This window comes from Nonomuraea sp. NPDC050643 (genome assembly GCF_040654715.1).
In the GTDB taxonomy this organism is placed as follows: Bacteria; Actinomycetota; Actinomycetes; order Streptosporangiales; family Streptosporangiaceae; genus Nonomuraea.
This window is the reverse complement of the sequence record NZ_JBFAIM010000018.1, coordinates 1-55,469: the sequence shown is the minus strand read 5'-3', so window position 1 is coordinate 55,469 and position 55,469 is coordinate 1. Positions and strand designations below refer to the sequence as shown.

58 protein-coding genes, 1 tRNA gene and 1 pseudogene (1 of these 60 running past the window's edge) are annotated in these 55,469 nt (G+C 69.1%); 47 read left to right on the top strand and 13 right to left on the bottom strand.

The annotated features are described in order from the left end of the window. From AB0I15_RS24910 to AB0I15_RS24890, 5 genes are all read left to right on the top strand, one after another. A protein-coding gene (locus tag AB0I15_RS24910) for an ABC transporter ATP-binding protein (RefSeq protein WP_358099901.1) crosses the window boundary here: on the top strand, positions 1 to 627 show its 3' portion. It extends 108 nt beyond the left edge of the window; 627 of the gene's 735 nt are visible here — the last part of the coding sequence; its start codon lies beyond the left edge, outside the window; its stop codon occupies positions 625 to 627. A gap of 186 nt (positions 628 to 813) precedes the next feature. Then, the gene (locus tag AB0I15_RS24905; protein ID WP_043624827.1) at positions 814 to 1,152 is read left to right on the top strand and encodes an STAS domain-containing protein; all 339 of its coding nucleotides are present in this window, start codon (positions 814 to 816) and stop codon (positions 1,150 to 1,152) included. Positions 1,153 to 1,200: 48 nt separating this feature from the next. Further along, entirely contained in the window at positions 1,201 to 1,974 is a 774-nt protein-coding gene (locus tag AB0I15_RS24900; RefSeq protein WP_358099898.1) for an SDR family NAD(P)-dependent oxidoreductase, read from the top strand. Positions 1,975 to 1,980: 6 nt separating this feature from the next. After that, positions 1,981 to 2,745, top strand: a complete 765-nt coding sequence (locus tag AB0I15_RS24895; RefSeq protein WP_358099895.1) for a crotonase/enoyl-CoA hydratase family protein — start codon at positions 1,981 to 1,983, stop codon at positions 2,743 to 2,745. A 104-nt stretch (positions 2,746 to 2,849) separates the two neighbouring features. Beyond that, entirely contained in the window at positions 2,850 to 3,485 is a 636-nt protein-coding gene (locus tag AB0I15_RS24890; protein ID WP_358099893.1) for a rhomboid family intramembrane serine protease, read from the top strand. Here the strand turns inward: AB0I15_RS24890 and AB0I15_RS24885 are convergent. Continuing rightward, positions 3,482 to 4,063, bottom strand: coding sequence for a TIGR00645 family protein (locus AB0I15_RS24885; protein ID WP_358099890.1), 582 nt, complete (start codon positions 4,061 to 4,063; stop codon positions 3,482 to 3,484). The genes AB0I15_RS24890 and AB0I15_RS24885 overlap by 4 nt on opposite strands. A gap of 90 nt (positions 4,064 to 4,153) precedes the next feature. Then, positions 4,154 to 5,263: a phosphoserine transaminase gene (gene serC, locus AB0I15_RS24880; RefSeq protein ID WP_358099887.1), complete on the bottom strand. Its 1,110-nt coding sequence runs from the start codon at positions 5,261 to 5,263 to the stop codon at positions 4,154 to 4,156. A gap of 163 nt (positions 5,264 to 5,426) precedes the next feature. Here serC and AB0I15_RS24875 point away from each other — a divergent pair, with 163 nt between their 5' ends. Next, complete coding sequence (locus AB0I15_RS24875; RefSeq protein WP_358099884.1) at positions 5,427 to 6,326, top strand: LuxR C-terminal-related transcriptional regulator; 900 nt, start codon at positions 5,427 to 5,429, stop codon at positions 6,324 to 6,326. Here AB0I15_RS24875 and AB0I15_RS24870 read toward each other — a convergent pair. Together AB0I15_RS24870 and AB0I15_RS24865 are read right to left on the bottom strand one after the other, a co-directional pair. Further along, positions 6,286 to 7,854: a heme peroxidase family protein gene (locus tag AB0I15_RS24870; protein ID WP_358099881.1), complete on the bottom strand. Its 1,569-nt coding sequence runs from the start codon at positions 7,852 to 7,854 to the stop codon at positions 6,286 to 6,288. The two genes, AB0I15_RS24875 and AB0I15_RS24870, sit on opposite strands and share 41 nt — an antisense overlap. A 249-nt stretch (positions 7,855 to 8,103) precedes the next feature. Continuing rightward, complete coding sequence (locus AB0I15_RS24865; protein WP_358099878.1) at positions 8,104 to 9,210, bottom strand: citrate synthase 2; 1,107 nt, start codon at positions 9,208 to 9,210, stop codon at positions 8,104 to 8,106. 179 nt (positions 9,211 to 9,389) lie between these two features. Between AB0I15_RS24865 and pdxH the strand changes: the two genes are divergently transcribed. From pdxH to AB0I15_RS24830, 7 genes are all read left to right on the top strand, one after another. Further along, positions 9,390 to 10,043 (top strand): pyridoxamine 5'-phosphate oxidase, encoded by a 654-nt coding sequence (gene pdxH, locus AB0I15_RS24860; RefSeq protein ID WP_358099875.1) that lies wholly within the window; start codon positions 9,390 to 9,392, stop codon positions 10,041 to 10,043. Between the two features lie 10 nt (positions 10,044 to 10,053). Further along, entirely contained in the window at positions 10,054 to 11,298 is a 1,245-nt protein-coding gene (locus tag AB0I15_RS24855) for an MFS transporter (protein ID WP_358099872.1), read from the top strand. A 314-nt stretch (positions 11,299 to 11,612) separates the two neighbouring features. Beyond that, positions 11,613 to 12,320: a metal-dependent transcriptional regulator gene (locus tag AB0I15_RS24850; protein ID WP_358099869.1), complete on the top strand. Its 708-nt coding sequence runs from the start codon at positions 11,613 to 11,615 to the stop codon at positions 12,318 to 12,320. A 123-nt stretch (positions 12,321 to 12,443) separates the two neighbouring features. Beyond that, complete coding sequence (locus AB0I15_RS24845) at positions 12,444 to 14,666, top strand: SpoIIE family protein phosphatase (protein ID WP_358099866.1); 2,223 nt, start codon at positions 12,444 to 12,446, stop codon at positions 14,664 to 14,666. 15 nt (positions 14,667 to 14,681) lie between these two features. Then, positions 14,682 to 15,461 carry an alpha/beta fold hydrolase gene (locus tag AB0I15_RS24840; protein ID WP_358099863.1) on the top strand — a complete coding sequence of 260 codons (780 nt, stop codon included), beginning with the start codon at positions 14,682 to 14,684 and terminating at the stop codon, positions 15,459 to 15,461. A gap of 83 nt (positions 15,462 to 15,544) precedes the next feature. Then, positions 15,545 to 17,437, top strand: coding sequence for a hypothetical protein (locus tag AB0I15_RS24835; RefSeq protein ID WP_358099860.1), 1,893 nt, complete (start codon positions 15,545 to 15,547; stop codon positions 17,435 to 17,437). Further along, positions 17,415 to 18,863: a hypothetical protein gene (locus AB0I15_RS24830; RefSeq protein WP_358099857.1), complete on the top strand. Its 1,449-nt coding sequence runs from the start codon at positions 17,415 to 17,417 to the stop codon at positions 18,861 to 18,863. The genes AB0I15_RS24835 and AB0I15_RS24830 overlap by 23 nt, the downstream gene beginning before the upstream one ends. Positions 18,864 to 18,869: 6 nt before the next feature. Here AB0I15_RS24830 and AB0I15_RS24825 read toward each other — a convergent pair whose 3' ends face one another. Continuing rightward, positions 18,870 to 19,046 (bottom strand): hypothetical protein, encoded by a 177-nt coding sequence (locus AB0I15_RS24825; protein ID WP_358099854.1) that lies wholly within the window; start codon positions 19,044 to 19,046, stop codon positions 18,870 to 18,872. Here AB0I15_RS24825 and AB0I15_RS24820 point away from each other — a divergent pair. Continuing rightward, positions 19,039 to 19,188 (top strand): hypothetical protein, encoded by a 150-nt coding sequence (locus tag AB0I15_RS24820; protein WP_358099851.1) that lies wholly within the window; start codon positions 19,039 to 19,041, stop codon positions 19,186 to 19,188. The genes AB0I15_RS24825 and AB0I15_RS24820 overlap by 8 nt on opposite strands. Here the strand turns inward: AB0I15_RS24820 and AB0I15_RS24815 are convergent. Then, positions 19,185 to 19,346 carry a hypothetical protein gene (locus tag AB0I15_RS24815; RefSeq protein WP_358099848.1) on the bottom strand — a complete coding sequence of 54 codons (162 nt, stop codon included), beginning with the start codon at positions 19,344 to 19,346 and terminating at the stop codon, positions 19,185 to 19,187. The two genes, AB0I15_RS24820 and AB0I15_RS24815, sit on opposite strands and share 4 nt — an antisense overlap. A 45-nt stretch (positions 19,347 to 19,391) precedes the next feature. After that, positions 19,392 to 20,537: an acyl-CoA dehydrogenase family protein gene (locus AB0I15_RS24810; RefSeq protein ID WP_358099845.1), complete on the bottom strand. Its 1,146-nt coding sequence runs from the start codon at positions 20,535 to 20,537 to the stop codon at positions 19,392 to 19,394. Between the two features lie 232 nt (positions 20,538 to 20,769). On the opposite strand from AB0I15_RS24810, the gene AB0I15_RS24805 reads away from it, so the two are divergent. The 6 genes from AB0I15_RS24805 (at position 20,770) to AB0I15_RS24780 (ending at position 27,012) form a co-directional block, all read left to right on the top strand. Continuing rightward, on the top strand, positions 20,770 to 22,140 hold the full coding sequence (locus AB0I15_RS24805; protein WP_358099842.1) for a hypothetical protein: 1,371 nt from the start codon (positions 20,770 to 20,772) through the stop codon (positions 22,138 to 22,140). Then, positions 22,140 to 22,922, top strand: coding sequence for a class F sortase (locus AB0I15_RS24800; RefSeq protein ID WP_358099839.1), 783 nt, complete (start codon positions 22,140 to 22,142; stop codon positions 22,920 to 22,922). Before AB0I15_RS24805 ends, AB0I15_RS24800 begins: the two co-directional genes overlap by 1 nt. A 135-nt stretch (positions 22,923 to 23,057) precedes the next feature. Further along, the gene (locus AB0I15_RS24795) at positions 23,058 to 24,356 is read left to right on the top strand and encodes a hypothetical protein (protein ID WP_358099836.1); all 1,299 of its coding nucleotides are present in this window, start codon (positions 23,058 to 23,060) and stop codon (positions 24,354 to 24,356) included. Positions 24,357 to 24,361: 5 nt separating this feature from the next. Continuing rightward, positions 24,362 to 25,117: a class F sortase gene (locus AB0I15_RS24790; RefSeq protein WP_358099833.1), complete on the top strand. Its 756-nt coding sequence runs from the start codon at positions 24,362 to 24,364 to the stop codon at positions 25,115 to 25,117. 14 nt (positions 25,118 to 25,131) lie between these two features. Beyond that, entirely contained in the window at positions 25,132 to 25,794 is a 663-nt protein-coding gene (locus tag AB0I15_RS24785; protein ID WP_358099831.1) for a hypothetical protein, read from the top strand. A gap of 72 nt (positions 25,795 to 25,866) precedes the next feature. Continuing rightward, a complete protein-coding gene (locus AB0I15_RS24780) occupies positions 25,867 to 27,012 on the top strand; it encodes an acetyl-CoA C-acetyltransferase (protein WP_358099828.1) in 1,146 nt (381 codons plus the stop codon). A 319-nt stretch (positions 27,013 to 27,331) separates the two neighbouring features. Here AB0I15_RS24780 and AB0I15_RS24775 read toward each other — a convergent pair whose 3' ends face one another. Both AB0I15_RS24775 and AB0I15_RS24770 read right to left on the bottom strand, forming a co-directional pair. Then, positions 27,332 to 27,913, bottom strand: coding sequence for a TetR family transcriptional regulator (locus AB0I15_RS24775; RefSeq protein WP_358099825.1), 582 nt, complete (start codon positions 27,911 to 27,913; stop codon positions 27,332 to 27,334). Between the two features lie 192 nt (positions 27,914 to 28,105). Continuing rightward, complete coding sequence (locus tag AB0I15_RS24770) at positions 28,106 to 28,567, bottom strand: Lrp/AsnC family transcriptional regulator (RefSeq protein ID WP_358099822.1); 462 nt, start codon at positions 28,565 to 28,567, stop codon at positions 28,106 to 28,108. Between the two features lie 93 nt (positions 28,568 to 28,660). On the opposite strand from AB0I15_RS24770, the gene AB0I15_RS24765 reads away from it, so the two are divergent. The 5 genes from AB0I15_RS24765 (at position 28,661) to AB0I15_RS24745 (ending at position 35,143) form a co-directional block, all read left to right on the top strand. Then, the gene (locus AB0I15_RS24765; protein ID WP_358099820.1) at positions 28,661 to 29,875 is read left to right on the top strand and encodes an amino acid permease; all 1,215 of its coding nucleotides are present in this window, start codon (positions 28,661 to 28,663) and stop codon (positions 29,873 to 29,875) included. 67 nt (positions 29,876 to 29,942) lie between these two features. Further along, positions 29,943 to 31,814, top strand: coding sequence for an acyl-CoA dehydrogenase family protein (locus tag AB0I15_RS24760; RefSeq protein WP_358099817.1), 1,872 nt, complete (start codon positions 29,943 to 29,945; stop codon positions 31,812 to 31,814). A gap of 210 nt (positions 31,815 to 32,024) precedes the next feature. After that, on the top strand, positions 32,025 to 33,302 hold the full coding sequence (locus AB0I15_RS24755; protein WP_358100340.1) for an extracellular solute-binding protein: 1,278 nt from the start codon (positions 32,025 to 32,027) through the stop codon (positions 33,300 to 33,302). Between the two features lie 69 nt (positions 33,303 to 33,371). After that, entirely contained in the window at positions 33,372 to 34,256 is an 885-nt protein-coding gene (locus tag AB0I15_RS24750) for a sugar ABC transporter permease (RefSeq protein WP_358099814.1), read from the top strand. Further along, complete coding sequence (locus AB0I15_RS24745) at positions 34,256 to 35,143, top strand: carbohydrate ABC transporter permease (protein WP_358099811.1); 888 nt, start codon at positions 34,256 to 34,258, stop codon at positions 35,141 to 35,143. The genes AB0I15_RS24750 and AB0I15_RS24745 overlap by 1 nt, the downstream gene beginning before the upstream one ends. 42 nt (positions 35,144 to 35,185) lie before the next feature. On the opposite strand, the gene AB0I15_RS24740 is transcribed toward AB0I15_RS24745, so the two are convergent. Further along, the gene (locus tag AB0I15_RS24740) at positions 35,186 to 35,920 is read right to left on the bottom strand and encodes a methyltransferase domain-containing protein (RefSeq protein WP_358099808.1); all 735 of its coding nucleotides are present in this window, start codon (positions 35,918 to 35,920) and stop codon (positions 35,186 to 35,188) included. 123 nt (positions 35,921 to 36,043) lie between these two features. On the opposite strand from AB0I15_RS24740, the gene AB0I15_RS24735 reads away from it, so the two are divergent. Together AB0I15_RS24735 and AB0I15_RS24730 are read left to right on the top strand one after the other, a co-directional pair. Further along, positions 36,044 to 36,583: an RNA polymerase sigma factor gene (locus AB0I15_RS24735; protein WP_358099805.1), complete on the top strand. Its 540-nt coding sequence runs from the start codon at positions 36,044 to 36,046 to the stop codon at positions 36,581 to 36,583. Next, complete coding sequence (locus AB0I15_RS24730; RefSeq protein WP_358099802.1) at positions 36,570 to 37,481, top strand: hypothetical protein; 912 nt, start codon at positions 36,570 to 36,572, stop codon at positions 37,479 to 37,481. The genes AB0I15_RS24735 and AB0I15_RS24730 overlap by 14 nt, the downstream gene beginning before the upstream one ends. On the opposite strand, the gene AB0I15_RS24725 is transcribed toward AB0I15_RS24730, so the two are convergent. Beyond that, entirely contained in the window at positions 37,470 to 38,492 is a 1,023-nt protein-coding gene (locus tag AB0I15_RS24725; RefSeq protein WP_358099799.1) for an adenosine deaminase, read from the bottom strand. The genes AB0I15_RS24730 and AB0I15_RS24725 overlap by 12 nt on opposite strands. Positions 38,493 to 38,561: 69 nt before the next feature. Between AB0I15_RS24725 and AB0I15_RS24720 the strand changes: the two genes are divergently transcribed. The 4 genes from AB0I15_RS24720 to AB0I15_RS24705 are packed head-to-tail and all read left to right on the top strand — an operon-like array spanning position 38,562 to position 41,101. Continuing rightward, positions 38,562 to 39,062 (top strand): SigE family RNA polymerase sigma factor, encoded by a 501-nt coding sequence (locus AB0I15_RS24720; RefSeq protein WP_358099797.1) that lies wholly within the window; start codon positions 38,562 to 38,564, stop codon positions 39,060 to 39,062. Continuing rightward, positions 39,059 to 39,952 (top strand): PASTA domain-containing protein, encoded by an 894-nt coding sequence (locus AB0I15_RS24715; protein ID WP_358099794.1) that lies wholly within the window; start codon positions 39,059 to 39,061, stop codon positions 39,950 to 39,952. Before AB0I15_RS24720 ends, AB0I15_RS24715 begins: the two co-directional genes overlap by 4 nt. A gap of 41 nt (positions 39,953 to 39,993) precedes the next feature. Continuing rightward, a complete protein-coding gene (locus AB0I15_RS24710; RefSeq protein ID WP_358099791.1) occupies positions 39,994 to 40,560 on the top strand; it encodes a hypothetical protein in 567 nt (188 codons plus the stop codon). Positions 40,561 to 40,591: 31 nt separating this feature from the next. Continuing rightward, on the top strand, positions 40,592 to 41,101 hold the full coding sequence (locus AB0I15_RS24705) for a hypothetical protein (RefSeq protein WP_358099789.1): 510 nt from the start codon (positions 40,592 to 40,594) through the stop codon (positions 41,099 to 41,101). A 2-nt stretch (positions 41,102 to 41,103) separates the two neighbouring features. Here the strand turns inward: AB0I15_RS24705 and AB0I15_RS24700 are convergent, their stop codons facing one another. Beyond that, positions 41,104 to 42,312, bottom strand: coding sequence for a pyridoxal phosphate-dependent aminotransferase (locus AB0I15_RS24700; RefSeq protein WP_358099786.1), 1,209 nt, complete (start codon positions 42,310 to 42,312; stop codon positions 41,104 to 41,106). 168 nt (positions 42,313 to 42,480) lie between these two features. On the opposite strand from AB0I15_RS24700, the gene AB0I15_RS24695 reads away from it, so the two are divergent. The 10 genes from AB0I15_RS24695 (at position 42,481) to AB0I15_RS24650 (ending at position 50,204) form a co-directional block, all read left to right on the top strand. Beyond that, positions 42,481 to 42,553 (top strand) — tRNA-Trp (locus AB0I15_RS24695). A gap of 78 nt (positions 42,554 to 42,631) precedes the next feature. Next, positions 42,632 to 42,877 carry a preprotein translocase subunit SecE gene (gene secE / locus AB0I15_RS24690; RefSeq protein ID WP_358099783.1) on the top strand — a complete coding sequence of 82 codons (246 nt, stop codon included), beginning with the start codon at positions 42,632 to 42,634 and terminating at the stop codon, positions 42,875 to 42,877. Positions 42,878 to 42,957: 80 nt separating this feature from the next. Further along, positions 42,958 to 43,737: a transcription termination/antitermination protein NusG gene (gene nusG / locus AB0I15_RS24685; protein ID WP_358099777.1), complete on the top strand. Its 780-nt coding sequence runs from the start codon at positions 42,958 to 42,960 to the stop codon at positions 43,735 to 43,737. 212 nt (positions 43,738 to 43,949) lie between these two features. Then, entirely contained in the window at positions 43,950 to 44,381 is a 432-nt protein-coding gene (rplK, locus tag AB0I15_RS24680) for a 50S ribosomal protein L11 (RefSeq protein ID WP_358099774.1), read from the top strand. A 63-nt stretch (positions 44,382 to 44,444) separates the two neighbouring features. Then, entirely contained in the window at positions 44,445 to 45,164 is a 720-nt protein-coding gene (gene rplA, locus AB0I15_RS24675; protein WP_358099771.1) for a 50S ribosomal protein L1, read from the top strand. A gap of 450 nt (positions 45,165 to 45,614) precedes the next feature. After that, on the top strand, positions 45,615 to 46,418 hold the full coding sequence (locus AB0I15_RS24670) for a DUF1396 domain-containing protein (RefSeq protein ID WP_358099769.1): 804 nt from the start codon (positions 45,615 to 45,617) through the stop codon (positions 46,416 to 46,418). 256 nt (positions 46,419 to 46,674) lie between these two features. Next, entirely contained in the window at positions 46,675 to 47,199 is a 525-nt protein-coding gene (gene rplJ / locus AB0I15_RS24665; protein ID WP_358099766.1) for a 50S ribosomal protein L10, read from the top strand. A 71-nt stretch (positions 47,200 to 47,270) separates the two neighbouring features. Beyond that, the gene (gene rplL / locus AB0I15_RS24660) at positions 47,271 to 47,663 is read left to right on the top strand and encodes a 50S ribosomal protein L7/L12 (protein WP_358099763.1); all 393 of its coding nucleotides are present in this window, start codon (positions 47,271 to 47,273) and stop codon (positions 47,661 to 47,663) included. A gap of 142 nt (positions 47,664 to 47,805) precedes the next feature. Further along, entirely contained in the window at positions 47,806 to 49,719 is a 1,914-nt protein-coding gene (locus AB0I15_RS24655) for a glycosyltransferase family 39 protein (RefSeq protein ID WP_358099760.1), read from the top strand. Between the two features lie 32 nt (positions 49,720 to 49,751). After that, positions 49,752 to 50,204, top strand: coding sequence for an RDD family protein (locus tag AB0I15_RS24650; RefSeq protein ID WP_358099757.1), 453 nt, complete (start codon positions 49,752 to 49,754; stop codon positions 50,202 to 50,204). On the opposite strand, the gene AB0I15_RS24645 is transcribed toward AB0I15_RS24650, so the two are convergent. Next, positions 50,201 to 50,593: a nuclear transport factor 2 family protein gene (locus AB0I15_RS24645; protein ID WP_358099755.1), complete on the bottom strand. Its 393-nt coding sequence runs from the start codon at positions 50,591 to 50,593 to the stop codon at positions 50,201 to 50,203. The two genes, AB0I15_RS24650 and AB0I15_RS24645, sit on opposite strands and share 4 nt — an antisense overlap. 75 nt (positions 50,594 to 50,668) lie before the next feature. Here AB0I15_RS24645 and AB0I15_RS24640 point away from each other — a divergent pair, with 75 nt between their 5' ends. From AB0I15_RS24640 to AB0I15_RS24615, 6 genes and pseudogenes are all read left to right on the top strand, one after another. Continuing rightward, a complete protein-coding gene (locus AB0I15_RS24640; protein ID WP_358099752.1) occupies positions 50,669 to 51,229 on the top strand; it encodes a TetR family transcriptional regulator in 561 nt (186 codons plus the stop codon). A gap of 127 nt (positions 51,230 to 51,356) precedes the next feature. Beyond that, on the top strand, positions 51,357 to 52,358 hold the full coding sequence (locus AB0I15_RS24635; RefSeq protein WP_358099749.1) for an ABC transporter ATP-binding protein: 1,002 nt from the start codon (positions 51,357 to 51,359) through the stop codon (positions 52,356 to 52,358). A 466-nt stretch (positions 52,359 to 52,824) separates the two neighbouring features. Further along, positions 52,825 to 53,124 carry a hypothetical protein gene (locus AB0I15_RS24630; RefSeq protein WP_358099746.1) on the top strand — a complete coding sequence of 100 codons (300 nt, stop codon included), beginning with the start codon at positions 52,825 to 52,827 and terminating at the stop codon, positions 53,122 to 53,124. 96 nt (positions 53,125 to 53,220) lie between these two features. After that, complete coding sequence (locus tag AB0I15_RS24625) at positions 53,221 to 53,721, top strand: hypothetical protein (protein WP_358099743.1); 501 nt, start codon at positions 53,221 to 53,223, stop codon at positions 53,719 to 53,721. Further along, positions 53,718 to 54,215, top strand: coding sequence for a hypothetical protein (locus tag AB0I15_RS24620; RefSeq protein ID WP_358099740.1), 498 nt, complete (start codon positions 53,718 to 53,720; stop codon positions 54,213 to 54,215). The genes AB0I15_RS24625 and AB0I15_RS24620 overlap by 4 nt, the downstream gene beginning before the upstream one ends. Positions 54,216 to 54,661: 446 nt before the next feature. After that, a pseudogene (locus tag AB0I15_RS24615) lies at positions 54,662 to 55,469 on the top strand (DNA-directed RNA polymerase subunit beta); the annotation flags it as partial.

The following is a 55,469-nucleotide window of genomic DNA, read 5'->3' as shown; positions in this document are numbered from 1 at the left end:
GGCCCGAACGGCGCCGGCAAGACGACCCTCGTCATGCACCTCAACGGCATTCTCACCGCCGGGCACGGGAGCGTCGCCGTGGCCGGCACGCCGGTGCGCAAGGACACCCTCCAGGAGATCAGGCAGCGCGTCGGCCTGGTCTTCCAGGACCCCGACGACCAGCTCTTCATGCCCACGGTCAGGGACGACGTCGCCTTCGGCCCGGCCAACGCCGGCCTGCGCGGCGAGGACCTCGACCGGGTCGTCAAGGACGCGCTGGAGCGGGTGGGCATGCTGGAGGCCGCCGACCGGCCCCCGCACCACCTGTCGTTCGGGCAGCGGCGCCGGGTGGCGGTGGCGACGGTGCTGGCCATGGCGCCGGAGATCCTGGTGCTCGACGAGCCCTCGTCCAACCTGGACCCGGCCGCCCGCAGGGAGCTGGCCGAGATCCTGCGCTCCCTGGACGTGACGGTGCTGATGGTCACGCACGATCTGCCGTACGCGATGGAGTTGTGCGAGCGCTCGCTGATTCTGTCCGACGGCGTGATCGCCGCGGACGGCCCCACCCGGGAGCTGCTCGCCGACGCCGATCTGCTGGCCAGGCACCGCCTGGAGCTCCCGTACGGGTTCGCGATCCCCGCCGTCTGAGCCAACCTGGCCTCCCAATCGGCCGCGGGGGCGGTCGGATGGGTAGGAAACCCTGCGGATGGCTCTTGGCGGGCGTTTGATGCGCGTTTGAGCCTGCCTTGTCCCCCTGTATCCGACTCTTCGTAGTTTGTGCATGCCCGCTATCCGGGGATGTCGAAGTACAGTGGCTCATCGAGGAGGGGCCAAATGAAGCTGCGGCTTGCGCGACACGCCCTTGGTGACGCCGTGGTGGTGGCCGTTGAGGGTGAGCTTGACCTGTTCACCGCACCGTTTCTGCGTGATGAGGTGCGTGATGCCATCAAGCAGGACGGCGCCAGGCTCGTGCTCGACCTGCAGCAGCTGTCATTCATGGATTCCAGCGGCCTGTCGGTGCTGATCGAGGCCTGGCGGCTGGCGACCGGAGAGGGTGGCGGCGTGTCCCTGGCGGCGCCACAGGCGCCGGTGGCGCGCATCCTCCGCACGACCGGGCTCGACCGGCGGATCAAGGTCTACTCCGACGTGGACACCGCGGTGGGGGAGATTTAACCGCCCCCAAGTAGAACTTGATTCGGTAGGCGGGTTAGGGTCCCGGATATGGACGTGAACGGATCTGCAGCAATCATCTCCGGCGGCGCCAGCGGCCTCGGTGAGGCCACCGCCCGCGAGCTGGCCCGCGCCGGCGCCACCGTGGTCATCGCCGACCTCAACGAGGAGCGCGGCAAGGCCGTCGCCGACGAGCTCGGTGGCGTCTTCGCCAAGACCGACGTGTCGGACGAGGAGCAGGTGCAGGCGGCCGTGGACGCCGCGGTGGCCACCGGCAAGCCGTTGCGCGTGGTCGTCAACAGCGCCGGCATCGGCTGGGCCGAGCGCACCGTCAACCGCGACGGCAGCCCGCACAACCCCGCCACGTACCGCAAGGTCATCGAGGTCAACCTCATCGGCACGTTCCACCTCATGCGCATCGGCGCGGCCGCGATCGCCAAGACCGAGCCGGCCGACGACGACGGGCAGCGCGGCGTGGTGATCAACACGGCCTCCGTGGCCGCGCTGGAGGGGCAGACGGGGCAGTTGGCGTACTCGGCCTCCAAGGGCGGCATCGTGGGCATGACGGTGCCCGCGGCGCGTGACCTGGCCGCCATCGGCGTACGGGTGAACACGATCTGCCCCGGCATCATCGACACCCCGATCTACGGCTTCTCCGCCAACGCCGACGAGTTCAAGGCCAAGCTGGTGGCCCCCGTGGTCTTCCCCAAGCGCATGGGCCGGGCCGGCGAGTTCGCGCACCTGGTGCGGTCGCTGATCGAGAACGACTACATGAACGCCGAGGTCGTCCGCTTCGACGGCGGCATCCGCTTCCAGCCCAAGTGAGGTCTCGTGTCTGACGAAGTTCTCGTCGAAGAGTCGGGGAATGTGGCGATCATCACGATCAACCGCCCCAAGGCTCGCAACGCCATCAACGGGGCGGTGGCCAGGGGCATGGCCGAGACGCTCGACGCCCTCGACGCCCGTCCTGATATTTCCGCTTACGTTCTGACGGGCGCCGGGGGCACGTTCTCGGCCGGCATGGACCTCAAGGGCTTCCTGTCCGGGGACTTCCCGGTCGTCGAGGGGCGCGGGTTCGGCGGCCTGACCGAGGCGCCGCCCAAGAAGCCGCTGGTGGCCGCCGTCGAGGGCTACGCGCTCGCGGGCGGGTTCGAGCTGGCCCTGGCGTGCGACGTCATCGTGGCGTCGTCGGAGTCGAAGTTCGGGCTGCCCGAGCCCAAGCGCGGCCTCGTGGCGGGCGCGGGCGGGATCATGCGGCTGCCGCGGCGGATCCCGTACCACGTGGCCATGGAGATCGCCCTGACCGGCGACCACTACCCGGCCGCCCGCCTCTACGAGCTCGGCCTGGTCAACCGCATCACCGAGCCCGGCGCCGCCCTCGAAGGCGCGCTCGAGCTGGCCCGCAAGATCGCCGCCAACGCCCCGCTGGCGCTCGCCGCCACCAAGAAGGTGGTCATCGAATCGCAGGACTGGCCGCTGGAGGAGATGTTCAGGAGGCAGGGCCCGATCATCAACCCGGTCTTCGGCTCGAAGGACGCCATGGAGGGCGCCGCCGCCTTCGCGGAGAAGCGCGCCCCTCAGTGGAAGGGCGAGTGACCGGCCCCTCCCGTTTCCCAAGGGAGCGGGAGGGGACTCTTTAGCGCACGCATAGGCGTTCCTGGTTACGGTAAAGAACAGGAGACGACCTACCGGGAGAGCGCATGAGCGACTATTCGGGTTCAAGATTCGAGTCGGCCAGGCGCGGCGCCGGAGCCCTTCTTTCCGGTGCGCTCAGCGCGCTCATCATCGTGGTCGGCATGCTGGCCGTGATGTGGGTGGTCGAGGGTGTCGACTTCTTCCTCGACGGCGCGCTCGACCGGCAGTTCGGCATCGTCGGCTGGGAGCCCGACGGCCTGGTGGGCATCATCTTCGCGCCGTTCCTGCACGGCGGTTTCGGCCACCTGATGGCCAACTCGCTGCCGCTGCTGATCCTGGGCTTCCTGGCCGGGCTGCGCGACGTCCGCAAGTTCCTGTGGGCCACCGTGCTGATCATCCTGATCGGCGGCCTGGGCACCTGGGCGACGAGCCCGATGGTCTACACGGTCGGGGCGAGCGGCCTGGTGTTCGGCTACTTCGGCTACATCCTGGCCCGCGGCCTGTTCGACCACCGGCTCCTCGACATCGCCATCGGGATCGGCGTGGGCATCGCCTACTGGGGGATCCTGGCGGGGCTGCTGCCCAACCAGGAGGGCATCTCCTGGCAGGGGCACCTGTTCGGCCTCATCGGCGGCGTGGTGGCCGCCTGGGTGCTGCGCCGCAAGCGCGAGCTGCCGGCGGCCCGGCCGTACGGACTCTAGAGATGCGGGCGCGTGTGCTCGGCGGGTGAGGTGGACAGCAGCCGGTCGATGTAGGCCAGGCCGACGGCCGAGACCACGAACGCCAGATGGATGATCGTCTGCCACATCATCTTGTCGTTGGGCGTCGACTGCGCGCGGATGAACGTCTGCAGCAGGTGCACCGACGAGATGCCGATGATGGCGGTGGCCAGCTTGACCTTCAGCACGTTCGCGTTGACGTGGGAGAGCCACTCGGGCTCGTCGGGGTGGTCGTTGAGGTCGATGCGGGAGACGAACGTCTCGTAGCCGCCGATGATCACCATGATCAGCAGGTTGGAGATCATCACCACGTCGATGAGCGCCAGGACCGTGAGCATGACCACGACCTCGGGCGAGGGCGCCAGCGCCGCCTGCGCCGCCTCCTTGTGCAGGAACACCGTCTCGATCAGGTGCCAGAGCTCGAGCGCGAACTGGTAGACGTAGACGGCCTGGGCCACGATGAGGCCCAGATAGAGGGGGACCTGGAGCCAGCGGCTGGCGAACATGAGATAGCCGAGGCTCTTCGGCCGCGCGCTCCGCTGGCGGGGCTTGTCGAGCAAAGAGGTTCCTAAGCCGGAGGGACGGGCTGGACGCGCGAACGGCCGGCACCGATGGCTGCCGGTGCCGGCCAGAGTCGCGTGAGGGTAAGGCTAGAGGCGCTCGACCACGTAGTCGACGCAGGTCGTCAGCTTCTCGATGTCGGCCGGGTCGATGGCCGGGAACATCGCGACGCGGAGCTGGTTGCGGCCCAGCTTGCGGTAGGGCTCGGTGTCGACGATGCCGTTGGCGCGCAGCACCTTGGCCACGGCCGCGGCGTCGACCTCGTCGGCGAAGTCGATCGTGCCGACCACCTGCGAGCGGAACTCCGGCGCGGCGAACGGCGTGGCGTAGGAGGACTTCTCCGCCCACGTGTAGAGGCGCTGGCTGGAGTCGGCCGTGCGGGCGGTGGTCCAGGCCAGGCCGCCGTTGCCGTTCATCCAGTCGAGCTGGTCGGCCAGCAGGAACAGCGTCGCCACCGCGGGGGTGTTGTAGGTCTGGTCCTTGGCGGAGTTGTCGATCGCGACGGGCAGGCTGAAGAACTCGGGCACGTAGCGGCCGGACGCGGCGATCTCCTCGACCCTGGCCAGGGCGCGCGGCGACATGATCGCGATCCACAGGCCGCCGTCGGAGGCGAAGCTCTTCTGCGGCGCGAAGTAGTAGACGTCGGTCTCGGCGACGTCGACGGGCAGGCCGCCGGCGCCGGAGGTGGCGTCGACGAGCACCAGCGAGTCGTCGGAGCCCACGCGCGTGATCGGCATGGCTACGCCGGTCGAGGTCTCGTTGTGGGTGAGCGCGTAGACGTCGACGCCGTCCTCGGCCACCGCGGTGGGGTGGGTGCCGACGTCGGCCTTGATGACGCTCGGCTCGGCCAGCCAGGGCGCCTTCTTGGTGACGGTGGCGAACTTCGCGGAGAACTCGCCGAACGACAGGTGCTGGGACTTCTCGCGCACGAGCCCGAAGGCGGCGATGTCCCAGAACGCGGTGGTGCCGCCGTTGCCCAGCACGACCTGGTAGCCCTCGGGAAGCGAGAACAGGTCGGCCAGGCCGGAGCGCACGCGGCCGACCAGGTTCTTGACGGGCTTCTGGCGATGGGAGGTGCCCATGAGGCTCGCGCCGGAGGCGGCGAGCGCGGCCAGTTGCTCGGTACGAACCTTCGAGGGCCCGCAGCCGAATCGGCCGTCGGCGGGCTTGATGTCAGCGGGAATCACGATGTCAGCCACGTAACGGAGCCTACCGACCGGCGCGGAATGGCTCGTACGCGGTCCGGATTCTGAGACCTGTGAAACTTTCACCTCTGAGGCCACGTCAGGGGCTTGGCGTCTCCTGAAAACTTGACTAAACGCTCCGAGACTCCCACTTTCCAGACAAGCCTTATGGGGTGTGATGGCGATGGATGACGCATATGTCCTAACCGCCAGAGAGTTGGAAATCCTCTCCCTGACTGGTTCAGGTCACAGCGCCCAGGAGATCGCCGACGTGTTGCGGATCTCGCGTTGCGCGGTGGAGAACCATCGGCGGCGCATCTACCGCAAGCTCGGCGTCGCCGGGCCGGGACAGGCCGTGTTCCGCGGGCTCGGGCTGCTCGGCCTGCCGGGGGAGATGCCGCAGATGACCCCCGTGTGCGGCCGCGAGCTGGTGGTCGTGCACTCCAAGTGCCCGCTGGCCTTCGAGGTGGTGGCGCGGGCCCTGATCGGGTGCGGGCGGGCGCTGGCCGCGCTGCGGGACGCTCCGTCGTACGAGGAGGACGCGCTGGGCTGGTCCGGGGTCCGGTTCACGGCGGTGCTCGTGGATCCCGCACCGGCGGACTGGGCGCTGTCCGCGCGGCTGGGGGCCATGGCGGTGGCCGTGCCCTCCACGCCTCCCGAGGCCCCCATGGTGGCGGAGGCCATCGCCAGGGGCGCCCACGCCGTGCTGTGGCTGAGCGACGTGCCCGACCACCTCTGCGCCGTCCTGGACCTGGTGGCCAAGGACTACCTGGTGGTGGGGGCCGGGATGAGCCGGCGGCTGCGGCCCGCGCCGAGGCTGAGCGCCCGCGAGGCCGACGTCCTGGCGTCGATCGCGTGCGGTCGTACCATCAGGCAGACCGCACGCCTGCTGGGCATCGCGAGCAAGACCGTGGAGAGCACCAGGGCCCGGCTGTTCAGGAAGCTCGGCGCGCGCAACAGCGCCGAGGCGCTGACCAACGCCTACCGGGCCGGGCTGGTCGCCGCGGGACCGCCCGGAGAGCGGCCCCGCGCCGAGGTCACTGCCCCCGGCTCGCCGGATCCACCCGCGCGAACGTGAGCAGATCCACCATCCGGAAGTCGCCGGCGGCCCCGGAGCGCCGTGGCAGCGTGGGCCGCCAGGACGGGTTGGTGCTGAGGTAGGAGGTCGGGTCGAGCTGCAGCAGGCCGATGAAGACCTCGCCGACGATCCTGGCGCCGACGCCGGCCAGGCGGAGCCCGCCGCCCAGGACCTCGGCCTCCTTGAGCACGTAGTACCAGAGCGGGGTGCTGGCGGGCAGGCCGTGCCCGAGCTGCTGCAGCTCGGGGAAGTGCTGTGCCTCGAGGGCCTGTACGCCGATGGCGCGGGCGATGTTCTGCCCGGACGGGATCGACCAGGTGATGTGGCGCAGCAGGTTCCGCTGCGGCAGCGCCGTGGGCGGGTCCGCGGACGGGATCGCCGCCAGCGGCAGGTTCAGCAGCGGCGTGGAGATCTTGGTGTCGATGCGCTTGTTCGGCCGTACCTCGCCGTCGCCGAAGTCGAAGAACGTCTGCCAGCCGATGAAGCGCCTGGGCGCCCTGGCCCCGCCGCGCAGGTCCACGGGGTCGGCCTGGCCCTGGCCGGCGGGGTCGAAGATGAAGCCGAAGAAGGGTGTGCCGTCGGGGTTGCCCGCGAGGTTGGCGCGGTAGGACGGCCGGACCTGGCTGTGCCCGAACCGGTAGGCGGCGCCCTGGAACTCGACGGGGATGAACTGCTCGCCGGCCGCCGGCCGGTAGAAGCGCCGTCCGTTCGTGAGGATGTCGTTGACGACGTTCTGGCCGATGGTCAGCGGCAGGAACTCCCTGAGCACGATCCACTGGTAGTGCCACCTGACGAGCTGCCTGGCGGCCTCGAAGACGTTGCCCTGCTGTCCCTGGGCGCGCAGGTGGTCGACCACCCGGTTGTGGAACAGCAGGAACGCGGCGTGCAGGCCGCTGATCATGAGGTTCTCGTCGTTGCGGGGATCGGCGATGATCGCGGTGCGGTTCGGCAGGCGGGGCACGTCCTCGAACCTGCCTCCGCTCTCCACCCGGAACTTGGCGGTGTCGGAGGGGTTGTAGAGCCTCGGTTCGGCGGCTGGCCCGCCGCCGTACACGCTGTCGAGGTCCAGGCCGGGCGTCCTGGTGTTGGGCGTCTGCTCGGGCGCGGTCACCACGCCGAGGGGCGAGGTCTGGTCGAAGGTCATGTCGTGGTCGAGGAACTGGCCCAGGAACGTCACACCGGCGGTGTGCCCGGCGTTGTCCAGGTTGTTGGGGCTGAGCTCCGGGTTGGTGATGAGGCGGATCGGGCCTTCCTGCAGCGGGTCCCTGGCGTCGACGACGCCGCCGGGGCGGCCCATCTCCATCAGGGCTCCGCGCAGGCTGGGCGCGTTGAAGTCCGCGAACGGGGCCAGGTTGAAGATCCGTCCGAACACGTCGGGCGAGGTGGCCAGGCCGCCGGCCCGGGCCGTGACGACCTTCGCGAGGGCTTCCGCGGGGGTGAGCGTCAGGACGGCGGCGCCGGCTCCTACACCGGTCAGAAAACCACGCCGGGATAAGCCAGATTGGGGCTCGTCTAGGGGCTTGGTCATGACATGCCTCCTTACTTCCCTCCCACCGGAGGGGAGGCAGGCGGACGCCGACGACCCGCGTTGGCGTGATCGTCGTGCCTGCTCGTGGGAGGGTTGGGGGTGCCTGCAGTCAGGCTGATCCTTTGACAGGAGGCGGTCAAGGAACCACTTTCCCCTAGTGCTTTTCGGCTCGGCTCCGGAAAGCGAAACGGCTACCGCGAGGCGTGCGCCGCGCGGTAGCCGTGGCCCTGGCTGTGGTCGTGGTCGTGGTCAGACCTTGCCGGTCACCTCGGCGGCGCCGGGAACCTCGCTGAGCGGGCGAGAGGCCGGGCCGATGTAATTGGCGCTCGGGCGGACGAGCCGGCCCGTGAGCTTCTGCTCCAGGACGTGCGCGGCCCAACCCGCCGTGCGGGCGCAGGTGAACATCGAGGTGAACATGTGGGAGGGCACCTCGGCGAAGTCGAGCACGACGGCGGCCCAGTATTCCACGTTGGTGGCCAGCACCCGGTCGGGCTTGCGGGCGTGCAACTCCTCCAGCGCGGCCTGCTCCAGCGCCGCCGCGACCTCGTAGCGAGGCGCGTCGAGCTCCTTGGCGGTGCGGCGCAGCACGCGGGCGCGCGGGTCCTCGGCACGGTAGACGCGGTGGCCGAAGCCCATGAGCCTGTTGCCCTTGTCGAGCTCGCTCTGGACGTACTTCTTGGCGTCGCCGAGCTGCTCCACGCCCTCGATCATGTGCAGGACGCGGGCCGGGGCGCCGCCGTGCAGCGGGCCCGACATGGCGCCGACGGCGCCGGAGAGCGCCGCGGCCACGTCCGCGCCGGTGGAGGCGATGACGCGGGCGGTGAACGTCGAGGCGTTCATGCCGTGCTCGGCGGCCGAGGTCCAGTAGGCGTCGATGGCCTTGACGTGCTTGGGATCAGGCTCACCGCGCCAGCGGATCATGAAGCGTTCGACGATGGTCTTGGCCTCGTCGACCCGGCTCTGCGGCACCATCGGCAGGCCGAGACCGCGCGCGGACTGCGCGACGAAGGAGAGAGCCATCACGGAGGAGCGGGCGAGCTGGTCGCGCGCCTCCTCGTCACTGATGTCGAGCAGGGGCTTGAAGCCATAGGCCGGAGCCAGCATGGCCAGCGCGCTCTGCACGTCTACACGGATGTCACCGGAATGGACAGGGATGGGGTACGGCTCCGCCGGGGGCAGGCCCGGCTGGAACTTGTTGTCGACCAGCAGGCCCCACACGGCCCCGAAGGGGACGCGGCCGACCAGCTCTTCGATGTCGACGCCCCGGTATCGAAGGGCGCCCCCTTCTTTGTCCGGTTCCGCGATCTCGGTTTCGAAAGCTACGACGCCTTCGAGCCCGGGTTTGAAGTCGGACATACTCGGCCGCCTCCCCTTCTCTTGCCATGTTTGGGCAATGCCTTGATGTCGAGATACCGGCGGGTCAATTTAACCCCCTCCCAGCTCATGGTCGGTCTCGGGACCCGCCGTAAGGCCAAACCCGCTGGTGGGGGGTGGTGCGTGGGATCAGCCACACAAGCGCGCAAGAATACCGTCTCGTGGATGCCACCCCGCGCCCGCCCATGCTGGCGGGGCTTCGCCGTACGTACGAGGGCGAGCCGTTGCTCGAATCAGACCTCGCGTCCGACCCCATCGCGCAATTCACCACCTGGTTCCAGGACGCGCTCGACGCCGGCCTGCCCGAACCCAACGCCATGATCCTGGCCACCGCCTCCGCGGGCGGCCTCCCCAGCGCCAGGACGGTCCTGCTGAAGGGCTACGACGAACGCGGATTCGTCTTCTACACCAACTACGAGTCCCGCAAGGGCCGCGACCTGGCCGAGAACCCCCGAGCGTCACTGCTGTTCCCCTGGCATCCGGTACGCCGCCAGGTGCGCGTCGAGGGCACCGTGTCGCGGATCTCCCACGAGGAGTCGGCCCACTACTACGGCTCCCGCCCGTACGGCTCCCGCATCGGCGCCTGGGCCTCGCGGCAGTCCGCGGTCGTGCGGTCGAGAGAGGAGCTGGACGCCCGCTACGAGGAGCTGGCGGCGCGCTGGCCCGAGGATCCTCCGGTGCCCGACTTCTGGGGCGGCTACCGGGTGGTCCCGAACGAGATGGAGTTCTGGCAGGGGCAGCTTGACCGCATGCATGACCGGCTCCGATACCGTCGGACTCGGCCCGGGTGGGTTCTGGAGAGGCTTGCCCCTTAATGTTCTCTAAGTGGCATTCGGGGATCTGGTCAAGCGTCATCTTGTAGACACCCGGCCGCTGGGCGTGCCCGCGTACCGGCGGATCTGGATCGGCCAGGCGGTCTCGCACGTCGGTGTCGGCGTCACCGTCGTGGCCGTCGGCCAGCAGGTCTGGGAGCTCACCCACTCCTCGTTCTGGGTCGGGCTGCTGGGCATGGCCAACCTGATCCCGCTGATCGTGTTCGGCCTGTGGGGCGGGGCGGTCGCCGACGCCGTGGACCGGCGCAAGCTGCTCATCGTCGGCTCGCTGATCGCGTGGGCGGCCACCCTGTTCATCTTCGTGCAGGCCCTGCTCGACCTGAGGAACATCTTCCTGATCTTCGCCGCGGTCGCGCTCAACTCCACCGGCTTCGCCATCACCGGCCCGACCAGGGGCGCGATCATCCCCAGGATCATGGAGCCGGAGCTCGTGCCCGCCGCCAACGCGCTCAACTCGCTGGTCTACAGCATCGGCGCGGTGGCGGGGCCGATGGTGGGCGCGGTCGCGCTGGCCAACGGCGGGTTCGCGGCGGCGTACGCGGTGGACGCCCTGTTGTTCGGAGGGAGCCTCTACGCGGCGCTGAGACTGCCCTCACTGCCGCCGCTGGGCGAAGTGACGCGTCCAGGTGCCAGGGCCGTCGTCGAGGGGCTCAGCTTCATCGTCAGGAGCCCCGTGCTGCTGATGTCGTTCGTCGTGGACATCATCGCCATGGTGTTCGCCATGCCGCGCGCGCTGTTCCCCGAACTGACCGCCGAGAGGTTCGGCGGCTCGATGCTGGCGCTCGGCTGGATGAACTCCGCCATGGCCATGGGCGCCGTGGCCGGCGCGCTGTTCTCGGGCTGGGTGGGCCGGGTGACGCGGCAGGGGGTGGCGCTGTCGATCGTCATCGCCGTCTGGGGCGTGGCCGTGGCCGCCGCCGGGCTCGTGCACGACCTGTGGCTCGTGGTGCTGTTCATGGCCGTCGGCGGGGTGGCGGACGTCATCTCGTCGGTGTGGCGGCAGTCGATCCTGCAGCTCTACGCGCCCGACGAGATGCGGGGGCGGCTGCAGGGGGCGTTCATGGTGGTGGTGGCGGGCGGGCCGCGCCTGGGCGACCTGCGGGCCGGGGCCACCGCGACGGCGTTCGGGCTCACCGGGGCGTGGGTGGGCGGCGGCATCGCGTGCGCCGTCACGGTCCTGGCCGTCGGGCTGTCGGTGGCCGGCTTCAGGAACTTCCGGGCGAAGAGGACCCACTGACCCCCGCGAGGTCCTTTGTCCAAAATGTGCCCTGTGGGCCCATCCGCCCGGCCGCTCGCCCACGAACATGTATCCGGGCTGGTCGGAGCCCTCCCCGACACGGTCCGTACGGCGTTCCCACACAGATCACAGCCCTGGCGGCAGGTGGCGGCGCCTCGAGTTCGGGCAGGTCGGGAAGGAACCGGGCCGTCCCGTTGTTGCCGTCCTTAACCATCGCCGGTCGTTCTCCCAATAGGGTTCGTGTGATTCCTGCGCCCGCAGCGGACGGGCTCAGTCCCCGCCACGACCGGCGTAACATTCAGTTGGGAGGAGCCTTGACCGCACACGGCCTGATCGATACCACGGAGATGTACCTCCGCACCATTTACGAGCTCGAAGAGGAGGGCATCGTCCCCCTTCGTGCCCGCATCGCGGAGCGCCTTCAGCAGAGCGGCCCCACCGTGAGCCAGACCGTCGCCCGCATGGAGCGCGACGGCCTCGTCCGCGTCGAGGGTGACCGGCACCTGTCGATGACCGACCTGGGCCGCACGCTGGCCACGCGCGTGATGCGCAAGCACCGCCTCGCCGAGTGCCTGCTGACGCAGGTGATCGGCCTTCCCTGGGAAGAGGTGCACATCGAGGCCTGCCGCTGGGAGCACGTCATGTCGGAGTCCGTCGAGTCGCGCCTGGTGACGCTGCTCGACAACCCCACCGTCTGCCCCCACGGCAACCCCATCCCCGGCCTGGCCGAGCTGGGTGCCAAGGAGCCGCCCGTCGAGGGCGGCATCAGCCTCTTGACATCCATGACCGATCTCGCCGGCCCGCGTGACATCCCTGTTGTCGTGCGTCGAATTAGCGAACAAGTGCAAAGCGATCCTGCTCTGATGCTTAAACTCAAGCAAGTTGGGATACAACCCGGACGCGAGGTGACGCTCGCGGCGAGCGACGACGGTGTGCGGGTGACAGGTGACGGTGACGCTAAGGAGACTCCCGCGGAGCTTCCGCGTGATGTCGCCGCGCACGTTTTTGTCTCCAAGCGCTGACGCGCGCGCGGCTGCTTGGTTGAATCCCTCTTGGGAGGCCCTCCACTCTCCCCAGGCCAAGACTGTTGCAGGAGCGCCCGTGGTCCGCTTTGCATTCACGCCACCCCGAGGAGTGGTCTCCGGATGAAGCGATGGGGGGATCTGTCACAAGAAGCGGCTGATCACCTTGCTGCCGGATCTGTGCTCGACCACGCCGAAATGGCGGTGGTCGTCACTGATCGTTTCAGCAATCTCCTCTATTGGAATCCATTCGCCGAAAAACTCTTCGGCCGTCAGGGTAAGTCGCCTTCGCGCGACGCGTCCGTCCTGTCCCTCGGGATCATGGAGAAGGACCACCCGCTGGCGATCGAGCTGGCCAAGCACGTGCTCAAGGGCGGCGTGTGGGAAGGCACGTTCGACGTCAGGCGCGGCGACGGCACGATCGTCTACGTCCGCGCGCAGGCCGTGCCGCTGCGCCACACCTCGGGCTCGGTGACGGGGATCGTCATCATGGCCCGCGAGGCGCTGCGCAGCAACGAGCGCGAGAAGGACCGCTTCGGGCTCCTCGAGCGCATCGGCGAGCGGCTGGCGGGCTCCCTCTACGTCGAGGAGACGCTCAAGCGGGTCGCCGAGATGCTCGTCCCCCAGTTCGCCGATCACTGCTTCATCGAGCTGATGGAGGGTGACAGACTCGTCCGCCGGGTCTCTCAGCACGTACAGGGGTGGGCGCCGCCGTCGGGAACATGGAAGCCGGTGGGCGCGGAGATCCGCTACCCCTCCGGCCACTACGCCGACACCGCACTGCGCCGCCAGGAGACGATCCTGGTGGAAGACTTCGCCACCAGCCGTTACCCCGCGCCCCACGAGAACAGCGCGCGGCTGTGCGGCGAGATCGGCATGACCTCGGCCATCGTGGCCCCGCTGCTGGTGCGCGGGGAGACGCTCGGGCTGATGTACCTGGGGCTGTCCAACCTCACCGACCGGCGTAGCCCCCACTACGACGCCTTCGACCGCGACTTCGTGGGCGCCATCGCGACCCGGGTCGCGCTCGCGATCGACAACGCGCTGCTGTTCGAGGAGGAGCGGCACACGGCGGAGTCCTTCCAGAAGCACCTGCTGCCCAGGGCGCTGCCGCAGCTCGACGGGCTGGAGATCGCGGTGCGCTACTACCCGGCGGCGCCGCTGGCCTCCCACGGGCAGGGCATCCAGACCCAGGTCGGCGGCGACTGGTACGACGTGATCCCGCTCTCCGCCGGCCGTGTCGGCATCGTCATCGGCGACGTCGAGGGCAGGGGCGCCAAGGCCGCGGCCATCATGGGCCAGCTCAGGGCGGCGCTGCGGGCCTTCGCCCAGGACGACAAGTCACCGGCCGACATCCTGGCCAGGCTCGACGAGTGGACCCGCATCATCGCCACCCCCGAGCAGGACGACAACGGCGCCGACGTCAGCATCCCGCCCATCGTGACCTGCCAATACCTGGTCTACGACGCCTGGTCCCGCCAGCTCTCCTTCGCCAACGCCGGGCACGCCCCGCCGCTGCTGCTGGTCGACGGGCAGTGCGTCGAGCTCGACATCGAGGAGGTCGGCCAGCCGCTCGGGGTGCGCGCCAAGGGCCTGCACGCCGACCTGGTCTACAAGGAGGAGACCCGCACGCTCCCGCCGGGCGCGGCGCTGCTCCTCTACACCGACGGCCTGGTGGACCGCCGTCCCGGCCGCGACGGCCGGATGCCGAGCGAGGCGGAGACGCTCGGCGTGCTCTGCGACAAGCTCGCCAAGATGTCCGAGGCCGAGGTCGAGCGCATCGCCGACGCCGCCACCGTGGCGGTGCCCGGCGAGATCGACGACGATATGGCCATCCTCGTGGTCCGCTCCAGCGACGACGACCTCGACGTCGAGGAGCGTACGTTCCCCGCCCAGCCGATCATGGTGGGCGAGGCGCGCCGCATGGCGTCGGAGGCGTTCGCCGGATGGAACGTGCCTGAGGAGCGGGCCGAGCTCGCCTGCCTGCTCGTCTCCGAGGTCGTCACCAACGTGGTGCTGCACGCCGCCACCGCCAACGTGCCCCGCAGGGAGCTCGTGGTGGAGGGCCCGCCGCTGCCGTTCGAGGAGTCCTGGGACATGCCGGGCTTCGAGGACGAAGTGGTCGGCGACAAGGAGTTCACGCTGAGGCTGCGCCGGGGCGTGGAGTCGGTCTGGGTCGAGGTCTTCGACCAGGACCTGCGCCTGCCGCGCATCCGCAGCGCGGGGGAGAACGACGAGGGCGGGCGCGGCCTCTACCTCGTCGACCAGCTCGCCCGGCGCTGGGGGTCACGACCCACCAGGGAAGGCAAAGCCGTCTGGTTCGAGATTCCCACCCGCAGCAGGTGATGATTCACTGGCGCAATGGAGCTGGCCTATGAGCGCCGGGGCACCGGCGCGCCGCTGATCCTCATCCACGGCATCGGCCACCATTGGCAGGCCTGGCTGCCGGTGCTGGACCGGCTGGCCGCCGCGCACACGGTCATCGCCGTCGACCTGCCCGGATTCGGGGTGTCGCCCGGGCTGCCCGACGGCATTCCCTACACCGCCGAGTCCCTGGCGGACGCGGTCGAGTCGTTCTGCGCGCTGATAGGCATCCGCGAGCCGCAGGTGGCGGGCAACTCGCTCGGCGGCTACATCGCGCTGGAGCTGGCCTCGCGGGGCGTCGTCCGTACGGCGACCGCGCTCTCCCCGGCCGGTTTCTGGTCGCGCTCCGAGCTGCTCTACTGCCAGTCGGCGCTGCGCGCCCTGCGCGCCTCGGCCCGCTCGATGCCCCACGACCAGCTCGTCATGACGGCCGAGAACCGCTTCCTGCGCGCCGTGTCCGCCGGGCTCCTGGTCGCCCGTCCCGGCAGGCTCGAACCGACCGCGCTGATCGCGGCCACGCAGGCGCTGGGCCGGGCCGCCGGGTTCGACGAGACGCTGGCGTCGTTCAGCGGGCTGATGCCGCCCGCGCCGCCCAAGTCGCCGATCACGATCGCGTGGGGCGAGCACGACCGGCTGCTGCCGCGCCGTCAGGCCGTACGCGCGGCGCGGTGGTCGGGGCAGCGGGTCAAACTGCTCAAGGGCTGCGGACATGTGCCGATGAGCGATGATCCCGACCTGGTGGCCCGGGTCATCATGGAAGCAAGCGCTATTACGTGAAAATGGCGCGTGTGTAGAGGCTCGCCAATATGCTGAGGTGAATTCTCGCGGGAAGAACCGCGAATTACCCCGGTAGGTAGCATATGGCGGATTTCTCCTCGGATGATTCCTGGTACATGCTGCTGTCGGAATGCCTCAGGCTCACGCATCCTCCGGGGCGGCACGAGCTCCCCGTCATCCTCCTGCTCGGGCCGCCGGGCACGGGAAAGACCGCCGCGCTGGGCCGGATCGCCGCCGGCGTGATCGAGCCGCCCTCTCCGCTGGTTCATCTGGAATTCCATCCGGCGGCGGAGGGCTCGGTGCTGGCACGGGTGCAGCGGCTCGCGCACGATCTCGTGGTGCTGCGCAAGGTCAAACTGCCGCGGACGGTGTTCACCCTTCTTGTGCTCAAGCTGGATCCGGATTTGTCGGATTTAGAGATGGAAGAGCAGCTACAAAGTATTCTCCGCGGAAACCGGAGTGATCCGCCCATAGATGTGGGTGCTCTGGGGGACATGCTCTCGTGCATTCCCACCGTGGGGCCCTTTCTCAAATCCGCGGCGGCCACGGTGCAATTCGTGACACGTCTCCGCACCGCCCCCGATTTCCTGCACGATACGGCGAGGAGCTGGCTCACGGAGAGCGTGCCCGGCGGCAACGTCGTGGATCTCGCCCGCGATCTCAGCAGGCGCGGCAGGGACCGTACGGACTTCGTGTCGGGGGTGCTCTGCGACGCCCTGCTGGAAGACCTCGCGCAGGCCTGGTCCAGACACCGCTACCCGCGCAACTGCCTGCTCCTGCTCGATGACGCCGACACCCCGGCGGGAGACGCCTTCCTGCGGGCCCTCATCGCGGCCAGGACCCGACGCACGGAGCCGGATCCGCTGGTCGTGGTGGTCGCGTCGAAGGTCTGGCCGCGGGCGCTGTCCCACTGGACGCGTCCCGGCATCCTCATGCCGGATGCCAACCACCCGCCCACGGCCGGTCAGGCCAGGCACGCCGACTGGCTGGACCGGCGCGGCAAGGGCGAGCACCGATGGTGGTATCCGGTGCTGCTGCCGGCCCTGCCCGCCGATCCCCTGTGGGGTTCGTACGTGACCGCCGTACACGAGCTGAGCAGGGGCTATCCGGCCGCGACCCGCGTGCTGATCGAGCTGACCGAGGGCGTGGGCGACGACGACGAGTTCCGCCGCGTCCTGCACGAGGACGACACGCTCAACCGGCTCCTGCCCGAGCGCCTGCCGCACCGCGAGCTCCTGATCGCCTGGTCGGCGGTCAGGAACGTGGACGACGCGGTCGACGCCCCGTTCTCCGGCCAAGCCCCGCTGCTGCGCGACGAACTGGCGGACACCCTGTGGCTCACCGACCAGGGCATCGAGGAGAACGAGACGGGCGTCCGGCCGCCGCCGGGGACGGGCGGCCCTCGGGTCACCGTCCTGCACGGCTGGCTGCGGCGGCTTCTGCTGCACCGACTCGCCGCCGATCCGTCCCGCTGGGACGCCGTACACGCGGCCATGGAGTGGTTCTACCTGGAACGCGGCCAGGCCGATCACGTCGCGGCCATGTACCACCGGCTCGCCTGCGTGACGGGGGAGGAGCCGGACGACGAGCGGCTGAGCGAGGTGGTGGAGTTCCTCGCCGAGCGGTTCGAGTCGCTCGACCGGCACGACGGGGAGAACAGCCGCCTGCGGGACTGGATCAAGCTGTACGAACAGGTGACCACGGCGCCCAACCGCCTGCCGTTGGACCGTTCCCTCGACCTGCTGTACGACTCACTGGCCACGCACTCGTCCGACCCCGAACGGCGGGCCAGGAAGTCGGTGATCCGGGCGCTGGTGGTGGCCCGGTGGTTCTGGCTCGATCCCCTGCTCGACCCCGCGGGCCGGTGCACCGAGGAGCTCGCGCGCCAGTTCAGAGAGCTGGCCACGCGATGCAGGACCGGTCGTTCGACGCTGCTACGAGAGGCCGATAGGTATGAGCGACGTCCGACGCGTTAGCCCCCGCATCCCACCCGACGAGCGCTACGCGCGCCGTCGCCGCCGGGTGAGGATCGGCGCGGCGGCCACGGCCGTGACGCTGCTGGCCGCCACCGCGGTCTATTTCGCCCTGTGGAAGCCCGCCAAGCTGACCGACTCTCCTGACGCGTTCGGTGCGGAGATGCGTGAGGTCATGGGCCGCATCCATGACCAGAACGCCGAGGTGCGGAAGAAGAATCCGCACGACTACGTCACCATCGTGGTGCTGCTGCCGCTGTCGGCGGAGTGGCAGGCGGCCGGGATGAGCAAGGTGGCCATGGAGCACGCGTTGCAGGGCTCCTACCTGGCGCAGTTGTGGCACAACACGACCCAGCCCAAGGCGTCGCGCGTCAGGCTGCTCGTGGGCGCCAGCGGACCTGACGACTGGGAGGACACCGTCGAGGACCTGCGGTCCCGGTTGATCGGCGACCGCATCGCGGCGGTCGTCGGCCTGGGCGCCAGCACGGCCGCCACCAAGCACGTGATCACGGAGCTGGGCCGGGACAATGTCGCGATGGTGGCCGCGGTGCTGACCTCCGACGACGTCAACGCCCGGCACGGGTTCGTCCGGCTGGCGCCGCGCAACAGCGACCAGGCGGTGGCAGGGGCGCGGTTCGTCGTCGACCAGAGCGACAAGGCGATCAAAGCCGTCATCGTCGAGGACACCAACCCCTCCCAGCACTACAGCCGGACGCTGCACGACAACTACAAGAGAGTTCTCGAGCGGGACAAGGACGTGGTGCTCATGCCGGGGCTGACGTTCGACTCCTCGAACGGGACGTCCGGCGCGGTCCTGAGCGGCAACGCCCAGGCGATCTGCAACTCGGAAGCCGACTACGTCTTCTACGCCGGCCGCGCCGAGCAACTTCCCACGTTCCTGCGCGGCCTCAACCAGTGGCAGGGCTGCGTCGAGCGCGGAATCAGAGTCATCGCTCCCGACGACACCAGCGAGCTGGGCAAGGACGAGTCGAGCACCTGGCAGGACAGCGGCGAGAAGATCAAGCTCTACTACACCGCCCTGGCCCACTCGGCGAATGTGACAGACCCGCAGAGCAAGATCCTCAAATCGGTCAGAGACAGGTTCGGCACGGCCAAGGACGGATACCAGAACCTGTTCCCGAACGGCAGCCTGGACGACGGCGACGCGATCATGCACTACGACGCCGTCTGCGTCGCCATGAAGGCGATCGATGACCTCCTTCCCGAAAAGGCGAATGAGGGGAAGCAGTTGGAGCCGAAGCACGTGTCGGAGCGACTGCGCAGCGGGTCCTTCATCCTCGACGGCGCGAGCGGCCACATCGAGATCGACAAGTACGGCAACGCGTCAAGGCCCGAACTCCCCGTCGTGCGGCTCATGCCGAACGGCGACGTGCGCCTCGAGAAGCTGGTGTCCCTGGCGGCGCGGTAACCCTGGTCAGGACAGGTTGCCCGCCATCCGGCGGAGCACGCCGACGGCACTCTCGTACTCCTCCGGCGAGATCCCCGTCAGCGCCTGACGACGGAAACCGCCGACCCGTTCGGCGATCTCCGCGTGCGCGGCCCTGCCCGCCTCCGTGAGCCGCCCGTCCGCCAGCCACCCCCTGGTGCTCACCGAGGCCGGCGCGGCGGCGCTGGAGCAGGCCCACCGCGCCAGGCGGGCGGCGTTCGGGGCGGCCACGGCGGACTGGACGGCGGAGGAGCGGGCGGAGTTCGCCCGGCTGCTGACCCGCCTGGTCGCGGCCATGCCCGGCTAGCGCATGGTCTGACCCCACAGGAGGAGCATGACGATGACGAACACGATCACCACGCCGACGTAGCCGACGGGTCCCAGGCGGATGGCCCGGCGCACGCGGTTGAGGCCCCAGGCGAACAGTAACGCCAGGAAGACCAGGAGGATCAGGCCACCGTCCATGTTGTCCAGTATGCGGCGTGAACCGGGTCGCCGCGCGGTGACGGTTCAGAAGCCGAAGGACCGGCCGATGATCTCCTTCATGATCTCGGTGGTGCCGCCGTAGATGGTCTGTACGCGGCTGTCCAGCCAGGCCTTGGCGACCGGGTACTCCATCATGTAGCCGTACCCGCCGTGGAGCTGGAGGCAGCGGTCGATGACCTTGGTCTGCAACTCGGTGGTCCACCACTTGGCCTTGGCCGCGTCGACTGCGGTGAGCTGCCCGGCGTTGAGCGCCAGGATGCACTTGTCGACGAAGTGGCGGGCGATCTCGGTCTCGGTGGCCAGCTCCGCCAGGACGAACCGGGTGTTCTGGAACGAGCCGATGCTCCGGCCGAAGGCCTGGCGTGTCTTGCAGTATTCGATGGTCTGCTCCAGCACGACCTCCGCCGCGGCCACCGCCGCCACGGCGATCGACAGGCGCTCCTGCGGCAGGTTGTGCATGAGCTGGAAGAAGCCCTCGCCGTCGTTCGGGCCGAGCCGGTTGGCGACCGGTACGCGTACGTGGTCGAAGAACAGCTCGGCGGTGTCCTGCGCCTTCATGCCGACCTTCTCGAGGTTGCGCCCGCGGGCGAACCCCTCCATGCCCCGCTCCACGATGATCAGCGTCGTGCCCCTGGCGCCCGCCTCGGGGTCGGTCTTGGCCACCACGACCACGAGATCGGCGTTGATGCCGTTGGTGATGAACGTCTTCTGCCCGTTGACGACGTAGTGGTCGCCCTCGCGCACGGCCGTGGTCCTGATGCCCTGCAGGTCGCTTCCGGCCCCCGGCTCGCTCATGGCGATGGCGGTGATCAGCTCGCCGCTCACGAACCCCGGCAGCCACCGCTGCTTCTGCTCGTCGTTCGTCAAATCCACCACGTACGGGGCCATGACGTCGTTGTGCAGAGAGAATCCGAGCCCGCTCGCGGCGTTTCTGATGATCTCCTCGACGATCACCGCGTTGTACCGGAAGTCGGTGATCCCCGCGCCGCCGAACTCCTCCGGCACCGAGAACCCGAACATGCCCAATTCGCCGGCCTTCTTCCAGACCTCGCGCGGAACGACGCCGTCCTTCTCCCACTGCGGGTGGTGCGGCACGACCTCGCGGATCATGAACTCGCGCACGGTCTCCCGGAAGAGTAGGTGTTCCTCGTCGAAGAGGTCTCGCTGCATCAGTCGCCTCCGTTGCCCCAGAATTCCATTCTGTTACCGCCAGGTATACCCCCTTTTCCGCTACGGCAGGGGGCTGGGGACACGGGTTCATCACAAGTGCCGGAAGATGCGTCATTCGGCATGTGTTGCGGGTGTTTTCGACTCTAGGATCTACCCTCGGTCTATTTGTGGTTGATCGGAGTCTCCCGTGAGTCGGTGGCGCAACGCGTTGATCGCCGCATCGGTCGGGTCTGTGGCGACGTTAGGTCTCGTGGTGCTGCCGAGCATCCCCGCGTCGGCCGCACCGGCCGATCTTGTCATCGACTATTCGTGTACGCCGGTCGGGGTCAGCAGCATCGTCAGGAACCCGCCGGTGACGCTGACCACCAACCTCACCTTCGCCACGGACCTCACGGTCGGCGACCCGCTCAACTTCACCTGGAAGATGAACTACACCGGCGACGGCAGCCGGCTGCAGTCACCGGGCTACTTCGGCCCGGGCGGGCAGGTGCACGCGACCGGCAACGTCCAGCTCAGCAAGGACTGGGTGGGCATCCTCCAGCCCAAGGGCACCGCGGAGTCCGAGGACGGGCTCCGCCCCGACGACCCGCTGGGGCTGCCGGAGATCCTGAACGACCCCGGCCTGACCAACAAGCCGGGCACCGTCAGGATCACGCCCAAGGACATCGACCTCGACTTCACCCCGCCGGACGGCGAGGTCCTCGTCAACGACGGGGACGACACCGACAACCCGAGCGACATGCAGATCGTCTACAACAGTGGCTGGACCCAGTTGAACGACCGTCCTGGGTCCGAGAACCACGTGCACAACGACCTGCACCAGACCAACCAGGTCAACGCCGCCGCCGAGCTGACCTTCGTGGGCACCGGCGTGACGTACATCGGGCCGACGGACAAGGACTCCGGGCCGGTCGACATCTACATCGACGACAAGAAGATGGCCACGGTCGACCCCTCGCGCGACGCCGACGACGACCCGGTCAACGACGATCTCAACGGCGGCCAGGAGCTGTGGAAGTCACCGCACCTGACGTACGGGAAGCACAAGATCCAGATCATCAACCCCTCGAACAACCCGGACAAGTACGTGTGGCTGGACGCGTTCGAGGTGTCGACGACCACGGCGCAGACCCCGAGCGGGTACCACAGCGCGAAGTGCACGCCGGTCGCCACCCCGGTCTCGGTCGAGGTGACCATCCGTCCGAAGACGAACCCCACGGACCCCAACTCGCCCGACCCCACCGACACCTCGACGAACGGCCCGGGCCCGGACCCCGATCCGGACCCCGACCCCGATCCGGACCCCCAGCACACGCCCCCGCAGGCCGGTACGGTCACCGACAGCCTGGGCCGCGTGATCGTGGTGCCCCAGGTGTCGGCGACGGGCACGTCCACGCCGAAGTCCACCGGGCCGACCGCGACCAAGTACTACAGGGCCCAGGTCGGCAAGACCCCCAAGGGCGGTGTGGACAGCGGTGAGGCGCCAGAAGAGGACAGGCCCTACGGCCTGATGGCCACCGGCATGGCGGTGGTGATGGGCAGCGCGGGCGGCGGGCTGCTGCTGCGCCGGCGCAGGGCCGCGCACGCGGGAGGAGCGCTCTGATGGCCGAGCAGAAGACACCGATGCAGAAGGCGTTGCCGGGGCTGCTGATCGCCGGCTCGCTCGGCGGCGTCGGCCTGGTCATGGTGACCCTGCTCTCGTTCGTGCCCCCGGTGCAGGACGGCTCGCAGCCGCTCGCGGCGGCCCGGGACGAGCCGACCAAGGTCGAGGTGGCGAACGCGGGCGCGTTCGTCCTCCCGGCCACGGTCGGGCCCGGCGGCAAGAACTCCCCGCTGACCCCGGCCCGCCTGGACGCGCCGCCCCCGCTGGCGGCCCTGCCGGTCGTCCCGCCGATCGCCACACCCAAGACCAAGGCCGCCAAGGCCAAGGCCAAGCCCACCCGCATCAAGATCCCCAAGATCAAGGTGAACTCGCCGATCGGCGCGGTCACGGTGAGCATGAAGGGCAAGCTGGGCACCCCGCCGTTGAGCAAGCCCAACCAGACGGGCTGGTACCGCTTCTCACCGGTGCCCGGCGAGGCGGGACCGGCCGTCATCAACGGCCACGTCGCCACCCGCAAGGGCCCGGCGGTCTTCGACCGGCTGCGGGAGCTGGCGAAGGGTGACCACATCTACGTGTACCGGTCGGATGGAAAGGTCACCCGGTTCACGGTCAGTGGGATCGAGCAGGCCAGCAAGACGGCGTTCCCGACCAAGCGGGTTTACGGGAACACGGACGACTCTCAGCTCAGGCTCATCACTTGTGGTGGGGTCTACAACAAGACGGCGCACAGTTACACGGACAACATCGTCGTGTACGCAACGTTGTCGAAGAAGAAGGGTTAAGAGGGATAGGCTGTGGCCGATTTGGTGGTTTACGGGAAGTTGACAGGGACAGTTCGTAGGATCTCTACCTAACCGTGACCAACGGCTGGAATTCTGGCACGACTGTTGACACTGCTTTGAAACGGAGATGGACCCGTGCTTATGTCCCAGGCGTGGCGCCGCCTCGCCATCAAGACGTCCGCATTGGGGCTCGCGAGCACGCTGGTCGCCTTCGTGTGCTCGGTCTTCATAGTCGCAACGCCAGGCACGGCTTCGGCAGCGGTAACGAAGCAGTACACCTACTCCTGTGGGTCCGGCGGGCCGTTCACGAACACCTCGATCACCGTCGGGCTCAGCGCCCCTGACACGGTGACGGCGGGTCAGACCTTCGACCTGACGGTGAACATCCCCACGCTGACCCTCACGCCGGCTCCAACGGTGGCTGCAAAGGTGAGCGCCACTTTGGCCCTGACGCCGACGAGTGCCACCGTGAACGACGCGACCACAGCGAAGGAGGGTGCGACGGTCACGATCAACCAGACCGCCGTGCCCGCCGGCAGCGTCGTCTACAAGGTCGCAGTAACCGCCGGCGCGACAGGCAACGTCACGCTGAAGCCCGGTGAGCTGAAGCTGGGCCTGACCGCTGGTGCGACCACCACGTCGACGTGCACCGCGCCCACCACTGCCGAGGCGCTGTCCGTCCCGATCGGCACGGGCGGGGGTGGTGGCGACACCGACATCATCACCTACGACTGCGACCTCGTCCCCACCAACACCACCATTGACCCGGCCGACGTGGACATCAAGGTCGTCCTGACGCCCCCCACCAGCGCCTCGGCCAACGCCGACGCTGAAGTCAAGTGGGCCGGCACCATCCAGACCACCGGCGATCCGCTGAAGGTGCCCACCGGCTTCCCGACCACCGGTTCCAAGATCTTCGCCACGATCAAGGCGAGCGGCGCCGGAGCCCCGGCCACGACGACCGGCGAAGCGGCGCTCACCGGCATCACGGCGGGTTCTGATTTCCCCGCGACGCTGCCCCAAATCACCTTGAAGGTGAAGCCGACCAGCACCGGCACCGTGACGCTGACGCCGGGCGACATCGCCTTCGGCACGTCGGCCACCTCGCCCGCGCTCAAGTGCCTGGCCCCCACGACCGGTCTGAAGACCTACACCTTCACCGTCGGCAACGCCAGCACCTCGCCCACCCCGACCCCCACGCCCACCCCCACGACGACGAGTCCCCGCCCCACCAGGACCAGCACCGCCACGGTGACGGTCACCCCCAGCAGCAGCACCAGCCGGAAGTCCCAGACCCCCAAGGCCGGGGCGGACACGGGTGCCGGTGGGTCGATGGGGCCTGACGGGCGGTTGTTCATCCTGACGGGTACCGGGCTGATCGCGGCCGCGGCCGTCGGTGGGCTGGTCATGCGGCGTCGATCGATCAAGGGCTGACGGCCGTGTCCGGTTACTACCCCTACGGCGGCGGCGCCCCCACGCCTCCGCCGCCCGCGGACAAGGGCGGCACCGCCCTGCGTACTGTGCTGATCGTGGCCGCCATCGCCGGTGTCGTCACGGTCGTGGCGGGCATGCTGATCGTCCTCAAGTCACCCGCCGAGTACGGCCTCCAGAGCAACAGGGACAGCCTGGCCCTGCCCTCGCAGCCCACCGGCAAGCCCGAGCAGGCCATGTTCCAGGCCGCCCCCGACGTGCCCCCGCCGCTGCCGCAGATCGTCCCGGCGCCCCCCATGCTGCCCTCGACGCCCGTCCGGCTCGTGGTCAAGCGGCTGGGGATCAACGCGCCGATCAAGTCCGTGGGCCTGCGCAAGGACGGCTCGATCGAGGTGCCCCCGGCCGACAACCACAACCTGGCCGGCTGGTACCGGAACATGTCCACTCCGGGCGAGGCCGGCCCCGCCGTGCTGCTCGGGCACAAGGACACCAGGACACGCCCCGCCGTCTTCAGCCGCCTTCCGGAGCTGAAGAACGGCGACACCATCGAGGTCAAGCGCCAGGACAAAACAACGGCGGTCTTCACCGTCGGCGGCGTGGAGCAGGCCAGCAAGAAGACCTTCCCGACACAGCGTGTGTACGGGACCCAGGAGAACGCCCAGCTCCACCTGATCACCTGCGGCGGCATTTACGATCGTCGTACCGGGCACTACACCGACAACGTCATCGTCTACGCGACGATGACGAGCTCCTATCGAAGCTGAGCGCGGAGGCGGGCATGGGCTGGTTGGCGAAGCGGAGATTGCGTACTGGCCCGACGGCGGCACTGCCCGCCAAACCGGACCCGGAGGAGTTGCTCCGGATCGTCAGGCTCGCGGATCCGGACGCCCGCATGGACGGCGGCGACATCGTGGCCACGGACGTGCGCGTGTGCGCGCCGGTCGAGGCGGAGGCCGATCTGACCGGCGGCGAGCTGGAGAAGACGTGGGCGGTGCGGGTGACCGGCGAGGGGCCGCTGCCGCTCGACTTCTTCGACCGCTACCTCGCCGAGGGGCTGGCCTTCCGGCTCAAGGGCCTCGCGGTGTGCCGGGGCGAGGTGAGCGATCCGGCCGACGACGTGGAGAGCGGCCCGGCGGTGATCCTGCCGGTACGCCCCACCGCCGAGGAACTGGCCCCGTTGCTGCAGCCGGACGAGGAGGACGAGTTCACCTTCACGGCGGGCGACGTCAAGGCCGTCCTGGTGTCGCAGAAGGGCCGGCCTCCGGCCGTACAGGAGTTGCTGCCCTTCGCCACCGAGCTGACCGCGATCGAGCTGCGCGGCGATGAGCCGGTGAAGCTCGGCGCGCTGGCCCTGGAGTTGTCCGAGGCGCTCAACGGCCTGGTCGTGGACCGGTGGCGGTTCCGGGTGGACGCGGCGGAGGACCTTGTACCGCCTGCGTGAGCAGCCGCAGAACGTCATTCTGTTGTAGTCTGCCCCTAGTAACCGAATAATGCTCGGTTTCCAGGAGGCACTGTGGCAGAGGCGTACATCGTCGGGGCAGTCCGTACCCCCGTCGGAAAGAAGAAGGGCGGCCTTTCCACCGTCCACCCCACTGACCTGGCCGCCCACACGCTGAAGGCGCTGATCGACCGCACCGGCGTCGATCCCGCCGCGGTCGAGGACGTCATCATGGGGTGCGTCATGCAGTTCGGCCCCCAGAGCATGGACATCGCGCGGAACGCCTGGTTGTCGGCGGGGCTGCCCGAGACGACCGCCGGCGTCACCATCGACCGGCAGTGCGGCTCCTCGCAGCAGTCGATCCACTTCGCCGCCCAGGGCGTCCTGTCCGGCACGCAGGACCTGGTCGTGGCGGCCGGCGTCGAGTCGATGAGCATCGTGCCCATGGGCTCGTCCATCACGGCCGCCCTGGAGAAGGGCATGCCGTTCCCGTTCGGGGACAAGTGGGTCGAGCGCTACGGAAAGCAGGAGATCTCGCAGTTCCGCGGCGCCGAGCTGATGTGCGAGAAGTGGGGCTACACGCGGGAGACGCTCGAGCAGTTCGCGTTCGAGTCCCACCAGCGGGCCGCCAAGGCCATCGCGAACGGCCACTTCAAGGACCAGATCGCGCCCATCAACGGCGTCGAGGACGACGAGGGGCCGCGCGCGGACACGACGCTGGAGAAGATGGCCGGGCTGAAGACGCTGAAGGAGGGCGGCCAGATCACCGCCGCCACCTCCTCGCAGATCTCCGACGGCTCCGGCGCGGTGCTCATCGCCTCCGAGCAGGCCGTACGCGAGCACGGCCTGACCCCGCGCGCCCGCATCCACCAGCTCGCCCTCATGGGCGACGACCCCGTCTACATGCTGACCGCCCCCATCCCCGCCACGCAGCGGGCGCTGAAGAAGGCCGGCATGGCGATCGGCGACATCGACGTGGTCGAGATCAACGAGGCGTTCGCCCCGGTGCCGCTGGCCTGGATGGAGGAGCTCGGCGCCGACCCGGCCAGGGTCAACCCCAACGGCGGCGCCATCGCGCTCGGGCACCCGCTCGGCGGCACGGGCGCGATCCTGATGACCAAGCTGCTGCACGAGCTGGAGCGCACCGGCGGCCGGTACGGCCTGCAGACGATGTGCGAGGGCGGCGGCCAGGCCAACGTCACGATCATCGAGCGGCTCTAGAAGAAGCGACCCCGGAAAGGGTGGAGCGCCGCCTCCCAGGGCGTAACAGAGGGGAGGCGGCGCTCGCTAACTACCATCCCGGTAGTTGTCTCAGCGGCCCTTGGGCGGGATGCGCCGGGGTGGCGCGATCGGTCGCTGCGGCATCTTGGGCATCGGCCGCACCACGGGCAGTTGAGGGTGGCTCTTTTCACCTGAGCGAACACGCATAAGGCAGCACTCCTTTACCGAACTCACTACGGGACGAATGGTCTGTGGGCGAATTACTGGTAAAGGCGCATGTCCATGAAGGTATGAGGTCGCCGGGACCCCGTGCAACCGATTAAACGAGCTGCCGTTCGAACCCGGTGACCATGGCGATCAGCCCCGAGTCGAACCAGTGGTCGTAGAAGGCCAGGGCCGCGTCGTCGTGGTGTTCCGGCGGGGTGCCGACCTGGGCCAGGGTGTGGCCGAGCACGTAGACGCCGACGGACTGGACCGCCGTGAGCGCGTCGTGCGCGGCGATGCCGGCCGCCTCGAAGCGCGACAGCAGCCCGGTGAGCAGTTCGAGCCCGAGGTCCACGTTGACGGGGTGGGTGGCGAGCAGGCGTACGGCGTGGGGGTGGGCCAGCAGCGTCCGCCGGTACGCCAGCCCGAACCCCGTCAGCGCCTCCGGCCAGGTCGCGTCGGGCGCGTAAGCGGAGACGGCCTCGGCGAACAGCCGGTTGACCACCCCGCCCAGCAGCGCGTCCCTGTTGGGGAAGTGGCGGTAGAGCGACATGGCGGCCACGCCGAGCTGAAGGCCCAGCCGGCGCATGGTCAGCGCCTCCAGCCCTTCGGCGTCGAGGATCTCGACGGCCGCGGCCAGGATGCGCTCGGTGCTGAGCACGGCAGGCCGCCCCGCGCGTCTCCGCCCTTCGGTCATGCGCTCAGCGTAGCGACGAGCGTGGTCGCCGGCCGCGCACGTTGTGGCCGGTGAGGTCGTTGAGCGGGAACATCGGCAGCCAGCCGGTGACGACGAGCCAGGCCGGCCGGACGAAGGGCGTCACGATCGCGAGAGTGTGCACGGTGGCCTTCGGCGTTTGCGTACCTTGTAAGCTTACACGGTACACAATTTCTAGGCGTCGTCCAGCCGGGTCGGGACGGCCTTCTGGACCTGCTGGAACACCACCGACGTGCGGAACCCGACGATCTCCTTGCGCTTGCTCAGCCGGTCGAGCAGGAACGCGTGCAGGTGGTCGAGATCCTGCACGCCGACGTGCAGCAGGAAGTCGTCGCCGCCGGCCAGCACGTACACGCTGAGCACCTCGGGCATCTCGGCGGCCGACGTCTTGAACGCGTTGATCACCGCCCGGCTGAGCGGCCGTACCTGGACCGAGACCATGGCCTGCACGCCGCGGTTGAGCGCCGCCGGGTCGATGTCGGCGTGGTAGCCGCGGATCACGCCGCGGCGGGTCAGCGCCCTGACCCGCTCGAGACACGTCGAGGGCGCGATGCCGAGCTGCCTGGCGAGCTCCCTGTTGGACTGCCGCGCATCCGTTTGGAGCAGCCGTACGATCGCCGAATCAAGTTCGTCCATGGCCACAGATTGGCAGAGGTTTCCGGTCATTCGTTCGCTGACGCGGCCGAATGACCGAATGGCCGCGCTAGTTTCGGCGGCATGACTGGACATATGGGTGCATGGCAGGGCGCGGCACTGCTGGTGGGCGCGGTGCTGGGGCCGGGGATGCTGGTGCTGCCGCACCTGGCGGCCGAAGCGGCGGGGCCGGCCTCCGTGCTGGCCTGGGCGGGGCTGCTGGCGCTGAGCGTCCCCGTCGCGCTGACCTTCGCCGCGCTCGGCGCCCGATACCCGGGCGGCGGGGGAGTGGCCGCCTTCGCGGGGCTCGCGTTCGGCAGGCATGCCTCCGCCGTGACGGGATGGTGGTTCTACGGCGCCGTCCCCCTCGGCACCGTGGCGGGCGCGTTCGTGGGCGGCCAGTACGTCGAAGCCTGCCTGGGCGTCAACGGCACCCTGGCGGGCTGCCTGATCCTGCTGGCCGCGTTCGGCGCCAACGCCGCCGGCCTGCGTACGTCGGGACGGCTGCAGATCGGCCTCGTGGCCCTGCTCGTCGCGTTGCTGGCCGCCGCCGTCCTCACCGCCGCCCCGCACGCCGACCCGGCCAACTTCACCCCCTTCGCCCCGCACGGCGCGGCGGGCGTGACGGCGGCGGCCGGGGTGCTCATGTTCGCCTTCGTCGGCTGGGAGGCCGCCAGCCACCTGTCTGCCGAGTTCGCCGACGGCAGGCGCGGCCTGCTCAGGGCCACCGTGGTGACCCTCGCCGTGGTCGCGCTCCTGTACGTCGGCGTGTCCGTCACCTCCGTCGCCGTGCTCGGCCCGGACATGACCGGCGTGCCGCTCACCGCGATGCTGGAGCTCGGCCTCGGCCCGGTGGCGCGGCCGGTCACCGGGGTGGTGGCGGTGCTGCTGACGTTCGGGGCGATCAACACCTACCTCGCCGGGGCCGCGCGTCTCGGGGCGGCCCTGGCCAGGGACGGCGCGCTGCCCGGCTGGTTCGCCAAGGGCGGGGCGCCGGGCGAGACGCCGTACCGGAGTCTGGGGCTGCAGGCGGCGCTCAGCGTGCCGGTGCTGGTGTGGGCGGTGGATCTGGACCTGCTGATGAGGGCGACGTCGGCCTGCCTGGCGGCGGTCACGGTGGTCGGGGTGGCGGCGGCGGTGCGCATGCTGCCCGCGGGCCGCCACCGGATCACGGCCGTGGTGGGAACCGGGATGTCGCTCGCCGCGCTGACGTTCTGCGGCGTCTACCTGGTGGTTCCCGCCGTGCTCGCCCTCGTGGCACTGGCCGCGCTGAAGGTCAATGCTCGCCGTTCCTACAAAATCGGGCTATAAACGGCGCAGGGCGCCGTCAGGCGGGCAGTACTCATGGCACAAGGACGGCGCAACGTCGGGAGGTGCTATGACCGAGCACGCCAAGTACGCGGAGTCCAGGGAGGTAGGCGAGCAGGCCCGCGAGAAGGAGTGGACGCGGCCCAGCTTCGCCAGGCAGCTCTTCCTCGGTGACTTCCGGCTGGATCTGGTGTATCCGGCGCCCGCGCTGTCCGACGAGGCGACCAAACGCGGGGAGGACTTCGTCAGGGCGCTGCGGCGCTACCTCGACGCGCACGTCGACCCGGCCCTCATCGAGCGGACCGCGCAGGTGCCCGACGACGTGGTGAAGGGACTGGCGGGGCTCGGCGCGTTCGGCATCACGATCAGCGAGGAGTACGGCGGCCTCGGGCTCCCCTACCTGTACTACTGCCGCGCCCTCATGCTCGTCGGGTCGTACTGCCCGGCGCTGGCCACCCTGCTGTCGGCGCACCAGTCCATCGGCGTGCCCCAGCCGCTCAAACTGTTCGGCACCGAGGAGCAGAAGCGCGAGTTCCTGCCCCGGTGCGCGGCCGGCGAGATCTCGGCGTTCCTGCTGACCGAGCCCGACGTCGGCTCCGACCCCGCCCGGCTGTCCACCACCGCGGTCCGCGACGGCGACGAGTACGTGCTCGACGGCGTCAAGCTGTGGACCACGAACGGCGTCGTCGCCGACCTGCTGGTGGTCATGGCCAGGACCGGCAAGAAGATCAGTGCGTTCGTGGTCGAGGCCGACACGCCCGGCATCACGGTCAAACGGCGCAACACCTTCATGGGCCTGCGTGGCATCGAGAACGGCGTGACCGAGTTCTCCCAGGTCAGAGTGCCCGCCAGAAACCTCATCGGGGCCGAGGGCCAGGGTCTGCGGATCGCGCTCACCACGCTCAACACCGGCCGCCTGTCGCTGCCCGCCACCTGCGCGGGCAACGCCAAGTGGGCCGTGAAGATCGCCCGGGAGTGGGGCAACGAGCGGGTGCAGTGGGGGCGCAAGATCGGCAAGCACGAGGCCGTGGCCACCAAGATCGCCTTCATCGCGGCCACCGCGTACGCGCTGGAGGCCGTCTGCGAGCTGACCGGCCGCCTGGCCGACGACCAGAGCAACGACATCAGGATCGAGGCGGCGCTGGCCAAGCTGTACGCCTCCGAGCTGTCCTACCAGGCGCTCGACGAGCTCATCCAGGTCAGGGGCGGGCGCGGCTACGAGACGGCCGAGTCGCTGGTGGCCAGGGGCGAGCGCGGGGTGCCGGCCGAGCAGATGCTGCGCGACTCGCGCATCAACCGCATCTTCGAGGGCTCCTCCGAGATCATGCGCCTGATGATCACCAGGGAGGCGGTGGACGCGCACCTGTCGGCCGCCGGCGAGCTGATCAACCCGGAGGCCTCCCGGCACGAACGCACCCAGGCGCTGCGCCGGGCCAGCCGCTTCTACGCCAAGTGGCTGCCCACGCTGGTGGCCGGGACCGGCAACCTGCCCACCGCGTACGCCGAGTTCGGCCCGCTGGCCGCCCACCTGCGCTTCGTGGAGCGGACCAGCAGGAAGCTGGCCAGGTCCACCTTCTACGGCATGTCCCGCTGGCAGGGCAGGCTGGAGCACAAGCAGTCCTTCCTCGGCCGGATCATCGACATCGGGGCCGAGCTGTTCGCCATGACGGCCGTGTGCGTCAAGGCGGAGGACGACTCCAAGGACCTCGGGCGCAGGCCGTACGAACTGGCGGACTCCTTCTGCCAGCAGGCCAGGCGGCGCGTGGACGCGCTGTTCGACCGGCTCTGGGACAACAGCGACAGCCAGGACGTACGGCTGGCGGCGTACGTGCTCGAAGGCCGGTACGGCTTCGTGGAGGAGGGCATCCTCGACCCGTCCATCGAGGGCCCCTGGATCGGCACGCCGGAGGGCGGGGGCAACGTGCGGAGAAAGATTCTCTGACGTCCGGTCTAGACCGGTTGTGCGAACTTTCCCACCCGAGTGTTGCGAAACCGAGACTATCCGGTATAGACCGGCTGCTTAACTCAGGCTTACGCTGACGCAAACACGGGTGAGCCATGGCTCGCACGCCCCAATCCCCCTGGGCGGGGTCCGTTGGCTGGTACGGACCAGCGTCACCCGTCCGAAGAGAAGGCGGTATCTCCAGTGAACATGAAGCTTGTGGGCGGCGCCGCCCTGGGCCTGGTCACCACGCTGGTCCTGTCCAGTTGCGGATCCGGCGGATCCGGCGGCGGCGGTGGCGGCGGTGGCGACACCCAGGCGTCGGGAGGCGGCCAGGTCACGCTGAAGATGGTCGCCGCCGACTACGGTGACGGCCCCGGCAAGCCGAACTCGGGCGAGACGTTCTGGAAGGGCGTCGTGGACGAGTTCCAGGCCGCCAACCCGAACATCAAGGTCGAGGTCCAGGTCATCAACTGGAACGACATCGACAAGCAGGTCGCCACCATGGTCCAGAACGGCCAGGTGCCCGACATCCTGCAGACCGGCGACTACTCCGGCTTCGTCAAGGACCAGCTCCTCTACAAGGTCGACGAGGTGCTGTCGCCGAACGTCTCCGGCGACATGCTGCAGAAGTTCGCCGACTTCGGGAAGGTGGACGGCGCCGCGTACGGCATCCCGTTCGTCTCCTCCGCCCGCGCGCTGTTCTACAACAAGGACCTGTTCGAGAAGGCCGGCATCGCCGAGCCGCCGAAGACGTGGGACGAGATCAAGGCGGCGTCCGAGAAGCTGAAGACGGCCGGCGTGACTCAGCCCTTCGGCCTGCCGCTCGGGCAGGAGGAGGCCCAGGCCGAGTCGTTCCTGTGGATGCTGGGCAACGGCGGCGGCTACAAGGACGCCTCCGGCAAGTGGGCGATCAACTCGCCGCAGAACGTCGAGACGTTCACCTACCTGAAGGGCCTGGTCGACGCCGGCCTGACCACCCCGAACCCGGGCACCAAGGACCGCAAGACGGTCTGGGAGGACTTCGGCGCCGGCAAGGTCGGCATGGTCAACGGCGGCCCCATGTCGATCCCGATCTTCGACGCGGCCGGCCTGAAGAACTACGGCGTCGTGCCCATCCCCGGCAAGTCCGGCCCGCTCGACACCACGCTCGGCGTCATGGACTGGATCATGGCGTTCAACAAGAACGGCCACGCCGCCGAGATCAAGAAGTTCTTCGACTTCTTCTACACCGGTACCGCCGCCCAGAAGATCTCCGACACCTACAAGCTGCTGCCCGTCACCAACGGCGGCATCCAGAAGCTGTCCGGTGACGAGAAGCTCAAGCCGTTCCTCGACGCGCTGCCGAACGCCAGCTTCTACCCGTTCCAGGACCCGAAGTGGGCCGAGGTGAACCCGGCGATCAAGCAGACCATCGGCGGGGCCGTCAAGGACGACCCGGCCAAGGTCCTCGGTGAGCTCCAGAAGACCGCCGAAGCGGCCGGCTGATCCATCGGGGTTCGTACGGTCGGTGCCCCTTGCCCGGGTGCCGGCCGTACCGTCCTGGAAAGGTGATTCATGAGAAGGTTGCGCGCCCTGGAGCCCATCGCCTGGGTCGGGCCCGCCGTCGTGCTCATCGTGCTGGTCGTGCTCTGGCCCGTGGTCGAGATGATCAGGTCCTCGTTCCTCGAGATCAGCCGGTTGGGCGTGGAGCGCGGGTACAACGGGTTCGAGAACTTCGAGAAGCTGTTCGGCGAGAAGGACTTCGCCGACATCATGCTCCGCAGCGTGGTCTGGGTGGTCGCGGTCGTCGTGCTGACCGTGCTGATCTCGCTCGCCCTCGCCCAGCTCTTCCACCAGCAGTTCCCGCTGCGCAAGGTGGCCCGGTGGGCGCTCATCGCGCCGTGGGCCGCGTCCGTGCTGATGACCGCGATCATCTTCAAGTGGATGCTCGACCCCGAGGTCGGGGTGATCAACCAGATCCGGCTCAAGCTGGGCTGGATCGACGCCATGGGCGGGGCCTCGGCCGACCAGCTCGGTGACGCCTCCACCGCCATGCCGTGGCTGGTGTTCGTCGCGGTGTTCGTGTCGGTGCCCTTCACGACGTACGCGCTGCTGGCCGGACTGGCGACGATCCCCTACGACGTGTACGAGGCGGCCACGATGGACGGGGCCGGCAGGTTCCGGACGTACTGGTCGATCACGCTGCCGCTGCTGCGCCCCGCGCTCACGGTCGCGGCGCTGATCAACGTGATGAACGTCTTCAACAGCTTCCCGATCATCTGGGCGATGACCCACGGGCAGCCGGGCTACTCGACCGCCACCTCGACGATCTTCATGTACATCCTCAAGGGCTCCGACATCGGTGAGTCGGCCGCCATGTCCGTCGTCAACTTCGGCATGGTGATCGTGCTGACCGTGATCTTCCTCAGGGTGTCGCGGTGGAACAAGGAGGTCGCGTGATGGCCGTCAACACCGCGCCGCCGCGGACCAGGCCCCACCACCACGCCAGGCCGACCCGGCCCTCGTCGCGCACCATGCCGCGGCTGAGGACGGTGCTCGTCGCCGGGAGCGCGTACGTCATCGCGTTCATCTTCGTGTTCCCGTACCTGGTGATGCTGCTGACCTCGCTGCGGTCCCAGGACACGCTGCGCGACGTGACGTTCTGGCCCGAGGAGTGGGTGTGGTCGAACCTCACCAACTTCTGGACCAGCGGGCTCGCCGGCAACCTGTGGGTGACGATCAAGGTGGCCGCGGGCTCGACCGTGCTCGTGCTGCTGGTGGCGCTGCCGGCCGCCTACTACACCGCCCGGCACCCGTTCAAGGGGCGCACCGCGTTCCTGATCCTGGTGCTCATCACCCAGATGTTCCAGCCCACGGCCATGGTGGTCGGCATCTACCGGGAGTTCTTCCAGTTCGGGCTGGTGGACTCGGTCTGGTCGCTGATCCTGGTCAACGCCGGGTTCAACCTGGCGTTCGCGGTGTGGATCCTGAACGCGTACTTCGCCTCGATCCCGCGTGAGCTGGAGGAGGCCGCGTTCATCGACGGGAACGGGCGCTTCGGCGCGCTGTTCAGGATCACGCTGCCGCTGGCCATGCCGGGCGTCATCACGGCACTGATCTTCACGTTCATCGCCGCCTGGAACGAGTTCGTGGTCGCGCTGACGCTGACCACGAGCCAGGCCAACCAGCCGCTCACGGTGGCGCTCAACTCGTTCATCGGGCAGTACCAGGTGGACTGGCAGAACCTGTTCGCCGGTTCGGTGATCGCCACCATCCCGGTGATCATTCTCTTCGCCCTGATCGAGCGGAAGGTGGTCGGCGGTCTGACCGCCGGCTCCATCAAGTGATCCGTCCGGCCGCCGCCACCACAGTGACGGCGGCCGGACGTGTCACGCCTGCGGCACCCGGGCCACGCAGAAGACCGTCTGGCCGAACGGCGGGCGGAAGAAGCGCTCGATGAACCGGGTCGTCGGCACGACCGTGCGGTCATAGATCTTGACCAGTCGCGGGTCGGGGTAGCCCACGCCGCCCCGGCGCACGGCCAGCCACCACGCGATGCCGCCGAGGAAGTTGATCGGCTTGAGCACGTCGACGTCGAGCCCGGCCTTGGCGACCGTGGCGGCCAGCGTCTTGGGCGTGTAGCGCTGGACATGGCCGACCTTGCGGTCGAAGTCTCCATAAAGCTGCATGTAGCCGGGCACCCAGATGATGATCCGGCCGCCGGGCTGCGTGACGTCGGCCAGCGAGCGCAGGGCCCCGGCGTCGTCCTCGATGTGCTCGAGGACGTTCATCATGACGACGGTGTCGACCTTGTCCTCGAGCGGGATGTTCGTCGGCAGGCCGAACTGCAGGACGCTGATGTCGTCGTTGTCGGCGAAGCGCTTCTCGAGCTGCTCGACGCAGTAGGGGTCGAAGTCGCTGACGACGAGCCGGTCGAGCCGCGGCAGGAACTGCTCGGCGAAGTGCCCCAGCCCGGAGCCGATCTCCAGCATCGAGCGGCCGACATGCGGAGCGACCATGTCGAACTCGTACTGCCGATAGTTCTTGGCCTCGTCCCCACCTAGGTGGTTCTCCAGGGCCTCGTCACCGGCCGCCGGTTGGACTACACGGTCATACCCAGACATAATCCCGTTCCTTCGAGGGGCTGTGGATTGCCCGAGTCTAATGCCCCGATCAGCGGTCAGGGGCACACGATCGGTGAACACCCTTCCCTGAAGGCCCTTCCATGCGGTGGAATCTGACTCGCCATGGACGACGACGAGGCGATCGCCCGTTCGCTCGAAGGTGACCTTGCGGCCTATGAGGTGCTGGTCGCCCGCTACAGCGCGCTCGCCCACCGCACCGCCGCCATGCTGGGAGCGGGCGACGAGGCCGAGGACGTCGTGCAGGAGGCGTTCGTCAAGGCGTTCCGCCATCTGGCGGGCTTCCGGCGCGACGCGCCCTTCCGGCCGTGGCTGCTGCGCATCGTGGCCAACGAGACCCACAACCTGACGCGGTCGCGGGGGCGCAGGTCCGAGCTGGCCATGCGGCTCGGCGCCACCGCCGACACGCGGGCCCCCGACGACCCCGAGGGCGCCGCCGTGGCCACGGACCGGCGCTCGCGGCTGCTGGCGGCGGTACGCGGGCTGCCCGAACGGGAACGTCAGGCGGTCGTCTGCCGGTACTTCTTACAACTGACGGAAGCGGAGACGGCACAGGTGCTCGACTGGCCCGTGGGCACCGTCAAGTCCAGCACCCATCGGGGGCTGGCGCGGCTGAGGGAGGAGGTGGGCAATGAGCTCGCATGAGCCGTACGACGATCTCGAGGCCGAACTCCTCGCCCTGGGCGACCTCCTCGACGTCCCCTCCCCGCCCCCGGCCGACGTGGCCGCGGCCGTCCGCGCCCGCCTCACCTCTGACCCCGAGGCCCCTGGCACCGAGACCACCGCCACTGAGACTTCCGACACCGAGGCCACCGACGTCGAGGCCCCCGAGCGGGATGTTCCCGAGCCCGCCGGTGGTGAGGGGCCCGATCCGGCGCACGGCCCCGTCGTCGGGCCCGTGCGGCCGCACACCCGGGTGCCGCGACGGCGGGACGCCGGCCGCCGGCCGCCCGCACGGAGCCGCCGCAGAAGATGGCTGGTCGTCTCGGCCGTGGTCGCGGTCGTCGTCGCCATCACGGCCGCCACCCCCCAGGGCCGGGCGGCGGTGGCCCAGATCCTCCGCTTCGCCGGGATCGAGCTGCGGATCGGCGACACCCCGCCCCCGCCCGTCACCACCACGGCGCCCCTGCCCGGCGAACGCACCGTCCCCCTGGCCGAGGTGCCGGGCCAGGTACGGTTCCAGGTCAGGACCCTCAAGGAGCCGGGCCCGCCGGAGCGCGTCACCGTGGCCGACAGCGGCAGGGTGGTGTCCATGTTCTGGCCCGGCGGCATCAGGTTCGACCAGTTCGACGGCGCCCTCGACCCGATCTTCTTCAAGAAGCTGGGCCCGCCCTGGCCCGACTACGTCAAGGTCGGCGCGTACAACGCCTGGTGGCTCCCCGGCGACCACCCCCTGGGCTACATCAAGCGCCAGGACGGCACCGAGGTCCCCCTGCGGCAGGCCGCCCCCACCCTCATCTGGGAGCAGGGCACGCTCAACTACCGCCTGGAGGGCCTCAGGACGAAGGAGGAGGCCATCCAGGTCGCCACGTCACTCCAGTGACCCGGCCAGCCAGTCGTCCACGCCCTTCAGCAACTCCTTGCGCACCGGCTCGGGCGCGGCCGACGACCGTACGGACTGGCGGGCCAGCTCCGCCACCTCGGGGTCGCTGAACCCGTAGGACTCCCTGGCCAGCTCGTACTGCCGCAGCAGCCGGGTGCCGAACAGCAGCGGGTCGTCGGCCCCCAGCGCGATCGGCACCCCCGCGTCGAACAACCGCCGCACCGGTACGTCGGCCGCCCGCTCGGCCACGCCCAAGCCCACGTTCGAGGTGGGGCACACCTCGCAGCAGATCTGCCGGTCGGCCAGCCGCCCCATCAGCCACTCGTCCTCGGCCGCGCGCACCCCGTGCCCGACCCGGTCGGCCGCCAGGTCGTCCACGCACTGCGCCACGCTGCGTGGCCCCAGCAGCTCGCCGCCGTGCGGCACGGACAGCAGCCCGCCGCGCTTGGCGATCCTGAACGCCCGCTCGAACTCCCTGGCCTCGCCCCGCCGCTCGTCGTTGGACAACCCGAAGCCCACCACGCCCTTGCCGGCGTACTGGGTGGCGAGCCGGGCCAGCGTGTTCGCGTCGAGCGGATGGCGGATCCTGTTGGCCGCCACGACCACCGCCATCCCGACACCCGCGTGCCGGGAGGCGGCCGCCACCGCGTCCAGCACCAGCTCCAGCGTGGCCGTCAGCCCGCCGAAGCGCTGCGCGTAGCCCGAGGGGTCGACCTGGATCTCCAGCCAGCGGGACCCGGCCGCCGCCTCGTCCTCGGCCGTCTCGCGCAGCAGCCGGTAGACGTGCTCGGGCCGGGTCAGCACGGACCTGGCGATGTCGTAGAGGCGCTGGAACCTGAACCACCCGCGCTCGTCGGTGGCCCGCAGCCTGGGCGGCCAGTCCTGCTCCAGCGCGTCGGGCAGGTGCAGCCCTTGCTCCCTGGCCAGCTCGAGCAGTGTGGAGTGCCGCATCGAGCCGGTGAAGTGCAGGTGAAGATGGGCCTTGGGAAGCGCGTGCAGGGGCCGTGGCATTTGCATATCTTGCCACTCAACCTGGGGCCGGGTTCGCGCGTTGGGGAGGGCGAAAGGGGACCCTCGCTCATGACAGATGACGACGAAGCGGCGTTCGACGAGTTCCTCGCCGCTCGGAGCACCTCGCTGCTGCGTACCGCGATCCTGGTCTGCGGAGCGACCAAGCACGACGCCGAGGACCTGGTCCAGCACGCGCTGGAGAAGGTCTACCGGAACTGGCCGCGCATCAGGCGCGACAACCCTGAGGCGTACGCGAAGAAGGTCGTCGTGAACGCCGCGATCAGCAAGGCGCGCCGGCGCAAGGTCGTGCAGGAGATCACGTTCGCCCGCCCGCCGGAGACCGCGGCCGGCTCTCCCGACCTCGACCTGCGCGACACGCTCATCGGCGAGTTGCGCAGGCTGCCGCCCCGGATGCGGGCCGTGCTGGTCCTGCGCTACTGGGAGGACCAGTCCGAATCGTCCACCGCGGCCCTGCTCGGCTGCTCGGTCGGCAGCGTGAAGAGCCAGGCGGCGCGGGGGCTCGCCAGGATCCGCGAACACTTGAATGTCGCAAAGGAAGTGACCAGATGACGATCGAGGACGAGCTCGCCGACGCCATGAAGGCGCACGTCGCCGGTGTGCAGGCGGCACCCGACCTGGGCCGGTCCGTACGCCGCCGGCACCGCGCCCACGTGCTCCGCTTTCGCGTGGGCGGCGCCGCGCTCCTCACCGTGGCGGTGGCGGCGGCCGTACCGGTGGTGGTGAACTCGTCCGAACCCGCGACCACCCCCAACGCCGCCAGCGGCCAGGACCGCGCCGTCATGCTGCCCGACGTGACCGTGCCCGACGTGACGGGCAAGCGCGGCACCGAGGCCGCGGCGATCCTCCGCCAGGCCGGGCTGGTGACCTCGATCTCCGGGGCCGAGGTGAGGGACGGCCGGGTGACCGGGCAGGAGCCCGCCGCCGGTCTGCAGGTCGCGCACGGCAGCCACGTGAGCATCACCATCGAGCCACCCGTCCAGATGCCACAGGACCTCGGCGACCTGGGCGACGGGCGGGAGTTCGGCGGCATCCGGCTCGACTACCTGCCGGAAGGGCTCGAATGGGGCAAGTGGTCCGGCAAGGACGGGTTCGGGAAGCACAGCTACACCACGAGCTTCGTCAAGCCGGGCGCCGAGCCCGGCCACTACGCGGTCCAGGCGATCGTGTTCGAGGGCGAGGCCACCGAGCAGCTCTTCGCCAACTTCCCCAAGAAGGACGCCGAGGCGTTCGACGCCGGAGGCAGGCAGGCGTGGCTGGCGACCCTGTCGGAGGGCGGCGAGGCCGTGGCGCACGGTTCTGAGGGGGGCACGCTCACGATCCTCCTTGAGCTCCGCGACGGCCTGGCGGTCGAGGTGTGCGTCAGCCCCGACTACGCCAAGGAGGTGGACGGCGCGGTCGAGCTGAAGAAGATCGCCGAAGGCGTGCGCGCCATCAAGTAGCGGCACGGTACGGACGGCGCCCACCGGGGGATCATCGAGGCATGATCTCCGAAGGGCAGGACATCGGCCAGGTGCCGCGGGCGGCGCTCGCGGCCCTGGCGCTCGCCGCCGCGGCCGTCACCATCTACCTGCTCTTCTCCACGGGCTTCGGCCGCCCCCCGTCCGCCGCCATGGAGCCGCCGCGACCCGCCCCTCCGCCCCGGGCGCCGGGCGGCGTCACCACGCTGGAGACCGCCCTCGGGGTGGTCTCCGGCGACTTCTGGCTCACCGCCCTGCCCAAGGGGCTCGAACGCGAGGGCGGGGGAGCGATCGCGCCGCGGGGCGGCTGGGCCAGGTTCGGCTCGGCGGCCGGATTCGTCGAGGCCCGGGTCGACCACGGCGACGTGGCCGCCGGCTGGAACGACTACCGCGGGCGGATCAGCCTGCTGAACGCGCGCCCCACCACCGTGCGCGGCAGGCCCGCCGTGGCCGGCAGGCATCCGGCCGGCGGCCGGGTGATCGCCTGGCTCGAACGCGAGGGCACGGGCGCGTGGATCCGGGTCAGCGACTCGTTCGGCAGGGAACTCGTCGCTCTTGCCGCTTCCGTCCAGGCTCCTGTAGGAGACTAGGAGCCTTTTCCCTGCGAAAACCACTCATGTCATGGGGGCCTCGATGCGGCGGCTGGCGGCGGTGCTCCTCATGTTCGCGCTCACGGCGTGCGGCGGCGGAGCCGATGAGGCGCCGGAGCCCCAGGCCACCCCGCCGCCGCCCAAACCGGCGTTCACGCGCGCGACCACCGCGCTGTCCTGTGGCGCCACCAAGGTGCGGATTCCCGCCACGATTCCCGGTATAGACCGGGCGGGCTCGTTCGCCCGCCTCGACTCGCTCCAGCGGCCGCTCAGGGTCAGGGGCCTGATCTGGAGCGACGACGACGAGCGCGTGTACGTGGGCGTGGTGTGCGGGGTCAGGACGGCCGAGCAGTTCGCCACGGTGGTGGCCAGGTCGGCGCTGACGGTGTACAGGGGCAGGCCGGCGCTGCACTGGACCACGCGTACGGGCCTGCGCAACTTCATGTGGCTGGAGCGGCCGGGCACCGCCGTCTACGTCGCCGCGACACCCGGCCTCGCCACGGAGATCAGATCGATCGCCGCGGACATCACCACGGGCTGAGCTCAGCGCGCGTCGGACAGCAGCTTGCCCAGCCGGCTGACGCCCTCCACCAGGTCGTCGTCGCCCAGCGCGTAGGACAGCCGGAAGTAGCCCGGCGTGCCGAACGCCTCACCCGGCACCACCGCGACCTCGGCCTCCTCCAGGATCAGCTCCGCCAGTTCGCTCGACGACTGGGGCCGCCGGCCGCGCACCTCCTTGCCGATCAGCTCCTTGACCGAGGGATATGCGTAGAACGCCCCCATCGGTTCCGGGCAGAACACGCCCGGGATCTCGTTGAGCATCCGCACCATCGTCTGGCGGCGCCGGTCGAACGCCGTGCGCATCTCGGCCACCGCCGACAGGTCGCCGGACACCGCCGCGAGCGCCGCCATCTGGGAGATGTTGGAGACGTTGGAGGTGGCGTGCGACTGCAGGTTGGTGGCGGCCTTGACCACGTCGGACGGCCCGATCAGCCAGCCCACGCGCCAGCCGGTCATCGCGTAGGTCTTGGCCACGCCGTTGAGGATCACGACGCGGTCGCCCAGCTCGGGGACCGCCGTGGCGATGCTGGTGAACTCGGTGCCGCCGTAGACCAGGTGCTCGTAGATCTCGTCGGTCACGACCCACAGGTCGTGCTCGGCGGCCCAGCGGCCGATCGCCTCGGTCTGCTCACGGGTGTGCACGGCGCCGGTCGGGTTGGACGGCGACACGAACAGCAGCGCCTTCGTACGGTCGGTGCGCGCGGCCTCGAGCTGGTCGACGCTCGCCAGGTAGCCGGTGGACTCGTCGGTCACGACGTCGACCTGAACGCCTCCGGCCAGCTTGATCGCCTCGGGGTAGGTCGTCCAGTAGGGGGCGACGACCAGGACCTCGTCACCCGGGTCGAGCAGCGTCGCGAACGCCTCGTAGACCGCCTGCTTGCCGCCGTTGGTCACCAGCACCTGCGACGCCTCGGCCGCGTAGCCGGAGTCGCGCCGCGTCTTGGCCGCGATGGCCTGCTTGAGCTCGGGCAGGCCGCCGGCGGGCGTGTACTTGTGGTTGCGGGGGTCGCGGGCCGCCTCGATCGCCGCCTCGACGATGTAGCCGGGCGTCGGGAAGTCTGGCTCGCCCGCGCCGAAGCCGATGACGGGCCGACCGGCCGCCTTCATCGCCTTCGCCTTCGCGTCGACGGCGAGTGTGGCGGACTCGGAAATCGCGGAAATTCTCGCGGAGATGCGGGATCGAGTGGACATGTGTCCATGCTCCCACGCGGCTCCCACGCCGTCGTGACCTGGGCGATCACGTATTGGTTCGACGTGGACGGCAAGTACCCGTATGCTTTCGCCTGGTCCTTCCGCCGCATGTCGGCGAGCGGTTCGGTCCAGGCAGTGAGTCGATCAGGGTAGTCTGGTCAACGACATAGGGCACTGGCGCAATTGGTAGCGCACCGGTCTCCAAAACCGGCGGTTGGGGGTTCGAGTCCCTCGTGCCCTGCGAGTGCGGTCCGCGCAATAATGGGTGCGTAAGCGCGCCGCAAAAACTGCGTTGGATACGACAGATCAGGTGAGGACTGTGGCGATCGACACTCGCGGCGAGACCGCAGACAAGCCTAGTGGCGACAAGAAGTCTCGCACTTCTCCTGCCCTCTTCTACCGGCAGGTCGTCAACGAGCTTCGTAAGGTCATCTGGCCGACACGCAAGGATCTCATCACCTACACCACGGTCGTTCTGATATTCGTTCTGATCATGGTTGCGATCGTGTACGGGCTCGACGCCGCCCTCGGGTGGGCGGTCCTCAAGGTCTTCGGCGGGTCCTGACCGAGACCCCGTCGGTGTCGTCTGACGGAGTAGCCATTCGATACCAGGCAAACGACAGAGACGAAAGAGGAAGAGACACCGTGTCCGAGTCTTCTATTCCGGCCGACGAGTCCCGCGACGAGTGGGGCGACGAGCTGGAAGAGGCCACTGACGAAGCCGTCGAGGCGGCTCTCGAAGAGGCCGAGGTCGAGGAGAGCGACGAGGCAGCCGAAGACGAGGCGGCCGAGGACGAGACTCCCGCCGTCGAGGACGAGGCGGATCTTCCCGACGTCGACCCTGTCGAGGAGTTCAAGACCTCGCTGCGCGGCCTCCCCGGCGAGTGGTATGTCATCCACTCCTACGCCGGTTACGAGAACCGGGTGAAGTCCAACATCGAGAGCAGGAACGTCTCGCTCAACATGGAGGACTACATCTACCAGGTCGAGGTGCCGACGCACACCGTCCAGGAGTTCAAGAGCGGCAAGAAGGTGCCGGTCAAGGAGCGGGTGCTGCCCGGCTACGTGCTGGTGCGCATGGAGCTGACCGACGAGTCCTGGGCCGCCGTGCGCAACACGCCCGGCGTGACCGGCTTCGTGGGCCTGTCCAACAAGCCGAGCCCGCTCAGCCTTGACGAGGTCGCCAAGCTGCTGGCGCCGGAGCCGACCGAAGAGACCAAGAAGGCCACGGCCAAGTCGGCCAGCGGCCCCACGGTCGAGTTCGAGATCGGCGAGTCCGTCACGGTCATGGACGGCCCGTTCGCCACCCTGCCCGCCTCGGTCAGCGAGATCAGCCCCGAGTCGCAGAAGCTCAAGGTGCTCGTGTCGATCTTCGGCCGCGAGACTCCGGTCGAGCTCTCGTTCAACCAGGTCTCGAAGATCTGAGACGATCACATACACTAAGACGTTCGGCCGGCCGCCTAAACGCGACCAATGAGAAGTTCGCCCCACGGATCACCGCCGCGGTCTTAGCCGGGACCGGCAACCGGCGGCGCTCCGATGGACGACCTTCTCGTTGAGCAGGGCGGCCTCCAACGTGTCAGGGGCGCAACCCGCGACCCTGACAGGCATCGCAATCAGGACCCGGAGAAGGACAAATGCCTCCGAAGAAGAAAATCGCCGCGCTGGTCAAGGTGCAGTTGCCTGCCGGTCAGGCCACCCCGGCGCCGCCGGTGGGTACCGCGCTCGGTCCCCACGGCGTCAACATCATGGACTTCGTCAAGCAGTACAACGCTGCCACGGAGTCCCAGCGGGGCAACATCATCCCCGTTGAGATCACCATTTTCGAAGACCGCAGCTTCGTCTTCGTCACGAAGACGCCGCCGGCGCCCGAGCTGATCAAGAAGGCTCTGGGCCTCGACAAGGGCAGCGCGGTCCCGCAGCGCGACAAGGTGGGCAGGCTCAGCCGCGAGCAGCTTCGCAGCATCGCCGAGACCAAGATGCCCGACCTCAACGCCAACGACATCGAGGCCGCCGAGAAGATCATCGCCGGCACCGCCCGGTCGATGGGCATCACGGTCGCCGAGTAAGACTTCCCCAGCAGTCGTGGGAGGGCCGTCTGAACCCGGCCCGGACACCACTAGGAGTATGAAATGAAGCGCAGCAAGGCGCACAAGGACGCGGCCGCCAAAATCGACCGCGACAAGCTCTACACGCCCGTAGACGCCGCGAGGCTGGCCAAGGAGACGTCGGCCACCAAGTTCGACGCCACCGTGGAGGTCGCGCTCCGGCTGGGCGTCGACCCTCGCAAGGCCGACCAGATCGTGCGCGGCACGGTCAACCTCCCGCACGGCACCGGCAAGACCGCCCGGGTCCTGGTCTTCGCGACCGGTGACCGTGCCGAGGCTGCCCGCGAGGCGGGCGCCGACATCGTCGGCGCCGACGAGCTGATCGACGAGATCGCCAAGGGCAACCGGCTCAACGAGTTCGACGCCGTGGTGGCCACGCCCGATCTCATGGGCAAGGTCGGCCGCCTGGGCCGCGTGCTCGGCCCGCGTGGTCTCATGCCCAACCCGAAGACCGGCACCGTGACGCCCGACGTCGCCAAGGCCGTGACGGAGATCAAGGGCGGCAAGATCGAGTTCCGTACCGACCGGCAGGCCAACCTGCACTTCATCATCGGCAAGACGTCGTTCGGCGAGCGCCAGCTCATCGAGAACTACGCCGCCGCCCTTGACGAGGTGCTGCGTCTCAAGCCGTCGGCGGCCAAGGGCCGCTACCTGAAGAAGGTCACCTTCTCCACGACGATGGGCCCGGGTGTCCCGGTCGACCCCAACCTCACCCGCGGCCTCACGGCCGAGCTGGAGAGCTGATCCCTCCTTCGCACTGAAGGCTCGCTGAAGGCCCTCGCCCGACTCCGGGTGGGGGCCTTTCGCATGCGCCCAGCAGCCTCCAGGAGGGCCGTTGGGCCCCTCGGGGCCGCGCGGTGACAGGCGTGCTCGTGCTGCCGCCTGTGGTGCCGCCGTGTGGGCGATCGCGATGCCGGGCACCGTCTTCGGTGTGACGCTCGGCCTCGTCACCCGGACGAGATCATCCCGATTCCGCCGGAGCCTCGCCGGCGATCGCCCGGCTCGTCCCGCTGACCGTCGCCGCAGGTCCGGCCACGTTCCGTCGCGGCGATCTCCGCCGGGCCGCCGAGATGTGTGGAAAGTGTGCGGAAGGGGTGAGGGATAACCCTGGGTTTTCCCTTATTTGTGCGGGGAAGGCGCCCCAGCGACAAAACTTAAACGTAAGGTCAAAACATGCTGAAGCGCACGATAAGTATGACTGCGGCCGGTGCCGCGCTCGTCGTAGCCGCCGTCGCTGGTTGCGGATCGAACGCCCAGCCCATCCAAGTCAACCTGGCCGCCTCCGAGGTGCTCGCGCAGGCCGCGCAGAAGACCGCCGAGGTCACCAGTTACACGGTCGACGCCGTGGTGAACGTGACGCATCCCCAGGAAGGCAACGGCAAGGTTCAGGGCCGCATGCTCTACCAGAGCAAGCCCCAGCTCGCCGTCGACCTCACGCTCGACACGCTCAACATGGGGAGCCAGAGCCTGCCCGGCGGCATGCGTGCCGTGCTGCAGGGCGACACGGTCTACGTCCAGGTCGAGGCGCTCAAGACCCTCCTGGGCACCACCAAGCCGTGGATCAAGTTCTCGCTGAGCGAGATGGGCGGCGGTTCCAACGAGGTCAACCAGTACCTCACCCAGATCCAGCAGTTCGACCTGGGCAACATGACCAAGCTGGTCACGGCCTCGCAGGACGTGAAGTCCGTCGGCAGCGAGAGCGTCAACAGCGAGGACACCACCCACTACAGCGGCACGTTCCCCGTGGACGTCGCCGTGCAGCAACTGCCCGCCGACAAGCAGGAGCAGGCCAAGGCGAACCTGGCCGAGCTGAAGGACGTCAAGTTCGACATCTGGGTGGCCGCCGACGGGCTGCCGCGCAAGCTCGCGCTGAACGGCTCCAAGGAGGGCGCCACGCTCGACGCCACCCTGTTCTTCAAGGGCTTCAACGAGGCCGTCACCATCCAGACTCCGCCGGCCGACCAGGTCGGAGAGCTGCCGCAGCGTACGACCAACTGAGACCCGATACCGAGAACGATTTGGAAACTCGGCGGCCAGCACGTACTCTGGTCGTTGCCGAAGACCGCCGGTTGTCGCCAGGTGCCTCAAAGCCTGGCGGCCGAAGGATCCACATCATGTGGACGGCCCGCGCAGGTGTGATGCGAGTTTCCCACATGGTCTGATCCGTGTGAGTGAGCCCCGTGTGCGCCCTGCGCCCGGGGCTGTTCTCATTTCTGCGGGGCCCTTCGCCGGTGGCACATCTGGAAGGAGGCCCATGGCGAGGGCGGATAAGGCGACAGCGGTTGCCGAGCTCAAGAACGAGTTCGAAGGCAGCGCTGCCGCCGTTCTGACCGAGTACCGCGGTCTCACCGTCGCGCAGCTCAAGGAGCTGCGCGTCTCTCTCGGTGAGAATGCGAAGTTCGCCGTGGCGAAGAACACCCTGACCAAGATCGCGGCCACCGAGGCCGGTCTGTCGGGCCTTGACGGCCTGCTCACCGGTCCGACCGCGATCGCCTTCGTCAACGGCGACGTTGTCGAGGCGGCCAAGGGTCTGCGTGACTTCGCCAAGGCCAATCCCCTTCTGGTGATCAAGGGCGGCGTCCTCGACGGCAAGACGCTCGACGCCTCCGAGATCACCAAGCTCGCCGACCTCGAGTCCCGCGAGGTCCTCCTCGCGAAGCTTGCCGGTGCGCTCAAGGCGAAGCAGAGCGCTGCTGCCGCTGTGTTCGCCGCGCTGCCCACGCAAATGGCTCAGCTGGCCGAAGCCCTTCGCGCGAAGCGCGACGAGGCGGGCGAGTAACACGGGGATTGCCGCAGCTACCGCGGTCCCGTTCCTAGTTTTCTGCAAGTCCTAAACGTAAGGAAGACAACATGGCGAAGCTCAGCACCGACGAGCTGCTCGACGCGTTCAAGGAGATGACCCTCCTCGAGCTGTCCGAGTTCGTGAAGCAGTTCGAAGAGGTCTTCGACGTCAAGGCCGCCGCCCCCGTCGCAGTGGCCGCCGCCCCCGCCGCCGCTGGTGGTGGCGAGGCCGCCGCCGTTGAGGAGCAGGACGAGTTCGACGTCATCCTCGAGGCTGCCGGCGACAAGAAGATCCAGGTCATCAAGGAGATCCGCGCCCTCACGTCCCTTGGCCTCAAGGAGGCCAAGGACCTGGTGGACGGCGCTCCCAAGGCCGTCTTCGACGGCAAGGTCAACAAGGAGCAGGCGGAGAAGGCCAAGGCTGCCCTCGAGGGCGCCGGCGCCACCGTCACCGTGAAGTAATTCACGCAAGACGACGCTCTTCGAAAAGAGGCGGTCACACCCTGGTGCCGGGTGTGCCGCCTCTTTTCGCGTGTCCGGGGCCTCAGAAAGTTCTCATGCTCGTCTCATCGCCCCGCCAAGCGGCCTGCCTAGCGTGCGGGGTGTGGTTATCGAAGCGAAGTCTCGTTGGGCGCCGGCCGCGCTGCTTCTCGGCACCGGCGTGCTCTACCTCTGGGGTCTGGGGGCCTCGGGGTGGGCCAATTCCTTCTACTCGGCGGCCGTGCAGGCCGGAAGCCAGAGCTGGAAGGCGTTCTTCTTCGGGGCCTCCGACGCCGCCGGCGCCATAACGGTCGACAAGACGCCGGCCTCGCTGTGGCCGATGGTGCTCAGCGTGCGGCTGTTCGGGCTCAACTCCTGGGCCGTCCTCGTGCCGCAGGCGCTCATGGGGGTCGGCGCGGTGGCGATGGTGTACGCCGCCGTCCGCCGGTTGTTCTCCGCCTGGGCCGGGCTGCTGGCCGGAGCCGTGATGGCGCTCACGCCCGTGGCCGTGCTGATGTTCCGCTTCAACAATCCCGACGCGCTGCTGGTGCTGCTGCTGACCGTGGCGGCCTACTGCGTGATCCGGGCGCAGGAGCGCGGCGCCACGCGGTGGCTGGTGCTGGCGGGCACGGCGATCGGGTTCGCGTTCCTGGCGAAGATGTTGCAGGCGTTCCTGGTGCTGCCGGGGTTCGCGCTGGTCTACCTGGTGACGGCGCCGGTGGCGCTCTGGCGGCGGGTGTGGCAGTTGCTGCTGGCCGGTGCCGCCATGCTGGTGTCCGCCGGGTGGTGGCTGCTGGCCGTGGCGCTGGTGCCCGCGTCGGAGCGGCCCTACATCGGGGGCTCCCAGACCAACAGCGTGCTGGAGCTGGCGCTCGGCTACAACGGCATCGGGCGGATCAACGGGGGCGACTACGGTGGGCTGGGCAATCTCAACCAGCAGGCCGGATGGCTGCGGTTGTTCGACACCGAGGCGGGCGGGCAGATCTCGTGGCTGCTGCCGGCGGCGCTGGCGGCGCTGGTCGCCGTCACGTGGTTCACGCGGCGGGCGCCGAGGGTCGATCCGGTGCGCGCGGCCCTGTGGGTGTGGGGGAGCTGGCTGGTCGTGACCGGGCTGATCTTCAGCCTGATGCAGGGGATCTTCCACGCCTACTACACGGTGGCCCTGGCCCCGGCCATCGCGGCGCTGGTGGGCATGGGTGTGGCGGTGCTGTGGGAGCGGCGGGCGTACCGGCTGCTCGCCCTGCTGACGGCGGGGACGGCCGGCTGGTCCTACCTGCTGCTGGCGCGCAGCTCCGAGTGGAACCCGTGGCTGGGGGTGGCGGTGCTGGTCGCGGGGGTGGGGGCGGCGCTGGCGCTGGTGTTCTCGCGCCGGGTCGTGGCCGTGGCGGCGATCGCGGTGGTGGCGTGCCTGGCGGGGCCGGCGGCGTACGCGGTGGACACGGCCGCGTCCCCGCACACGGGGGCCATTCCGACGGCCGGGCCCGCCACCGGCGGGGGCTTCGGGAGGCCGTCCGGTGGCGGGTTCCAGCGTCCGGGCGGCCAGGCGTTCCGGCGGCCTCAGGGAAGTGACGGCGGCCGCGGGCGGGGCGGGATGGGCACGGGCGGGATGGGGCGCGGCGGGATGGGCGGGCTGCTCAACGCCGGCACCCCGGACGCCGAGCTGACCGCGCTGCTGAAGAGCGGCGCCTCCGCCTACACGTGGGTGGCGGCGGCCGTCGGCTCCAACAACGCGGCCGGCTACCAGCTCGCCGCCGGTCGGCCCGTGATGGCCGTGGGCGGCTTCAACGGCACCGATCCCGCGCCGACGCTCGAGCGGTTCAAGCAGTACGTCGCCGAGAAGAAGATCCACTACTTCATCGGCGGCGGCATGGGCGGCGGTCGTGGCGGCACGGGTGGCGGCACGGGCACCACCACGGGCGGCGACACGGGTGGCAGCGACGAGGCGGCCCAGATCGCGGCCTGGGTGCAGGACACGTTCACCGGCACCACGGTCGGCGGGACGACCGTTTACGACCTCGACACCGCCGCCCAGAGCTGAGCCCGCGGGCCGGGGACTGACAGAATCCAGCGATGGTCAACGCCACCCCGCACACCGTCCGCCTCTGGATCGCACCCCGGTCCGCGCGGTTCGCGGCCTTCTTCATCGATCTCCTGCTGTGGGCGCTGCTCGCCATCTGGATCGAGGCGGCGGCGGACCCGTTCCTGCAAGAAGGGGAGGAGCTGGTCGTCCTGGTCCCCGAGTTCCTCTACTACTGGCTGCTGCACGCCCGCTACGGTCAGACGCTCGGCAAGGCGCTCCTCGGGATCAAGGTGGTCGCGCGGGCCACGGGTAACCCGCCGTCGTTCAGGGAGTCGGCCGTCCGCGCGGGCTTCTACCTGATGGTGCCCCTGCTGCCGCTGGTGGGCTGGATCGTCGCGCTGGCCAACGGCCTGCACATCTTCCGGGATCGCCGGCACCGGTGCTATCACGACCGGCTCGCGGACACCGTGGTCGTCTCGGTGCCTCCGAAGGCGGCCGGTTAGCCGGCGGCGGCCCGTACCTGGGCGATGGCGCTGGTGTCCATGTAGTCCCTGGTGTGGATGATCCGGCCGTTCCTGATCCGGAGCACCAGGAGGCTGGGCACGGTGATCGAGCGTTCGTTCGCGGTGACGAGCGTGTCCTGCTCCACCACCACGACCTCCGGGTCGTCCGTACGGTGCAGCGCGATCCGGCGCACCTCCTTCGCCTCGATCCCGGTCGCGCCCCACATCCGGCGGTAACCGGCACGGATCTCCTCCCTCCCCTCGTACGCCGCCAGCCCCCCGAACGGGAACTCGTGCAGCCCGTCCTCGGCGTACAGGTCGGCCAGCTCGTCGGCCGACTTGTGCAGCATGGCCGCGTGGTAGCCCGTGACGATCTCTTCGATGCCCATGGCGGACCCCTTTCGTTTCGCTCAACAAGCGTAGAGTGAAAAGGTGAATTCGGTCAACGCATGTAGAGTCGGCGCGTGGGCGAGAACGTGCTGACGCGGGCCGAGAGGCGGCGCAGGAGCGAGGCCAGGATCCTCGACGCGGCCAGGGCGCTCTTCGCCGAAGTGGGCTACGAGCGCGCCACCATCAGGGGCATCGCCAAGGCCGCCGAGGTCGATCCGGCCCTCGTGATGCAATATTTCGGCAGCAAGCAGGAGCTCTTCCAGCAGGCCGTACAGGTGTCGCCGGCCGCGGAGCCGGGTGCGGAGGAGCTGGTCGAGCACCTGCTGGGCACGCTCAACGTCAAGCTGGGCGAGCTGCCGCAGAGTTCCCTGGCCATGATGCGCTCCATGCTCACCCACCCCGAGGCCGCCGCGTCGGCGCGGGAGGTGCTCGGCCGGCAGATCGACCGGCTCGCCGGCTCGATGACCGGTGACGACGCGCGGCTGCGGGCGGCGCTGATGACGTTGACCCTGCTGGGCGTCACCGTCGGGCACCAACTGCTGGAGCTCGACGAGCTGCGCGGGGTGCCGCAGGAAGAGCTGGCCCGTCTGCTGCGGCCCAGCCTGCGCGCGCTTACTGGACCTGACGTCTCATAACCGGCCGATAACAAGCTATTGGAACAGGTTCCAATTCGCCGGAACGCCGTTACGGTGATGACATCCCGCGCGTAAAGTGTGCGGCACGTTATCCCCTGAACACTCCCTGCGATCGGGAAGGCTGACAGTGGGCGTCGAAGTCGTGGTCGACGGGCTGACCAAGTCGTTCGGCCGGCAGGTCATCTGGGAGGACGTCTCGCTCACGCTGCCCGCGGGCGAGATCTCGGTGCTGCTCGGCCCCTCCGGCACCGGCAAGTCGGTCTTCCTCAAGACCCTGGTCGGCCTGCTGCGTCCCGACCGAGGCCACATCTGGATCGACGGCTACGACCTCGCCAACTGCAACGAGAACAAGCTCTACGAGCTGCGCCGCCTCTTCGGCGTGCTGTTCCAGGACGGCGCGCTGTTCGGCTCGCTCAGCCTCTACGACAACATCGCCTTCCCGCTGCGCGAGCACACCAAGAAGAGCGAGACCCAGGTCCGCCAGATCGTCATGGAGAAGATGGAGCTCGTCGGGCTGCTGGGCGCCGAGGGCAAGCTGCCGGGCGAGATCTCCGGCGGCATGCGCAAGCGGGCGGGGCTGGCCAGGGCGCTGGTGCTCGATCCGGAGATCATCCTGTTCGACGAGCCCGACTCGGGCCTCGACCCGGTCCGTACCGCCTATCTCAACCAGCTCATCGTCGACCTCAACTCCGAGATCGAGGCGACGTTCCTGATCGTGACCCACGACATCAACACCGCCCGCACGGTGCCCGACAGCATCGGGCTGCTGTTCCGGCGGGAACTGGTCATGTTCGGGCCGCGCGAGATGCTGCTGTCCAGCGACGAGCCGGTGGTGCGGCAGTTCCTCAACGCCAGGCGGCACGGGCCCATCGGCATGTCGGAGGAGAAGGACATCTCCGAGCTGGAGGCCGAGGCGCAGCTCGGGCATGATCCCGGCGCGCTGCCGCCCATCCCGCCGCAGCTCATGCCGACCGGCAACCGGATCCGGCGCACCCAGCAGCCGCCGGGCACCTGGCTGGCGGCCCACGGGGTGATCCCGCCGCAGGGGTCGTTCGTGGACGAACGCGGGCGCAACTGGCTGGATGAGTATCCCCGTCTCGTCAACGCCCATCTCCACGGCATCGGATAGATCACGACAAGAGCGAAGGGCCGCTCTTTTCGCGCCCTCACGTGACTACTTTCCGCGGGTTAAGCGTCGCACATGGTAGGGGTCCCTGGCGATGATGCTCGCCGCGGCCAGGGTGGCGGCCGTGCTGGGGGTGGGAGTTCGTCCGGCGGGTGTGGTTCATCGTCAGCGTTTGCGCGCTACCGACCGGCTGCTCGCCTCCGTGGACCCGCGCGATCTGGAGACGGTCGTCAGCGAGTTCGGGAAGCGTTCGGGACGGGCGGGGCGCATTCGGGGCGGCTGATCGGCGTGAGCGGCACGCTGCTCGGGCAGGGGGCCGAGGTGCTCCCTGAGACCGCCGGCCTCCCAGAGGGACGGGAAGGCCGTGCTGGAGGCTCAGCGGGCCTCTGAGGGCCATCTGAGGGCATTTGCGGGAGATCTGGCGACCTTGACCGATTCCCTCCGTGCTGGGTCGCGCGATCTGTCGAACATGCTCCGCCGCACGCGGTCGAGGGTGTTCGACCGCGCGGCCCGGTTGGTGGAGCGGCTCGTGGACGGCGTCGAGCCCCTTATGCGCCCGTTGCTCACCAACATGATCGCCGGAGGGCAGTCTGTCTCGGCCCTACGGCCGCGCCGCGACAGCCCGGCGGGGGCGTTCACGGTGGTGGACGAGGACAGGCCGCACGTCTGGTTCGACCTCAACCTCAACGTGCCACGCGCAGGACGAGGCACCCAGGTCGGCCCCGGGCGTACCGCACGGCAGCCGCGCCGGCGTGTGCGGGGAACGTGACGCGAGCCCATCCAAACCGCCTCCGTCGATTTCAGGGCTGTATGAGTGGGTCTCGCGTTATGATCCGGCGACCGGCCGGGGAAGGGGTGACCAGACGTGGCAGGACTCGCTGTTCGGCCGGCTCGGCTCCTGATCGCGGCACTCAGCGGAGTGCTCGCGGTGCTCGTCGGGACCGGCGTGTGGATCGCCGCGCAGGCGCGTGACGAGCAGGGCAGGGCAGGCGACAAGCAGGCGGCGCTGCTGGCGGCGGGGACCCACGCGAAGAACCTGGTCTCGCTCGACCACAAGACCGTGGACGCCGACGTACGGCGCATCCTCGACACCTCAACCGGGGCCGCCAGGGCCGAATACGCCGCCAACGCCGGCAAGCTCAGGTCCACCACGCTCGCCAACAAGGTCGTCCAGCACGGCGTCCTGCGCGCGACGGGACTGGTCTCGATGACGGGCGCGACGGCCAAGGTCCTGGTCGTGGCCGACGTGGAGATCCGCTGGGAGGGTTCGGACAGCGCGCCCCAGGAGCGCTACTACCGCTGGTCCATGGACGTGGCCAAGGTCGGCGGCCTCTGGCTGGTGTCGAAGGCGGTGCAGGTGACGTGAGGATCTTCACGATCGTGCTGCTGGGCGTCCTCGTGGCCGCGGCGGCCGTGCTGGTGCCGACGATGTGGTTCAACCTGCGCGACCTGCGGGCCGCCGACGCGGCCGGAGCGGCCGCCATGGCCGCGGCCAAGGAGGTCGCACCCGATCTGCTCTCGTACGACTACCGGACGGTGGAGGAGGATCTGGCCCGGGCGGGCACGTACACCACGGGCGAGTTGACCAAGCACTACAAGGAGCTGACCACGACTTTGGTGTCCCGGGCCAAGGCTCAGAAGGTCGTGCAGACCGTGGCCGTGGCCGGGGCCGGGGTGGAGCGCGCGGAGCCCGGCCGAGTAGAGGTTCTGCTGTTCGTGAACACTGGTACGGTCAAGGAGATCCCCGGTAAAGAAGGGCTCCAGCAAGAGTTCACCCAGAACCGCGCCAGGTTCGTCATGGTGCTGCAAGACTCTCGCTGGTTGGTGGCGGACCTGTCCACACTGCTGGGGACGGCCTGAGGCCCCGGGACTCCGCGGGCGCGTCGCTTCCTTCAATTGTTACCAAAAATCAGGTTTAGCGAAGCCCACGCGACGGGTATCTCAGTCACTGCTACACCGGTTGTCGGCATGGGTTCGGCCCCCGGTGTGACAGAGCGTTAACCGCCCCCGTTCGCGGGTATCGTCTTGGGCCTGGCGGTAGGCGATCGGTCACACAGGGGAGAAAACCCAGCGTCCGGGCCCCTAGTCGGCTAAAAGTCGGGCTTGTGGGCTTGACGTTTCCGCCTGAACGGGCGATGCTGCGACCAACGTGGAGCATGCAGCGAGGGCGAAGTGGACAGGCGTGTGCCGTTCGGCTACACTGCCCCTTTGCGCTGCCCTTTGACGACCCGTGATGCTTGCTCACGTTGCGAGGTTGTCTGGCGTGCGTGTAGTCAGTCCGCCGCGAGCCCTCGGAAGGACATCTGTTGGCAGCCTCGCGCAACGCCTCCGCCGTACCCGCTGGTCCCCGTCGCGTCTCATTCGCGCGTATTCAGGAGCCTCTCGAAGTTCCTGACCTCCTTGCCCTGCAGACCGAGTCTTTCGATTGGCTGCTCGGAAACGAGAAGTGGAAGGCCCGGGTAGAGGCGGCTCGTCAGGCCGGGCGCAAGGACGTCCCGACCCAGTCGGGCCTCGAAGAGATCTTCGAAGAGATCAGTCCTATCGAGGACTTCTCGGGGACCATGTCCTTGTCGTTCCGCGATCACCGGTTCGAGCCGCCGAAGTACTCAGTCGATGAGTGCAAAGACAAGGACATGACCTTCTCCGCCCCGATGTTCGTGACGGCGGAGTTCATCAATAACACCACCGGTGAGATCAAGAGCCAGACGGTGTTCATGGGCGATTTCCCGCTCATGACGCCGAAGGGCACGTTCATCATCAACGGCACCGAGCGTGTCGTGGTCTCGCAGCTCGTCCGTTCCCCTGGCGTCTACTTCGAACGCAATGTCGACAAGACGTCGGACAAGGACCTGTACGGCTGCAAGGTCATCCCGTCCAGGGGCGCCTGGCTGGAGTTCGAGATCGACAAGCGCGACAGCGTCGGTGTGCGCATCGACCGTAAGCGCAAGCAGGCCGTCACCGTGCTTCTCAAGGCACTGGGATGGACCAGCGAGCAGATCCTCGAGCGGTTCGGCCAGTACGAGTCCATGCGGGCCACCCTGGAGAAGGACCACACGGCCGGCCAGGATGACGCCCTGCTCGACATCTACCGCAAGCTGCGGCCCGGTGAGCCGC

Bases quoted from the DNA above. Each gene is read 5' to 3' on its own strand.
- rplA (WP_358099771.1), top strand. From the start codon at position 44,445: ATGAAGCGCAGCAAGGCGCACAAGGACGCGGCCGCCAAAATCGACCGC.
- rplL (WP_358099763.1), top strand. From the start codon at position 47,271: ATGGCGAAGCTCAGCACCGACGAGCTGCTCGACGCGTTCAAGGAGATG.
- AB0I15_RS24705 (WP_358099789.1), top strand. From the start codon at position 40,592: ATGGGGGCCTCGATGCGGCGGCTGGCGGCGGTGCTCCTCATGTTCGCG.
- rplJ (WP_358099766.1), top strand. From the start codon at position 46,675: ATGGCGAGGGCGGATAAGGCGACAGCGGTTGCCGAGCTCAAGAACGAG.
- AB0I15_RS24735 (WP_358099805.1), top strand. From the start codon at position 36,044: ATGGACGACGACGAGGCGATCGCCCGTTCGCTCGAAGGTGACCTTGCG.
- AB0I15_RS24740 (WP_358099808.1), bottom strand. From the start codon at position 35,920: ATGTCTGGGTATGACCGTGTAGTCCAACCGGCGGCCGGTGACGAGGCC.
- AB0I15_RS24815 (WP_358099848.1), bottom strand. From the start codon at position 19,346: ATGGACGGTGGCCTGATCCTCCTGGTCTTCCTGGCGTTACTGTTCGCC.
- AB0I15_RS24810 (WP_358099845.1), bottom strand. From the start codon at position 20,537: ATGCAGCGAGACCTCTTCGACGAGGAACACCTACTCTTCCGGGAGACC.
- AB0I15_RS24715 (WP_358099794.1), top strand. From the start codon at position 39,059: ATGACGATCGAGGACGAGCTCGCCGACGCCATGAAGGCGCACGTCGCC.
- AB0I15_RS24730 (WP_358099802.1), top strand. From the start codon at position 36,570: ATGAGCTCGCATGAGCCGTACGACGATCTCGAGGCCGAACTCCTCGCC.
- AB0I15_RS24755 (WP_358100340.1), top strand. From the start codon at position 32,025: ATGAAGCTTGTGGGCGGCGCCGCCCTGGGCCTGGTCACCACGCTGGTC.
- AB0I15_RS24650 (WP_358099757.1), top strand. From the start codon at position 49,752: ATGGTCAACGCCACCCCGCACACCGTCCGCCTCTGGATCGCACCCCGG.
- AB0I15_RS24845 (WP_358099866.1), top strand. From the start codon at position 12,444: ATGAAGCGATGGGGGGATCTGTCACAAGAAGCGGCTGATCACCTTGCT.
- AB0I15_RS24870 (WP_358099881.1), bottom strand. From the start codon at position 7,854: ATGACCAAGCCCCTAGACGAGCCCCAATCTGGCTTATCCCGGCGTGGT.
- AB0I15_RS24835 (WP_358099860.1), top strand. From the start codon at position 15,545: ATGGCGGATTTCTCCTCGGATGATTCCTGGTACATGCTGCTGTCGGAA.
- AB0I15_RS24765 (WP_358099820.1), top strand. From the start codon at position 28,661: ATGGGTGCATGGCAGGGCGCGGCACTGCTGGTGGGCGCGGTGCTGGGG.
- AB0I15_RS24830 (WP_358099857.1), top strand. From the start codon at position 17,415: ATGAGCGACGTCCGACGCGTTAGCCCCCGCATCCCACCCGACGAGCGC.
- AB0I15_RS24710 (WP_358099791.1), top strand. From the start codon at position 39,994: ATGATCTCCGAAGGGCAGGACATCGGCCAGGTGCCGCGGGCGGCGCTC.
- AB0I15_RS24670 (WP_358099769.1), top strand. From the start codon at position 45,615: ATGACTGCGGCCGGTGCCGCGCTCGTCGTAGCCGCCGTCGCTGGTTGC.
- AB0I15_RS24905 (WP_043624827.1), top strand. From the start codon at position 814: ATGAAGCTGCGGCTTGCGCGACACGCCCTTGGTGACGCCGTGGTGGTG.
- AB0I15_RS24900 (WP_358099898.1), top strand. From the start codon at position 1,201: ATGGACGTGAACGGATCTGCAGCAATCATCTCCGGCGGCGCCAGCGGC.
- AB0I15_RS24775 (WP_358099825.1), bottom strand. From the start codon at position 27,913: ATGACCGAAGGGCGGAGACGCGCGGGGCGGCCTGCCGTGCTCAGCACC.
- AB0I15_RS24800 (WP_358099839.1), top strand. From the start codon at position 22,140: ATGGCCGAGCAGAAGACACCGATGCAGAAGGCGTTGCCGGGGCTGCTG.
- AB0I15_RS24785 (WP_358099831.1), top strand. From the start codon at position 25,132: ATGGGCTGGTTGGCGAAGCGGAGATTGCGTACTGGCCCGACGGCGGCA.
- AB0I15_RS24890 (WP_358099893.1), top strand. From the start codon at position 2,850: ATGAGCGACTATTCGGGTTCAAGATTCGAGTCGGCCAGGCGCGGCGCC.
- AB0I15_RS24745 (WP_358099811.1), top strand. From the start codon at position 34,256: ATGGCCGTCAACACCGCGCCGCCGCGGACCAGGCCCCACCACCACGCC.
- AB0I15_RS24700 (WP_358099786.1), bottom strand. From the start codon at position 42,312: ATGTCCACTCGATCCCGCATCTCCGCGAGAATTTCCGCGATTTCCGAG.
- AB0I15_RS24865 (WP_358099878.1), bottom strand. From the start codon at position 9,210: ATGTCCGACTTCAAACCCGGGCTCGAAGGCGTCGTAGCTTTCGAAACC.
- AB0I15_RS24720 (WP_358099797.1), top strand. From the start codon at position 38,562: ATGACAGATGACGACGAAGCGGCGTTCGACGAGTTCCTCGCCGCTCGG.
- AB0I15_RS24760 (WP_358099817.1), top strand. From the start codon at position 29,943: ATGACCGAGCACGCCAAGTACGCGGAGTCCAGGGAGGTAGGCGAGCAG.
- AB0I15_RS24645 (WP_358099755.1), bottom strand. From the start codon at position 50,593: ATGGGCATCGAAGAGATCGTCACGGGCTACCACGCGGCCATGCTGCAC.
- AB0I15_RS24725 (WP_358099799.1), bottom strand. From the start codon at position 38,492: ATGCCACGGCCCCTGCACGCGCTTCCCAAGGCCCATCTTCACCTGCAC.
- rplK (WP_358099774.1), top strand. From the start codon at position 43,950: ATGCCTCCGAAGAAGAAAATCGCCGCGCTGGTCAAGGTGCAGTTGCCT.
- AB0I15_RS24630 (WP_358099746.1), top strand. From the start codon at position 52,825: ATGCTCCGCCGCACGCGGTCGAGGGTGTTCGACCGCGCGGCCCGGTTG.
- AB0I15_RS24750 (WP_358099814.1), top strand. From the start codon at position 33,372: ATGAGAAGGTTGCGCGCCCTGGAGCCCATCGCCTGGGTCGGGCCCGCC.
- AB0I15_RS24770 (WP_358099822.1), bottom strand. From the start codon at position 28,567: ATGGACGAACTTGATTCGGCGATCGTACGGCTGCTCCAAACGGATGCG.
- AB0I15_RS24840 (WP_358099863.1), top strand. From the start codon at position 14,682: ATGGAGCTGGCCTATGAGCGCCGGGGCACCGGCGCGCCGCTGATCCTC.
- AB0I15_RS24875 (WP_358099884.1), top strand. From the start codon at position 5,427: ATGGCGATGGATGACGCATATGTCCTAACCGCCAGAGAGTTGGAAATC.